At 71.2% G+C, this 54,930-nt stretch carries 55 protein-coding genes and 1 riboswitch (1 of these 56 cut by a window edge); of the genes, 26 read left to right on the top strand and 29 right to left on the bottom strand.

What is annotated here, in order from left to right; translation table 11 throughout:
- Positions 1–196: the 5' portion of a cellulose biosynthesis protein BcsS gene (gene bcsS, locus MKK54_RS21860; RefSeq protein ID WP_244014178.1), read on the bottom strand. 530 nt of this gene lie to the left of the window's left edge; only the first 196 of its 726 coding nucleotides appear in the window; its start codon is at positions 194–196; the stop codon falls past the left edge of the window.
- Between the two features lie 352 nt (positions 197–548).
- Between bcsS and MKK54_RS21855 the strand changes: the two genes are divergently transcribed.
- The gene (locus MKK54_RS21855) at positions 549–1,151 is read left to right on the top strand and encodes an exopolysaccharide biosynthesis protein (protein ID WP_279597474.1); all 603 of its coding nucleotides are present in this window, start codon (positions 549–551) and stop codon (positions 1,149–1,151) included.
- Between the two features lie 22 nt (positions 1,152–1,173).
- Here MKK54_RS21855 and MKK54_RS21850 read toward each other — a convergent pair whose 3' ends face one another.
- Genes MKK54_RS21850 through MKK54_RS24575 form a run of 3 tightly spaced genes read right to left on the bottom strand, consistent with a single transcriptional unit; the run spans position 1,174 to position 3,070 of the window.
- A complete protein-coding gene (locus MKK54_RS21850) occupies positions 1,174–1,998 on the bottom strand; it encodes a metal ABC transporter permease (RefSeq protein WP_244014654.1) in 825 nt (274 codons plus the stop codon).
- Between the two features lie 38 nt (positions 1,999–2,036).
- Positions 2,037–2,942, bottom strand: coding sequence for a metal ABC transporter ATP-binding protein (locus tag MKK54_RS21845; protein ID WP_244014174.1), 906 nt, complete (start codon positions 2,940–2,942; stop codon positions 2,037–2,039).
- Positions 2,939–3,070, bottom strand: a complete 132-nt coding sequence (locus MKK54_RS24575) for a hypothetical protein (protein WP_279597473.1) — start codon at positions 3,068–3,070, stop codon at positions 2,939–2,941. The genes MKK54_RS21845 and MKK54_RS24575 overlap by 4 nt, the downstream gene beginning before the upstream one ends.
- A 99-nt stretch (positions 3,071–3,169) precedes the next feature.
- Between MKK54_RS24575 and MKK54_RS21840 the strand changes: the two genes are divergently transcribed.
- A complete protein-coding gene (locus tag MKK54_RS21840; RefSeq protein ID WP_244014172.1) occupies positions 3,170–3,658 on the top strand; it encodes a Fur family transcriptional regulator in 489 nt (162 codons plus the stop codon).
- A 46-nt stretch (positions 3,659–3,704) separates the two neighbouring features.
- Here MKK54_RS21840 and MKK54_RS21835 read toward each other — a convergent pair whose 3' ends face one another.
- A complete protein-coding gene (locus MKK54_RS21835; RefSeq protein ID WP_244014652.1) occupies positions 3,705–5,207 on the bottom strand; it encodes an exopolysaccharide biosynthesis polyprenyl glycosylphosphotransferase in 1,503 nt (500 codons plus the stop codon).
- A gap of 446 nt (positions 5,208–5,653) precedes the next feature.
- Positions 5,654–5,986, bottom strand: coding sequence for an antibiotic biosynthesis monooxygenase family protein (locus tag MKK54_RS21830; protein WP_244014650.1), 333 nt, complete (start codon positions 5,984–5,986; stop codon positions 5,654–5,656).
- Positions 5,987–6,494: 508 nt separating this feature from the next.
- Here MKK54_RS21830 and MKK54_RS21825 point away from each other — a divergent pair.
- Positions 6,495–6,896: a helix-turn-helix domain-containing protein gene (locus MKK54_RS21825; protein ID WP_244014170.1), complete on the top strand. Its 402-nt coding sequence runs from the start codon at positions 6,495–6,497 to the stop codon at positions 6,894–6,896.
- A 26-nt stretch (positions 6,897–6,922) separates the two neighbouring features.
- On the opposite strand, the gene MKK54_RS21820 is transcribed toward MKK54_RS21825, so the two are convergent.
- Genes MKK54_RS21820 through cbiE form a run of 4 tightly spaced genes read right to left on the bottom strand, consistent with a single transcriptional unit; the run spans position 6,923 to position 10,706 of the window.
- Positions 6,923–8,233 (bottom strand): cobyrinate a,c-diamide synthase, encoded by a 1,311-nt coding sequence (locus tag MKK54_RS21820; protein ID WP_244014168.1) that lies wholly within the window; start codon positions 8,231–8,233, stop codon positions 6,923–6,925.
- Positions 8,230–9,039, bottom strand: coding sequence for a precorrin-4 C(11)-methyltransferase (cobM, locus tag MKK54_RS21815; RefSeq protein WP_244014166.1), 810 nt, complete (start codon positions 9,037–9,039; stop codon positions 8,230–8,232). The genes MKK54_RS21820 and cobM overlap by 4 nt, the downstream gene beginning before the upstream one ends.
- Before the next feature lie 45 nt (positions 9,040–9,084).
- Entirely contained in the window at positions 9,085–9,504 is a 420-nt protein-coding gene (locus MKK54_RS21810; RefSeq protein ID WP_244014164.1) for a cobalamin biosynthesis protein, read from the bottom strand.
- Positions 9,483–10,706: a precorrin-6y C5,15-methyltransferase (decarboxylating) subunit CbiE gene (cbiE, locus tag MKK54_RS21805; protein ID WP_244014161.1), complete on the bottom strand. Its 1,224-nt coding sequence runs from the start codon at positions 10,704–10,706 to the stop codon at positions 9,483–9,485. The genes MKK54_RS21810 and cbiE overlap by 22 nt, the downstream gene beginning before the upstream one ends.
- Here cbiE and MKK54_RS21800 point away from each other — a divergent pair.
- A complete protein-coding gene (locus MKK54_RS21800; RefSeq protein ID WP_244014159.1) occupies positions 10,684–11,502 on the top strand; it encodes a cobalt-precorrin-6A reductase in 819 nt (272 codons plus the stop codon). The two genes, cbiE and MKK54_RS21800, sit on opposite strands and share 23 nt — an antisense overlap.
- Here MKK54_RS21800 and cobJ read toward each other — a convergent pair.
- Genes cobJ through MKK54_RS21755 form a run of 9 tightly spaced genes read right to left on the bottom strand, consistent with a single transcriptional unit; the run spans position 11,472 to position 20,936 of the window.
- Positions 11,472–12,230, bottom strand: a complete 759-nt coding sequence (gene cobJ / locus MKK54_RS21795; RefSeq protein ID WP_244014157.1) for a precorrin-3B C(17)-methyltransferase — start codon at positions 12,228–12,230, stop codon at positions 11,472–11,474. The two genes, MKK54_RS21800 and cobJ, sit on opposite strands and share 31 nt — an antisense overlap.
- Positions 12,227–13,018, bottom strand: a complete 792-nt coding sequence (locus MKK54_RS21790) for a precorrin-2 C(20)-methyltransferase (RefSeq protein ID WP_279597472.1) — start codon at positions 13,016–13,018, stop codon at positions 12,227–12,229. Before MKK54_RS21790 ends, cobJ begins: the two co-directional genes overlap by 4 nt.
- 33 nt (positions 13,019–13,051) lie before the next feature.
- Positions 13,052–13,684, bottom strand: a complete 633-nt coding sequence (locus tag MKK54_RS21785) for a precorrin-8X methylmutase (protein WP_244014154.1) — start codon at positions 13,682–13,684, stop codon at positions 13,052–13,054.
- The gene (gene cobG, locus MKK54_RS21780) at positions 13,681–14,994 is read right to left on the bottom strand and encodes a precorrin-3B synthase (protein ID WP_244014152.1); all 1,314 of its coding nucleotides are present in this window, start codon (positions 14,992–14,994) and stop codon (positions 13,681–13,683) included. The genes MKK54_RS21785 and cobG overlap by 4 nt, the downstream gene beginning before the upstream one ends.
- Complete coding sequence (gene cobN / locus MKK54_RS21775; RefSeq protein WP_244014150.1) at positions 14,991–18,539, bottom strand: cobaltochelatase subunit CobN; 3,549 nt, start codon at positions 18,537–18,539, stop codon at positions 14,991–14,993. Before cobN ends, cobG begins: the two co-directional genes overlap by 4 nt.
- Positions 18,540–18,548: 9 nt before the next feature.
- Positions 18,549–19,583, bottom strand: a complete 1,035-nt coding sequence (gene cobW / locus MKK54_RS21770) for a cobalamin biosynthesis protein CobW (protein WP_244014148.1) — start codon at positions 19,581–19,583, stop codon at positions 18,549–18,551.
- On the bottom strand, positions 19,580–19,984 hold the full coding sequence (locus MKK54_RS21765; protein WP_244014145.1) for a DUF1636 family protein: 405 nt from the start codon (positions 19,982–19,984) through the stop codon (positions 19,580–19,582). Before MKK54_RS21765 ends, cobW begins: the two co-directional genes overlap by 4 nt.
- A complete protein-coding gene (locus MKK54_RS21760; RefSeq protein ID WP_244014143.1) occupies positions 19,977–20,732 on the bottom strand; it encodes a CbtA family protein in 756 nt (251 codons plus the stop codon). Before MKK54_RS21760 ends, MKK54_RS21765 begins: the two co-directional genes overlap by 8 nt.
- Before the next feature lie 27 nt (positions 20,733–20,759).
- Positions 20,760–20,936, bottom strand: a complete 177-nt coding sequence (locus MKK54_RS21755) for a CbtB-domain containing protein (protein ID WP_055947494.1) — start codon at positions 20,934–20,936, stop codon at positions 20,760–20,762.
- Between the two features lie 68 nt (positions 20,937–21,004).
- A riboswitch (cobalamin riboswitch) is annotated at positions 21,005–21,198 on the bottom strand.
- 85 nt (positions 21,199–21,283) lie between these two features.
- On the opposite strand from MKK54_RS21755, the gene cobU reads away from it, so the two are divergent.
- The 5 genes from cobU to MKK54_RS21730 all read left to right on the top strand — a co-directional run bounded on the left by cobU (position 21,284) and on the right by MKK54_RS21730 (position 25,979).
- Positions 21,284–21,817 carry a bifunctional adenosylcobinamide kinase/adenosylcobinamide-phosphate guanylyltransferase gene (cobU, locus tag MKK54_RS21750; protein ID WP_244014140.1) on the top strand — a complete coding sequence of 178 codons (534 nt, stop codon included), beginning with the start codon at positions 21,284–21,286 and terminating at the stop codon, positions 21,815–21,817.
- On the top strand, positions 21,814–22,413 hold the full coding sequence (cobO, locus tag MKK54_RS21745) for a cob(I)yrinic acid a,c-diamide adenosyltransferase (protein ID WP_244014138.1): 600 nt from the start codon (positions 21,814–21,816) through the stop codon (positions 22,411–22,413). Before cobU ends, cobO begins: the two co-directional genes overlap by 4 nt.
- Positions 22,413–23,120: a hypothetical protein gene (locus MKK54_RS21740; RefSeq protein ID WP_244014136.1), complete on the top strand. Its 708-nt coding sequence runs from the start codon at positions 22,413–22,415 to the stop codon at positions 23,118–23,120. The genes cobO and MKK54_RS21740 overlap by 1 nt, the downstream gene beginning before the upstream one ends.
- 14 nt (positions 23,121–23,134) lie before the next feature.
- Positions 23,135–24,574: a cobyric acid synthase gene (locus MKK54_RS21735; RefSeq protein ID WP_244014646.1), complete on the top strand. Its 1,440-nt coding sequence runs from the start codon at positions 23,135–23,137 to the stop codon at positions 24,572–24,574.
- Positions 24,575–24,638: 64 nt separating this feature from the next.
- Entirely contained in the window at positions 24,639–25,979 is a 1,341-nt protein-coding gene (locus MKK54_RS21730; RefSeq protein ID WP_244014134.1) for an MFS transporter, read from the top strand.
- Between the two features lie 56 nt (positions 25,980–26,035).
- On the opposite strand, the gene MKK54_RS21725 is transcribed toward MKK54_RS21730, so the two are convergent.
- Complete coding sequence (locus tag MKK54_RS21725) at positions 26,036–27,103, bottom strand: DUF3616 domain-containing protein (RefSeq protein ID WP_244014132.1); 1,068 nt, start codon at positions 27,101–27,103, stop codon at positions 26,036–26,038.
- Between the two features lie 34 nt (positions 27,104–27,137).
- Positions 27,138–28,139, bottom strand: a complete 1,002-nt coding sequence (cbiB, locus tag MKK54_RS21720; protein ID WP_244014130.1) for an adenosylcobinamide-phosphate synthase CbiB — start codon at positions 28,137–28,139, stop codon at positions 27,138–27,140.
- Between the two features lie 72 nt (positions 28,140–28,211).
- On the opposite strand from cbiB, the gene cobD reads away from it, so the two are divergent.
- The gene (cobD, locus tag MKK54_RS21715; protein WP_244014128.1) at positions 28,212–29,201 is read left to right on the top strand and encodes a threonine-phosphate decarboxylase CobD; all 990 of its coding nucleotides are present in this window, start codon (positions 28,212–28,214) and stop codon (positions 29,199–29,201) included.
- Positions 29,202–29,240: 39 nt separating this feature from the next.
- Here cobD and MKK54_RS21710 read toward each other — a convergent pair whose 3' ends face one another.
- Positions 29,241–30,428, bottom strand: coding sequence for an MFS transporter (locus tag MKK54_RS21710; protein ID WP_244014126.1), 1,188 nt, complete (start codon positions 30,426–30,428; stop codon positions 29,241–29,243).
- Positions 30,429–30,936: 508 nt separating this feature from the next.
- Here MKK54_RS21710 and MKK54_RS21705 point away from each other — a divergent pair.
- The 13 genes from MKK54_RS21705 to MKK54_RS21645 all read left to right on the top strand — a co-directional run bounded on the left by MKK54_RS21705 (position 30,937) and on the right by MKK54_RS21645 (position 47,809).
- The gene (locus MKK54_RS21705) at positions 30,937–31,143 is read left to right on the top strand and encodes a hypothetical protein (RefSeq protein WP_244014124.1); all 207 of its coding nucleotides are present in this window, start codon (positions 30,937–30,939) and stop codon (positions 31,141–31,143) included.
- 164 nt (positions 31,144–31,307) lie between these two features.
- Positions 31,308–32,714, top strand: coding sequence for a malonyl-CoA decarboxylase (locus MKK54_RS21700; protein ID WP_244014121.1), 1,407 nt, complete (start codon positions 31,308–31,310; stop codon positions 32,712–32,714).
- A gap of 164 nt (positions 32,715–32,878) precedes the next feature.
- The gene (locus MKK54_RS21695; protein WP_244014119.1) at positions 32,879–34,408 is read left to right on the top strand and encodes a malonate--CoA ligase; all 1,530 of its coding nucleotides are present in this window, start codon (positions 32,879–32,881) and stop codon (positions 34,406–34,408) included.
- Between the two features lie 69 nt (positions 34,409–34,477).
- A complete protein-coding gene (locus tag MKK54_RS21690) occupies positions 34,478–35,398 on the top strand; it encodes an alpha/beta hydrolase (protein ID WP_244014117.1) in 921 nt (306 codons plus the stop codon).
- A 140-nt stretch (positions 35,399–35,538) separates the two neighbouring features.
- Positions 35,539–36,696, top strand: coding sequence for a YihY/virulence factor BrkB family protein (locus MKK54_RS21685; protein ID WP_244014115.1), 1,158 nt, complete (start codon positions 35,539–35,541; stop codon positions 36,694–36,696).
- Between the two features lie 80 nt (positions 36,697–36,776).
- Positions 36,777–37,187 carry a peptide-methionine (R)-S-oxide reductase MsrB gene (gene msrB / locus MKK54_RS21680; RefSeq protein ID WP_244014113.1) on the top strand — a complete coding sequence of 137 codons (411 nt, stop codon included), beginning with the start codon at positions 36,777–36,779 and terminating at the stop codon, positions 37,185–37,187.
- 350 nt (positions 37,188–37,537) lie between these two features.
- Positions 37,538–38,455 carry a hypothetical protein gene (locus MKK54_RS21675; RefSeq protein WP_244014111.1) on the top strand — a complete coding sequence of 306 codons (918 nt, stop codon included), beginning with the start codon at positions 37,538–37,540 and terminating at the stop codon, positions 38,453–38,455.
- A gap of 397 nt (positions 38,456–38,852) precedes the next feature.
- Positions 38,853–40,259: a dicarboxylate/amino acid:cation symporter gene (locus tag MKK54_RS21670; protein ID WP_244014109.1), complete on the top strand. Its 1,407-nt coding sequence runs from the start codon at positions 38,853–38,855 to the stop codon at positions 40,257–40,259.
- Positions 40,260–40,283: 24 nt separating this feature from the next.
- Positions 40,284–41,183 carry an ROK family protein gene (locus MKK54_RS21665; RefSeq protein ID WP_244014107.1) on the top strand — a complete coding sequence of 300 codons (900 nt, stop codon included), beginning with the start codon at positions 40,284–40,286 and terminating at the stop codon, positions 41,181–41,183.
- A gap of 78 nt (positions 41,184–41,261) precedes the next feature.
- Positions 41,262–42,287: an ArsR/SmtB family transcription factor gene (locus MKK54_RS21660; RefSeq protein ID WP_244014105.1), complete on the top strand. Its 1,026-nt coding sequence runs from the start codon at positions 41,262–41,264 to the stop codon at positions 42,285–42,287.
- Between the two features lie 71 nt (positions 42,288–42,358).
- Positions 42,359–43,300, top strand: a complete 942-nt coding sequence (gene metF / locus MKK54_RS21655) for a methylenetetrahydrofolate reductase [NAD(P)H] (protein ID WP_244014103.1) — start codon at positions 42,359–42,361, stop codon at positions 43,298–43,300.
- 155 nt (positions 43,301–43,455) lie between these two features.
- A complete protein-coding gene (gene metH, locus MKK54_RS21650) occupies positions 43,456–47,211 on the top strand; it encodes a methionine synthase (RefSeq protein WP_244014101.1) in 3,756 nt (1,251 codons plus the stop codon).
- A 151-nt stretch (positions 47,212–47,362) separates the two neighbouring features.
- Positions 47,363–47,809: a hypothetical protein gene (locus tag MKK54_RS21645; RefSeq protein ID WP_244014098.1), complete on the top strand. Its 447-nt coding sequence runs from the start codon at positions 47,363–47,365 to the stop codon at positions 47,807–47,809.
- An 8-nt stretch (positions 47,810–47,817) separates the two neighbouring features.
- Here the strand turns inward: MKK54_RS21645 and MKK54_RS21640 are convergent, their stop codons facing one another.
- The gene (locus MKK54_RS21640; RefSeq protein ID WP_244014096.1) at positions 47,818–48,027 is read right to left on the bottom strand and encodes a hypothetical protein; all 210 of its coding nucleotides are present in this window, start codon (positions 48,025–48,027) and stop codon (positions 47,818–47,820) included.
- A gap of 219 nt (positions 48,028–48,246) precedes the next feature.
- Here MKK54_RS21640 and fae point away from each other — a divergent pair, with 219 nt between their 5' ends.
- Complete coding sequence (gene fae, locus MKK54_RS21635; RefSeq protein WP_244014094.1) at positions 48,247–48,786, top strand: formaldehyde-activating enzyme; 540 nt, start codon at positions 48,247–48,249, stop codon at positions 48,784–48,786.
- Positions 48,787–48,825: 39 nt separating this feature from the next.
- Here the strand turns inward: fae and MKK54_RS21630 are convergent, their stop codons facing one another.
- A complete protein-coding gene (locus tag MKK54_RS21630; RefSeq protein WP_244014092.1) occupies positions 48,826–49,269 on the bottom strand; it encodes a hypothetical protein in 444 nt (147 codons plus the stop codon).
- A 434-nt stretch (positions 49,270–49,703) separates the two neighbouring features.
- Here MKK54_RS21630 and MKK54_RS21625 point away from each other — a divergent pair, with 434 nt between their 5' ends.
- Positions 49,704–50,660, top strand: a complete 957-nt coding sequence (locus tag MKK54_RS21625; RefSeq protein ID WP_244014089.1) for a D-2-hydroxyacid dehydrogenase family protein — start codon at positions 49,704–49,706, stop codon at positions 50,658–50,660.
- 21 nt (positions 50,661–50,681) lie between these two features.
- Here MKK54_RS21625 and nudC read toward each other — a convergent pair whose 3' ends face one another.
- The 3 genes from nudC to MKK54_RS21610 all read right to left on the bottom strand — a co-directional run bounded on the left by nudC (position 50,682) and on the right by MKK54_RS21610 (position 52,336).
- On the bottom strand, positions 50,682–51,587 hold the full coding sequence (nudC, locus tag MKK54_RS21620; protein ID WP_244014087.1) for an NAD(+) diphosphatase: 906 nt from the start codon (positions 51,585–51,587) through the stop codon (positions 50,682–50,684).
- A gap of 4 nt (positions 51,588–51,591) precedes the next feature.
- The gene (locus tag MKK54_RS21615) at positions 51,592–52,008 is read right to left on the bottom strand and encodes an HIT domain-containing protein (protein WP_244014085.1); all 417 of its coding nucleotides are present in this window, start codon (positions 52,006–52,008) and stop codon (positions 51,592–51,594) included.
- A gap of 73 nt (positions 52,009–52,081) precedes the next feature.
- Positions 52,082–52,336: a hypothetical protein gene (locus MKK54_RS21610; protein WP_244014083.1), complete on the bottom strand. Its 255-nt coding sequence runs from the start codon at positions 52,334–52,336 to the stop codon at positions 52,082–52,084.
- A 173-nt stretch (positions 52,337–52,509) separates the two neighbouring features.
- Between MKK54_RS21610 and MKK54_RS21605 the strand changes: the two genes are divergently transcribed.
- A complete protein-coding gene (locus tag MKK54_RS21605; protein ID WP_313898409.1) occupies positions 52,510–53,472 on the top strand; it encodes a UDP-3-O-acyl-N-acetylglucosamine deacetylase in 963 nt (320 codons plus the stop codon).
- A 16-nt stretch (positions 53,473–53,488) separates the two neighbouring features.
- Here MKK54_RS21605 and MKK54_RS21600 read toward each other — a convergent pair whose 3' ends face one another.
- Both MKK54_RS21600 and MKK54_RS21595 read right to left on the bottom strand, forming a co-directional pair.
- Complete coding sequence (locus tag MKK54_RS21600; RefSeq protein ID WP_244014081.1) at positions 53,489–54,268, bottom strand: molybdopterin-dependent oxidoreductase; 780 nt, start codon at positions 54,266–54,268, stop codon at positions 53,489–53,491.
- A complete protein-coding gene (locus tag MKK54_RS21595) occupies positions 54,268–54,900 on the bottom strand; it encodes a cytochrome b/b6 domain-containing protein (RefSeq protein WP_409564227.1) in 633 nt (210 codons plus the stop codon). Before MKK54_RS21595 ends, MKK54_RS21600 begins: the two co-directional genes overlap by 1 nt.
- Positions 54,901–54,930 lie beyond the last annotated feature (30 nt).

Raw genomic sequence — 54,930 nt, 5'->3', positions numbered from 1 at the left:
GACGGTCGAGCGCCAGCTTGGCGCCGGTGGTGACGAAGACGGAGGGGCTCGCCTCCAGGCTGCCGAACAGGAGGAGCGAGGCCGGCGACGCGGTCTCTCCCGCCGACGCGGGCGTCGCCAGGACCAATCCGGCGAGGCTCCCGAGGGCGGCGATGCGCCGGGCGGCGTCGCGGGCTCGTCCTCCGATCGCACTCAAGGGCTGCCCGACTTCGCGGGGGTTGAAGCCGGTTCTGAACCGGTCCGTTCGAGGACTAATCAACTTCCGATTGAAGGTCGCAAGGCTTTTACCACGCTCTATCCATAGGTTTCTCGAAGTCTCATCGCGATTCGTCGCCCTGGATAACTTGAGCGAAATCAACTGGCACGATAAAAACTTGAGATTGTTCTGTTGGTGCGTGAAATGGCTTCGACCCGAGGGCATCCGGCCCGGCGAGCCGGTGTTCGCTGCGAAGGCGACGCATGGATGGATCGCTGGGCGGGGTCGCTTGGCGTTGCGGCGCAACTCGGCTACAGCCCGCCTCAGGACAGTCGCCAACGGCCGAGCTTTCTTGTCACCTGCTGCCAGAACTTCCGAAGTTCTCACCGTGCTCGCCGAGCAGGAGGGAGAACGTCTGACCGTCGGGGACATCGTCGCCGTCCTGAAGGATCGCGCCTTCGCGCTCCTCATCGTGATTCTCGGATTGCCGAACTGCCTGCCGATGCCGCCGCCGATCCCGCTGGTCTGCGGTCTGCTGCTGCTCCTCGTCGCGATTCAGATCACGGCGGGCATGGCCTCGCCCTGGCTGCCGCGCACGCTGCTGCGCCGCTCGGTGGCCCGCAAGGACGTGGAGCGCGCCGCCGGCCGCGCCGTGCCCCTGCTGCGGCGCCTGGAGCGCTGGTCGCGCCCTCGCATGAGCCTGTTCGAGACCGGCCTCGGCATGCGCGGCGTCGGCCTGCTGCTGCTCACGCTGTCGCTCGCCCTGATCGTGGCGGCCCCCATCGTCGGCCAGATACCCCTGGGGTTGGCGATCTGCCTCGTCGGCCTCGGCCTCGTGGAGCGCGACGGCATCGTGGTCCTGGGCGGATTCGCCATCGGGGCGATCGGGGTCCTGCTCAATGCCGGCTTCGTCTACGCCATCATCTCGGGCATCATGAGCCTGTTCAACCTCTGAGCCCGGCGCCCCGCGCAGAGGCTCAGGCCTCGAGGTGGCGCGCCCGGAACAGGCGGTGGACGAGCCCGCCGCGCCGTCCCACCAGCATCGAGGCGAGGTAGAGCGCCCCGGCCGCCAGCACGATGGCGGGCCCTGTCGGCAGGTCGGCCCGGTAGGAGACGCTGAGCCCGATCACGCTCGACAGCATGGCGATCAGCACCGAGACCGGGATCATGCCCGAGAGGTCCGCCGCCCAGAAGCGGGCCGCGATGGCGGGCAGCAGCATCAGCCCCACCGCCAGCAGGGTGCCCAGTGCCTGGAAGCCGCCCACGAGGTTCATCACCACGAGGCCGAGGAAGGCGTAATGCACCGGTCCGCCGGCCCGGCTGACGGTGCGCAGGAACAGCGGGTCGACGCATTCCATCACCAGCGGCCGGTAGATCGCCGCCAGCCCGAACAGCGTCGCGGTGGCGATGCCCCCGAGCAGCCACAGGGCCGGGTCGTCCAGCGCCAGCACGCTTCCGAACAGGATGTGCAGGAGGTCGATCTGCGATCCGCGCAAGGACACCAGCAGCACGCCGCCGGCGAGCGAGATCAGGTAGAAGGCCGCGAGACTCGCATCCTCCTTGATGGCGGTGGAGCGGGTGACGAGGCCGGCCATCAGCGCCACGGCGAGGCCGGCCACGAGGCCGCCGAGCGTCATCGCCGGCAGCGACAGCCCCGCCACGAGGAAGCCCACCGCCGCCCCGGGCAGGATCGCGTGGCTCATCGCGTCGCTCATCAGGCTCATGCGGCGCAGCATCAGGAACACCCCGACGGGGGGCGCCGAGAGCGAGAGCGCGAGGCAGCCGACGAGCGCTCGGCGCATGAAGCCGAACTCGATGAAGGGGCCGAACAGGAGATCGATCAAGCGGCGTGTCCGTGGTCGGGCGCCGGGGATCGCGCGCGTGGATCCGAGGCGGCGGGCGTTGCGGGCGGGTGATGGCCGTGGCCCTCATGCGCCGCGTGATCCGGCCCGTGGTGGTGGTGGCCGTCGTGGTCGTGGTCGTGCCCCGGCGCCTTCGTCTCCTCGTGCCGGCCGCAGACGGCCGCATCCTCGTCCCAGGCTTCCGACAGGCTCTGGGCGCGGGCGAGGTTGTCCGGCGTGAGGACGCGGGGCGTCGGGCCCCAGGCCACCGCCTCGCGGGCGAGCAGGAGGGTCTGCGGGAAGTGGCCGCGCACCTGCGCGAGGTCGTGCAGGGCCGCCACGATGGTGCGGCCCTGGTCGTGCCAGGCCCGGATCAGCGCGAGAAGATCGGCGGTGGTCCGGCCGTCGATGCCCGTGAAGGGCTCGTCGAGGAGCAGGATGCGGGCATCCTGCACGATCAGGCGCGCGAACAGAGCGCGCTGGAACTGCCCGCCCGAGAGGGTGCCGATCAGCCGGTTCTCGAAACCGCCGAGCCCCACCGTCGCCAGGGCCTCGATCAGCCTTTGCCGATGCGGCCGGGCGCTGCGCCACGGCCCGAGGCGGTGCCAGAGGCCCATCGCCACGAGGTCGAGGACGCTGAGCGGGAAGGTGCGGTCGATCTCGGCGGCCTGCGGCAGATAGGCGATGGCGTCCTTCGCCGCCGGCCGCTCGATGCGCCCTTCGAGGCAGGGGATCTCTCCGGCGATGCCCTTGAGCAGCGTCGACTTGCCGGCGCCGTTCGGTCCCACCAGGGCGAGCAGAGCACCGCCCGCGATCGTTCCCCCCAGGTGATGCACCGCCGGATGGCGGTCGTAGCCGAGCGTCAGCCCATGCAGCGTGATCGCCGCGAGGGAATCGCACGTCATCGGGAGGCCCACAGGATGGCGCCCCAGAGCAGCAGCGTCAGCGCGAGCGCCGCCGCGAAGCGGAGATGGGCACCGGCCTGGAACAGCGAGGGACGAGCGGCGGTGGGGACGCGTGGGGGTCGGGTCACGGAATGGATCATTTGCCCGAACGGGAGCGCCGGCTTATGTTGGTGATGATACACTGTAACACTCGGCCAGTTCAACGGGCCGGGTCCGCGAGGCAGATCATGCACGACCATGCGGCGACGCATGACCACGGATGCGGCGGGGCCGAGGAGGCGATCGCCCGGGCCGAGCGCCTGTGCCGCGAGCGCGACCTTCAGTTCACCCGCCTGCGCCGCGACGTGCTGGCGGCGATCGCGGGCCAGACCCGTCCGATGGGGGCCTACGACATCGCCGAGGCCCTGAGCGAGCCGGGCCGGCGGGTGGCGGCGGTCTCGGTCTACCGCGCGCTGGATTTCCTCACCGAACACGGGCTCGTCCACCGCATCGCCAGCCGCAACGCCTTCATCTCCTGCGGCCATTCCCACACGGATGGCGCGGGCCTCGTCTTCCTGATCTGCCGCAACTGCGGCACCATCGACGAGACGACGTCGCCGGAAGTCGAGGACCAGCTAGGTCGCACCCTGGCCAAGGCCGGCTTCAAGCCGACGAGCCGCATCCTCGAGGTGGAAGGGGAATGCGGCGCCTGCCTCGGTCGGTCCACGGAGGATTGAGGCGGGGCCGTTTCAGCGAGGGTTTTCGCTCAGCGCGGGTTCTCGCTCAGCGCGCGTTCCTGTAGGCGCGGGGCGAGAACACGGTCATGAACATGATCCGGATGTCGAACCAGAGCGACCAGTTGTCGATGTAGTGCAGGTCGTGCTGCACGCGGCGTTCCATGTCGAGATCCGTCAGGGTCTCGCCGCGCAGGCCATTGACCTGGGCCCAGCCGGTGATGCCCGGCATGACGTTGTGGCGCCGGGCGTAGAGGGCGATGCGGTTCTCGAAGCTGCGGTCGTGCGCCAGGGCGTGCGGGCGGGGGCCGACCAGGGACATCTCGCCGAGCACCACGTTGATGAGCTGCGGCAGCTCGTCGATGTTCGAGCGGCGCAGCATGGCGCCGATCGGCGTGATGCGGCTGTCGTTGCGCGTGGCCTGCTTGAAGACCGCGTTGCGCTCCGTCTTCATGCTGCGGAACTTGTAGACGCCGAAGGGCTGCTGGTTGAAGCCGTAGCGCTTCTGCCGGAAGAACACCGGACCGGGGCTGTCCATCTTGATCAGCACCGCCACCGCGAGGAAGAGCGGCGCGAGCAGCACCAGGGCGACCAAGGCGAGGGTCAGGTCCAGGCCGCGCTTCAGGAACAGTTCGCCGGCGGAGAGCGGGCGGCGCCCGATATTGATGCCGGACAGGCGCCCGACGCGGGCGAGCTTCAGGTCGGGGAAGCGGTCCATCACCGAACCGGGGCGCAGGTGCAGGGCCGCCGGCACGCGCAGGAACGCGTCGATGCAGCGCTCGATGTCCGAGGCCTCCGACCACGGCACCAGGATGAACACGTCGTCGGGGCGCAGGAAGCGCACCACCGAGACCGCCAGATCGAGATCCTCCGACATCTGGGCACGGCGCGAGGCCTCGTCCCCCATCGGGTCGATGCGGCGCAGGTAGCTCGTGCCGATCACGCGCAGGCCCAGGGCCTCGGCGTCGTTGTGGGCGTAGAAGCGGGCGATGTCCTCCTCGTAGCCGACGAGGTGGATGCGGTTGATCGAGGCCGAGGTCGGCGTCACCGCGCGGCGCACGAGGCCGAGCATCGTGGCCCGGACGGCGATGAGGCCGGGCAGGCCCGTCACGAAGAACCCGAGGGAGACGAGGCGCGAGTAATCCTGGGTCGTCTTGGTGGCGAAGCCGATGAGCAGGACGATGGCCCAGGCGCCGAGCCAGACCGTCGCCACCCGCTTCAGGTGCGGCCGGTCGGAGAGCAGCGTCTCGATGCCGTAATCCTCGCGCACGAGGTTGGTCAGCAGGACGAACAGCGCGACCAGGGCCGAGAGTTCGAAGCTCCCGCTGGTGCTCACCGCCGGCATCGTCCCCATCGTGCCGATGTAATAGGCCGCGTCGACCGCCGCGCCGAGCCCCAGAATGGCGACGAGGTCGGCCAGGGCCGTCGCGACCGACATGCCGGCCCGGACCGCCGAGCGACGGCGACGCGGCAGGAGGGCTGCCCACACGTCACGCCGCGACCGGGGGATCGGAAGCTTTTCGAAGACGTCGGGGATGCGGTCGTGAAACATCTGGAGCGCCATGTCCCGTCCTGATGCGGAAACTGTCCCAAGCTGAGCCAAAAAGCGACTCGAACTTGGTTTCTGGAGGACAATCCGCAAAGTTCGGACCCCAGTACGCGACGCATCGGACCGGCTTTGCCGTGTAGAACCCCAAGCAATGCGGGACCGACACCGCACGAGCGGGTGCGGTGTCGGTCCCGAATCAAATGGACGGATCGTCAAGTCCCTGAAGCCAAGCCTGCCCTAAGGCCGGCGTTATCGCATCGCAACGGAACGTTAACTGAACGAACGGTCCGTCCCGGCCCGAGCATTCCCGACATGTGCGGACAGGCACACGGGCCAGGACCGTCCGATGCGCGCGCCTCGGTTTCGCGGCGAGGCCAGGGGATGGGGCGCGGACCCGTGGCGTTCCGGCCCCGCCTCGGCCCGCGCTCGGCCGTTGGGTAGATGGCGGATCAGGCGGCGTCCGAATCGGGCCGCGCCACGGTCTGGATCGTCTCGAATCCTTCGAACTGTGGATGACCGAGATAGAGCGGCTTGGTCGACGGCACGCGCCCATGGGCCTTGCGGAACTGTTCCGAGCGGGTCCAGGCCTCGAAATCGGCCTTCGACGACCAGATCGTGTGGGAGGCGTAGAGGACGTGGTCCTCGTGTTCCGGCCCCCGAAGCAGATGGAACTCGACGAAACCCGGCATCTCACCGAGATGACTGTCGCGTCCGAGCCAGACCTGCTCGAAGTCTTCGGTCGCATCCTTGACGACTTTGAAACGGTTCATCGCGATATACATGATCCACCTGGGTTTTTGCCGGTTCGGGAGAGCCGACGGGACGTTGCGATTCTGGGGGGGCATCCGCGCGCGGTGATTTTGGGGCATCCGCACGCGAAAGGCCACGGGCGCGGCGCATCGGCCGCGGGCCGCCGGACCTCTCGATGGCGTCCGGGTCGGTAGTTTGCATCGGTGCGCGGGATGCCGCGGCTGTGGCAGGCGGCGCGGCGCCGCGTCGGTTTTCCGGAGGGTTCGCCGCAACGGAAGGCTTGCCAGACCTGCCGGCTTTGTGGTCAAGCTGTCACAATGGGCAGGTGAGATGCTGAGGCGGAGTAAAACATCGTTGGCGCTTGAGAGCAGACAAGGATAATCTGATCCGGCTCGCTGGATCGACGGTCGGCTGCGATGGTCTCGAAGTCAATGAACTTAGGGAATCATGCACAAGGTCGTGCGAAAACGCTCAGAGCTGGTCGCCCCAGAGGCAAGTCCGGGCTGGAGCGAATCTTCTCGATAGGGACTGAACTGAGAAATGATGCCTAAGCAGACCACCGACGTCGACCGGCTCGTCGGATTGAGGATCACCGCCCTGCGCAAGGCGCGGGGGTTGAGCCAGACTGCCCTCGGTACCGCCGTCGGCGTGACCTTCCAGCAAGTCCAGAAGTACGAGAAGGGTCAGAACCGCGTCGGTGCCGGACGTCTGCGCGAGATCGCCCGTCTTCTGGAAGTCCCCGTCTCGGCCTTCTTCGAGGAGGACGAGTTGGGCGGAACGCAATCCGACGTGTTCGGCTTCCTCAGTGGCCAGGGGGCGATCGAGTTGCTCAGGGCCTACGCGCTGATCGAGGACGATCAGTTGCGGCGCGACGTCCTCGCCATCGTGCGGACCGCCGCGAAGATGGGCAAGCAGGCGCCGGAGCCGACCGCCGCCGGCTAGGCGACCCGATCCGGTCCCGGTGGGCGCTACCCGATCAGGTGGAAGAAGCTGCCCGTGGTCCGGCCGTGCCGGTGTCCGGCGAGCCCGAGCGGGACGCCCTCCGCGTCCGTGACGGCGGCGAGCGCGGTCTCCGGCGTCGGCGCGTCACCGCGCTCGCTGGCGTAGTGGAATTCGTGGCCCACGAGGCGCCCGCCCGCAGCCCCCAGCGGGCCGTCGGCCAGCAGCGTGGCGACCCGGTAGCCGAGATGCAGGCGGCGCGCCTTGTAGGAGGTCGCCACGGGGAGCAGGCCCGCCATGGCGTGCGTCACCCCGGCGGCATCCTCCAGGCTCGTCCCCAGCACCATGTAGCCGCCGCACTCGCCGTGCACCGGCCGGGTGCGCGCGAAGTCCCGCAATCCGCTCAGGAAACGGTCCGCCCGCGCCAGATGCCCGGCATGCAGTTCGGGGTAGCCGCCGGGCAGCCAGCAGGCGTCGCAATCGTCCGGCGGGCTCGCATCGGCCAGGGGCGAGAAGGGCACGAGTTCCGCGCCCGCCGCCCTCCAGCCGGCCTCCATGTGGGGATACAGGAACGAGAAGGCCGCGTCCGACGCGATGGCGACGCGCTGGCCCGGTGGCCGGGGCAATGTCCCCGCGCCGAGGGCGGGCGCCGCGCCGGCGGCGGCAGCCAGGATCGCGTCGAGGTCGAGCCCGGCCTCCGCCAGATCCGCGAGCCGGTCGAGGCGCGCGTCGAGATCGTTGGTCTCGCGCGCCTGCACGAGGCCGAGATGGCGCTCGGGCAGCACGAGGCTGGCGTCGCGCATCAGGGCACCGAGCACCGGCATGCCGATGCGGGCGAGGCCCGCCTCCACGAGGCGGCGATGGCGCGGGCTCGCGACCTTGTTGAGGATCACCCCGGCGATGCGGATGCGGGCATCGTAGGCCCGGCACCCGAGCGCGAGCGCGGCGGCCGATTGCGCGGCGCCCGAGACGTCGAGGACGAGGATCACCGGCCAGCCATAGCGGGCCGCGATGTCGGCGTTCGCCCCCGTCCGGCCCTCGGCGGCCACGATGCCGTCGAACAGCCCCATGGAGCCCTCGGCCACCACGAGATCGGCGTTCGCCGCCGAGAGGCCCGCCACCGCGTCGAGCATCGGCTCCGGCATCGCGAAGCTGTCGAGGTTGTAGCTCGGATGGCCGGTGGCCGCCTGATGGAAGGCGGGGTCGATGTAGTCCGGCCCGCACTTGGCGCCGCGCACCGCGATGCCGCGCCGGCTGAGTGCGCGCAGCAATGCCAGGGTCACGGTGGTCTTGCCCGAACTCGACCGGGGGGCGGCGACGAGGAGGCCGGGCACGCTCACGACGGCTCTCCCGAAGATGGTTCCGCGCCGCGCTCGGCCAGCACGCTCGCGCGCGTCGGGCGAAAGCGCCGGTCGTAGTCGGTGGAATACAGCGCGCTCTCGCGGAACTCCGCGGGGTCGAGGGCCGGGCCGACCAGGATCAGGGCCGTGCGCTCCAGCCCGGCCTCGGCCACCCGCGCGCCGATCGTGGCCAGCGTCCCGGTCAGCACCCGCTCGTCCGGCCAGGTGGCGCGGAACACCACGGCCACCGGGCAGTCCGAGCCGTAGGAGGGGGTGAGTTCGGAGACGATGGTGTCGACGACGTGGATCGAGAGGTGCAGGGCGAGCGTCGCGCCGGTGGCGGCGAAGGCCGCCAGCGTCTCGCGCTCCGGCATGGCGCTGGCGCGCCCCGAGGTCCGGGTGAGGACGACGGATTGGGCCAGCCCCGGCACGGTGAGTTCACGGCGCAGGAGCGCGGCGGCGGCGGCGAAGGACGGCACGCCCGGCGTCACCGTGAAGGGGATGCGGGCGTCCGTCAGGCGCCGGGTCTGCTCGGCGAGCGCGCTCCAGATCGAGAGGTCGCCCGAATGCAGGCGCGCCACGTCCTGCCCCGCTGCGTGGGCGGCCGCGCATTCGGCCACGATGGCGTCGAGGTCGAGGGGCGCGGTGTCGACGATGCGCGCGCCCGGCGGGCACCAGCCCAGGATCTCGGGCGCCACCAGCGAGCCGGCATGGAGGCAGACGGGGCAGCGCGCGATGAGGTCGCGCCCGCGCACCGTGATGAGGTCGGCGGCGCCCGGGCCGGCACCGATGAAATGAACGGTCATGGCGTCTTGCTGACGGATTGTGCGCAAAGCGCAAGGGCTGAAGGGCTATCGGCAAAGCGCGAGGGCGCAGGTCGCCTCCGCGCTGGCGATGCGCGCCAGCAGCAGCGTCGCCCCGTCCCCGGCGGCGGCGAGGGCGGCGGCCTCGGCCACCGATCCGACTCCCCGGCTCGCCGCGATCCGGCCCGAGCGGGTGACCACTTGCGCGTCGACCGCGACCATCGCGTCGGCCGAGACCGGAACCAGGGGACGCCCGAGATGCGCCGCGACGGCACCGATCGCGGGCTCGCCGGCCCGGTCGGCGGGGGTGGCGAGGCAGGCGAGGCGGGTGAGCGGGAGGCGCGCGTCATCGAAGGCCCGGTGGATCAGCGCGCGAATCGCCTCGGTCGAGGCCGCATGGCGAAAGCCGAGCCCGGCGACGATGTCCGGGGCGGGGCGTTCCGCCGTCACCGCTTCGCCCAGGCCCATTGCGTCACCGGCATGGCGCCACGCCAGCCGTGGAGATGCCCCACCGGGTCGGCATGCGCGACCGTGAGGCGCTTGAGGCTGCCGCCGCGCACGGCGAAGGCCGCCAGCAGCACGGCCTCGCCCTCCAGGGTCACCACGTTGGCCACCAGCCACCCGCCGGGGAGCAGGGCCTCGATGGCCGCATCGAGAACGCCCGGCACCGTGACCCCGCCGCCGATGAAGATCGCGTCGGGCGGCGCCAGTCCGGCGAGGGCATCGGGGGCGCGTCCCTCGACCACGCGCAGGTCCGGCACCCCGAGCCGGTCGGCGTTGCGGGCGATGCGGGCGGCGCGGGCCGGGTTCGCCTCCACGGCGACGGCGCGCAGGCTCGGATGCCGTAGCATCCACTCGATGGAGATCGAGCCGGCCCCGGCGCCGATGTCCCACAGGGTCTGGCCCGCGCGGGGGCGCAGCGCGCCGAGCGTCACGGCCCGGATGTCGGCCTTGGTCAACTGCCCGTCATTCTCGAACCAGGCATCGTCGAGGCCGGGGCTGAGGGGGACCACCTGCGCATCCGCCGCGCCGACGACCTCGACGCCCAAGGTGTTCAGCGGATCGATGTCGTCGAGCGCGAAGCCTTCCGCCAAGGCGCTGCGACGGCGCTCGCGCGGGCCGCCCATCGCTTCCAGCACCGTGAGCCGGGAGGCGCCGAGGCCGCGCGCGCGCAGCAGGGCGGCGACGGCGGCCGGCGTCGATCCATCCCAGGTCAGGACGAGGAGACGGGCGCCGGGCTGCAGGTGCGGGATCAGCCGGGGCAGCGACCGGCCGTGCAAGGTGAGGCAGCCGGTCTCGGCGAGCGGCCAGCCGAGGCGGGCGCAGGCGAGGCTGAAGGCGGAGGCGTGCGGGAATACCCGCAGGGCCTCGGCCGGGACCAGCCGGGCGATCTCGGCGCCGATGCCGTAATGGAACGGGTCGCCGGTGGCGAGGATGCAGGTCGGCCGGCCGCTGCGCGCCAGCAGTTCGGGATAGGCGTCGGCGATCGGACTCGGCCAGACCCGGGTCTCGGCGCTCAAGGGGGCGGCCAGGGCGAGGTGGCGGCGGCCGCCATAGACCAGGCTCGCGCCGTCGAGGGCCGCGCGGGCCGCGGGGCTGAGGCCCGCCCGGCCATCCTCGCCGATGCCCACGATGGTGAGCCAAGCGATGGACTCGGCCTCAGCGCTCATGGACAAGGGCACCATGCGAATCCTGATCCTGGGCGGCACCGGCGAGGCGAGCGCGCTGGCGCGCGGCCTTCTCGCGGGGCCCGAGCCCGTTTCCGTCACCCTGTCGCTCGCCGGCCGCACCAGCCAGCCGAAGGCGGAGGCCGTGCCGACTCGCATCGGCGGGTTCGGCGGCGCCGAGGGGCTGGCCGCCTGGCTGGTCCGGGAGCGCACCGACCTGGTGATCGACGCGACGCATCCGTTCGCGGCGCACATCGGCGCCAACGCGGCGCTGGCCTGCGCGCGGACCGAAACCCGCCTCCTCGCGATCCGCCGCCCGGCATGGACGGCGCTCGCGGGCGATCGCTGGACGAACGTGCCCGACATGGCGGCGGCCGCGCGGGCGCTGGGCGAGGACCCGGCCCGCGTTTTCCTCACCATCGGCCGGCAGGAGGTGGCGGCCTTCGCTGTCGCCCCGCAGCACGATTACGTGGTCCGCGCCATCGAGGCGGTCGAGCTCGCGGTGCCGCGCCTCACCGTCATCCGGGCGCGCGGCCCGTTCGACGCGGCGGCCGAGGCCGCGTTCCTGGCCGAGCGGGGCATCGCGGTGCTGGTCAGCAAGAATTCCGGCGGGTCCGCCACCTACGGCAAAATCGCCGCCGCGCGGACGCTCGGCCTGCCGGTGATCATGGTCGCCCGTCCGGCCAAGCCCGACGTCCCGAGCGTGCCGGACGTCGCGGCGGCGCTGGATTGGGTCACGCGGCACCAGACGACAGGCCGGTCCGCCCATCACGCCGCCGGCACGCTGCGCGGCGTGTAGACGAAGGGCGCCGCGTCGCCGCGCGGGATCAGCCGGGTGGACGAGGCGCCGAGGATCACCATGGTCGCCATGTCGGCGCTCGTCTCGCGGGCCTGATCGAGGGTGAGCACGCGAATCGCCTCGTCGGGGCGCGAGACCGCGCGGGCGAACACCACCGGCGTGTCGCCGCGCCGGATCTCGGCGGCGAGGCCGAGCGCTGCGCCGAGTTGCCAGGGCCGCGCGGACGAGATCGGGTTGTAGAGCGCCACCACGAAATCCGCCCGCAGCACCGCCTCCAGCCGGGCGGTGATGACCTCCCAGGGCTTGAGGTTGTCCGAGAGCGACATCGCGCAGAAATCCCCGCCGAGCGGCGCGCCGAGCTTGGCCGCCGCCGCCAGCATGGCGGTGATGCCGGGCTCCACGGTGATGGCGAGATGCCGCCAGGCGGGATCGCCCGCCTCCACGGCCTCGAAGATCGCCGCCGCCATGGCGAATACGCCGGGATCGCCGCCCGAGACCACCGCCACGTGCCGGCCGGAGGCCGCGAGCTCGAGGGCGTGGCGGGCGCGGTCGACCTCGACGCGGTTGTCGCTGGCGTGCCGCACCAGGCCCGGCCGCTCGGGCACGCGGGCGACGTAGGGAATGTAGCCGATCAGGTCCTGCGCGCGGGCCAGGGCCTCCTGCGCGGCGCCCGTGAGCAGGCGCGGGTCGCCGGGGCCCAAACCGATCACCGTCAGCGAGCCGCTCACGGCCGGCGTCCCTCGCCGGGCAACAGCACCATCGAGAAGTAGGGGGCCGCGTCGTCGGGCTTGTCCTTCAGCGGGATCACCCGCTCGCCCGCCATGGTGCCGCGCTCGACATAGACCGCGCGCTCCAGCACGCCGGCCTCGGCCAGCGCCGCCCGGACCTTGGGCAGGTGGCGGCCGAGCTTCATCAGCACGGCGGCGTCGGTGCTGCGCAGGCGCTCCACCAGGGCGGCGTGCGGCAGGGTCGCGGGCAGCACGGTGAGCACGTCGTCGCCCCAGGTGATCGGGGTGCCGGCCCGGGTCCAGCAGCCGGACATGCCGGTGACGCCGGGCACCACCTCCACGGGGAAACGGTCCTTGAGGCGGCGCCAGAGGTGCATGAACGAGCCGTAGAAGAACGGATCGCCCTCCGACAGGATCGCCACGTCCCGGCCCGCGCCGAGATGGTCGGCGAGGCGCGCCGAGGCGTCGTCGTAGAAGGCGGCGAGCGCGGCCACGTATTCGGGATGCTCGGGGTGGAGTTCGGTGGTGTAGGGGTAGACCAGCGGGCATTCGCGCGCCGGCTCGGGGGCCAGCACCGCGTCCGCGATGGTGCGGGCGTTGCCGCGCCGGCCCTTCTTGCAGAAATGCACCAGCACCGGGGCGCGCTCCAGCACCCGCACCGCCCGCACGGTGAGGTAATCCGGCTCGCCCGGCCCCATGCCGACGCCGAACAGCGTGCCGGTGGTCACCGCGCGCGGAAGCTCGGTCCGCTCCGCCGTCTCGGGGGGAAGCCGCTCGCCCAGGTTCATCAATTGATCTCTTGCATCACTCGATTTCTTGCATCACTCGATCTCTTGCGCGAGCGCGTTGATGGCGGCGGCCGTCATGGCGCTGCCGCCGCGCCGTCCATGCACCACGATGAAGGGCACCCGCCCGTCCCGCGCCAGCGCCTCCTTCGATTCGGCGGCCCCGACGAAGCCCACCGGGATGCCGACCACCGCCGCCGGCGGCGCCACGCCCTCGTCGAGGAGTTCGAGCAGCCGGAACAGCGAGGTCGGGGCGTTGCCCACCGCGACCACGCTGCCGGGCAGGTGCTCGCGCCACAATTCCATGGCGGCGGCCGAGCGGGTGGTGCCCATGGCGGCGGCGAGTCCCGGCACGCGCGGATCGCTCAGGGTGCAGATCACCCGGTTGTCGGCCGGCAGCCGCGACCGGGTGACGCCGTCGGCGACCATGCGGACGTCGCACAGGATCGGCGCCCCGGCCTTCAGGGCGGCCTCGCCGGCCGAGGCGAAATCGGCGGAGGCCTCGACGTCCCCGGGCAGGTCCGTCATGCCGCAGGCATGGATCATCCGCACCACCACCCGCTCGGCGGTGCCGTGGAAGCGGGCGAGGTCGGCCTCGGCCCGGATCATCGCGAAGGAGCGGGCATAGATCGCTCCCCCGTCACGCAGGTAGTCGAGGCGGGAACTCATGACGTGCGGGGTCCTGGCGCGGGCTCGTGAAACGCTGGATCGGACAACGCGCGATCGAGCGGCAATGCCGAATCGGCCCTCCTTACGCGGTCCAGCACCGCCTCGAAAGGGAGTCGCGTCGCCGGCAACGCATCGGGGCGCCCGTTGAGCACCACGTCGTAGGCGCCGTCCCGCCCGACGAGGGTAAGGTCGGCGGCGCCCGGATGCGCGCAGCCCTTGGCGCAGCCCGAGACGTGCGCCCGCAATCCGCGCGCCGCGAAGGGACGCAGCAGCCCGGCGAGGCGCGCCGCATCGCGCAGCGTCGGCGTGGAGCCCGATGCGCAGGCCGGAGCCCCCGGACAGGCCGCGACCGCGCCGCGCGGATCGTCCGCCCGCGTCAGGAACCCGGCCTCGTCGAGGGCGGCGCGCACAGCGCCGGCCGCCGCCGGGCCGGGCGCGACCAGCAGCAGCCCCCGCGTCGGCGAGAGGCGCAGCGCCTCGGGGCCGAGGGTCTCCGCCGCGTCGGCCACGACGTCCAGGCTCTCCGCCGTGCAGCGCCCGAAGGGCGCATCCACCAGCAGGGCCACGCGGCCGCTTTGAAGGGGGAAAAGGCCGGGACGGAGGCGCGGCGCGTCGAGCATCGGCGGGGCCGGGACCAGCCCGAAGGCCTCGGCGAATGAAGCGAAATGGCCGTCATCGAGATCGCGGATCCGCCGCCGGCCGCTCGCCGCCAGCATCCGCAGCGCGCCGTCCACGACCCTCGGCGCATCCGCCTCGGCGACGCGCCACCAGCCCGCGTCACCGGCCGGATGCAGGGTCAGGCCTTCGGCCGTGACGACGAGGTGAAGGTCGGCCTCAGCCGCCCCGAGGAGGGTATGCGGCGAGGCTTCTTCGATCGCCACCAGCGTCTTGGCGGGCAGGCCCGGAACCGCCAGCCCCGCGGCCTCGATCGTCTCGGCCAGAGCGACGACAGCGATGGGGTTCTTCGATTCCAGCCCGGCCAGCGGCGTGGTCAGGGTCAGCCGCTGCGGACCGCCATCGTGGCGAACGTCCCCGAGCCCCACGGCCGCCAAATGATCGGCGAGACCGCACCGGGTCGCCTCGCCGACCCCGCGAACCTGCAGGTTGGCCCGCGCCGTCACGTCGATATGGCCGTTGCCGAAGCGCCGCGCGCCCTCCGCCACCGCGCGGGTCTGACCCGGCGTCAACCGCCCCAGAAGCGGGTGGATGCGGGCGAGCAGCCCGTCGCCGGTCGGCATCGGTCTGGCGAGGCTCGGGCACCAGCCGCGCCGGGCCGGCGCTTCGGGCGGCACGCGGCGGGGCGCGGTCACTCCGCCGCCTCGCGCAGCAATTCGTCAGCCGCCATCGCGTTCCGGCGGGTGCGCCAGAGGCCGCGCCGGCGCGCCTCGTCGAAGCGCTCCAGGATGGCGCGGGCCGCGTCGGGGTTGGCCGCGCGCAGGGTCTCGAAGGTGTCGAGATCGGCGATCATCGCGCCGTAGAGCCGGTCGAGATCGGCGTCCGAGACGGCATCGGTGGTCGCGGCGAGCACGAAGACCGCATCGACGCCCTGCGCCAGTTCCTGCGCGCCGCGATAGCCGTGCCGAAGCTGGGCCGCGATCCAGCGGGGATGGGCGAGGCGCCCCCGGATCAGCCGCGCCGCGTCCTCGCGGGCGGTGCGGGCCTTCGGCGCCTCGGGGGTGGCGACGTCGAGGCTGTAGAGCGCCGGGCTCGCCCCCGTCAGCCCGGCGGCGGCCGAGAACCCGCCCATCGCCTCCACGGCGGCGTCCCCGTCGAGCAGGTCGCGCTCGGCGACGTCGAAGGTGTGGACATAGGCATCGGCCCGCGCCACGCGCTCGGCGAAGCCCGCATCCGCCGCGTCCGACGCACCGCCATAGGCGTGGGAGGTGGCATCGAGATAGGCGCGCCCGAGGTCCGCCCGGTCGTCCCAGGCCCCATCGAGGGCGAGGCCGCCGGCGCCCGCGCCGTAGCGCCCGGGCGCCGCCCCGTAGACGCGGGCGACCGCCTCACCCCGGCGCCGGGCCGCGGCGAGAGGGTTCTCCTCGTCCTCCTCCTCACGCGCGGCCACCGCCGCGGCGGCACGGGCCAGGAGCGACAGCGTCTCGGGGAAGGTGTCGCGGAACGCGCCCGAGACCCGGACCGTCACGTCGATGCGCGGCCGGTCGAGGAGCGCCGGCGGCAGCACCTCGAAGCCGGTGACGCGGGTGGAGGCGTGGTCCCAGACCGGGCGCACGCCCATCAGCGCGAGGGCATGGGCGATGTCCTCGCCGCCCGTGCGCAGGGTCGGCGAAGCCCAGAGATCCATGACGATGCGGGCGGGATACTCCCCCTCGTCCTGCAGGTAGCGCAGGATCACGGCCTCGGCCGCCTTCGAGCCGAGGGTAGTCGCGGCCCGGGTCGGCAGGCTGCGCGGGTCGAGGGTCGCGAGGTTGCGGCCCGTCGGCATGACGTCGGTGCGCCCGCGCGACGGCGAGCCGGCGGGCCCCGGCGCCACGAAGCGCCCGTCGAGGGCGGCCAGAAGCCCGGCCCGCTCGCCCGCCGCGCAGGCCGTGACGGCGTCCGGCGCATCGTCGCCGGCCCGACCGAACACATGCAGCCCGTCGCGGGTAGTGACCTCGCCGAGATCGCAAAGATGCGCGTCGAGGGCGGCCAGCGCGTCCGGCATGGCCGTGTCGGCATCGATGCCGGCGCCCGAGAGAAGCCCGGCCGAGGCGGCCTCGTCGAGGATGGTTCGGGCGAGGATCGCGGCACGGCGCGGGTCGAGCACGCTGGCGGCGGAATACTCCTCCACGAGCTCGCGCAGGCGCGCGGCCTCGGGATCCAGGCCCGACGTTTCGGTGCGGGGCGTCAGGTGCCCGAGGGCGATGCCGCCGAGGCGCCGTTTGAGCGGGGCCGCCTCGCCCGGATCGTCGACGATGAAGGGATAGATCACCGGCAGGGCGCCGATCGCGCGGGCCGGCCAGCAATCCGGCGACAGGGCCACCGCCTTGCCGGGGAGCCATTCGGTGGTGCCGTGGGTGCCGAGATGGATCAGCGCGTCGAAGCGGGTGCGCAGCCCGAGATGGAAGGCGAGGTAGGCGTGGGTCGGGACCGCGTCGGGGTCGTGATAGCCGGCCTTGCGATCGGCCGCCCGGCCTCGATCGGGCTGGAGGAACAGGGCGACGTGGCCTGTCGGGGCGCCCCGTTCTGAGGCCGCTTTCGAAAGTCTCCCCCCGGTGGCGTCGGGCGCAACGGGCCCCCTCTCCTGGAAGGAGAGGGCTGGGGTGAGGTGTAGTCCATTTCCGAAGAGGTCACACACCTCACCCTGTCCCTCTCCTTCCAGGAGAGGGGACTCGCGCTGCCCATGGAGGCGGTGAGGCGGCCCAGCGTGCCGGGGCTCGGGGGGCTTCGACCGAACTATCGGAAAGCGAAAACCGCCGTCGACGCACAGGGGATCGGCCTCGGGCACGCCCCAAGCTGCGACGAGTTCGGCCTGCTGCGCCTCCGGCAGGCCCGCGAACCACGCCCGATAGGCGTCGAGCCCGACGCGGAAATCGCGCGGCCCATGGGTGAGGGCGCGCATCAGGGCGGCCGCGTCCGGCAGGGGGCCGGCGGCGTAGCCCGCCTCGCCCAGATCCGACACGATGGCCCGCGCGCTCTCGGGCGTGTCGAGGCCAACGGCGAAGCCCGCCCGGCCGCCGCGCGCCGGATAATCCGACAGCACCACGGCGAGGCGGCGGTCCGCGCGGGGGGCTCGTGCGAGCCGCACCCAGGCCGCCGCCCGGTCGGCCAGCGCCGCGATGCCCTCCGGATAGGGCCGCGCCCGGCGCTCGGAGAAGCCGTCGATCTCCGGGCCGTCCTCCTTGAACGAGATGGGAAAGCCCGACAGGCGCCCGTCGAATTCCGGCAGCGCCACCTGCATGGCGAGGTCGGCCGCCGCGAGACCCCGGGCCGAGGCCGCCCAGGCGGCGCGCGCGGCGCCGACGGTGTAGGCCTGGATCACCGGGCAATCGGCGCCGTCGAGGACGAAGCCAGCATCCTCGCGGGCGGAAAACGCCGTGGCGGCGACGACGAGGTCGGGCTTGCGGGCCGCGATGGCGTCGCGCAGGGCGCCCAACGCCGCCGGGTCCTTCAGGCTCGACACGGCCATCATCGTCACCTGAAGGCCGCGCGCCTGGAGCGCATCGCCGAGGGCCGCCAGGGGGGCGGTGTCGCCGGACAGTATGGCCGATCGGTAGACCACGAGGAGAGCGAGGGGAGCCGTGCCCGCCAGAATGGGGCGCCCGATGGCGAGCGCCCGGTCGCGCTCGATGGGGCCGCAGCCCGGGCAGCAGAGGAAGCCGCGCGGCAGGGCCTGCGGTTCTTCTATCTGACCGGGAAAGCCGATTTCGGCCGCGAGGCGCCTGAGCATCCGGCGCAGGTTGTCGGCGCCGCCCGCCCGGAAATAGGCATCGAGGACGGGGGCGAGGTCGGGCGCCGTCGAGAAGGCGTCGAGGCGCGGGTCGGGCCGGTCGTCGCCCGGCAAGACCACGAGCTTGACGCCCCCCATCCGCGCGGCGGCGGCGGCACGCTCGATGCCGTAGCGCCAGTAATCGAGGCCGCCGAGGCAGCGGATCACCACGATCTTCGAGCGGGCGATCACGCGATCGACGTAGAGATCCACCGACATGGGGTGCCGGAGCTTCGCCAGCTTGGCGAGGCGCAGGGTCGGCACGCCGTCCGGACCGCTCGGTGGAAACGCTCGTGAATACGCCCCGGCGACTCCGAACAGATCGGAATCCGTGAACGACAGGAACACGATGTCGCCCGGCGCCTGACCGAGATCGACCGCGGCTTCGCCCTCGTCGAGGGAGACCGTATCGATGCGGATCAGGTGCATGGGTGGGACCTATCCCACCAGCGCTGCCGCGACGGCGCCCCGGTCGAAGCCCTTGAGGCCGATCACCACGAGGCGGCCGTCGCGCGCCTCGGAGGGCTTCCAGGGCCGGTCGTAGTGATGACTGACCCGGGCGCCGACGCCCTGGAGCACGAGGCGCATCGGCTTGCCGGTGACCTCGGCGAAGCCCTTGATGCGGAGCACGCCTGCCGTCTCGGCGGCGCGCGCCACGCGGATCGCGAGGTCCTCGGCGCTGGCGCTGGCACGCACGGGGAGCGCCACCGAATCGAAGTCGTCGTGGTCGTGGTCCTCGCCCTCGCCGTGGTGGGAGGGGCGTGCGTCGAGGTCGTCCTCGGCCGCCGCCTCGATCCCGAGGATCACGCGCGGGTCGAGGCGCCCGTGCTCGGCCTCCACCATCTTCACCGCACGCGGCAGGTGTCCGGCCACCTCGGCCCGGACCTTGGCGCGCCCGGCCTCGTCGAGGAGGTCGGCCTTGTTCATCACGACGAGGTCGGCGCAGAGGAGCTGGTCCTCGAACACCTCCTCCAACGGGTTGTCGTGGTCGACGCTGGCATCGTCCGCGCGCTGGGCGGCCAGCGCCTCCGGATCGTCGGCGAAGAAGCCGGCGGCCACGGCGGGGCCGTCGATGACCGCGACGACGCCGTCCACCGTCACCCGCGAGCGGATCGCCGGCCACTGGAAGGCCTGCACGAGGGGCTTGGGCAGGGCGAGCCCCGAGGTCTCGATCAGGATGTGCTCCGGCGGGTCGGCCCGGTCGAGGAGCTTGTTCAGGGCCGGCACGAAATCGTCGGCCACGGTACAGCAGATGCAGCCGTTGGCGAGTTCGACGATATCCTCGTCGCCGCAGCCCTCGATGCCGCAGGCGGCGAGGAACGACCCGTCGAAGCCGATGTCGCCGAACTCGTTGACGATGATCGCGAGGCGCCGGCCGTTCGCGTTCTCGACGAGGTGGCGCACCAGGGTGGTCTTGCCCGCCCCCAGGAAGCCGGTGACGATGGTGCAGGGGATCTTGGTGACGAGGGTCATTCGGCGGCGTCCGGACGGGGCGCCGCGAGCGGCGGGAAGGGGGGGATGCGGGCGACGACGCCCTTGCGGAATTCCTGCGGCCGCGCCTTCCAGGGCACGATGCCGTCCGGCGTCTCGCCATAGAGGCCGACGCCTTCGAGGATGACGCAGGCGGAGGCGGCCGGATCGAGATCGCCGTAGACGTAGGTCCAGCGGCCCCGCGAGGCCACCGCCACGGTGCAGGCCCGCTTGCAGACCGAGAGGCACTCGACACCCTCGACGCGGATGCCGGGATGCGCGCCCGCGCTCATCGCCTCCTGAAGGGCGGCGAGCAGCCGGGCGCCGGCCCGGGGCTCGGAGGCGTCGCCGTCCGCCCGGCAGGTGGTGCAGACGTAGACGGTGACGGACTCGGTGTCAGGCATGGACCGGCCGGTGCTTTTCGAACAAGTTCCAGGCCCAGCCATAGGCCAGCCCGATCACCGCCCAGAACACGAAGGCGATGCCGAGGGACCGGGCGGCGAACTGCGCCGCATAGGCCGCCGGCAGGTTCGAGGCGGCGTGGCTCGCCTCCGGCGCCCCGGCGAGATGCGGCGCGACGAGGAGCACGAGGCCGCCCGCGATGGTGATCGGTGCCCGCCGGATCGCGATGAGGTAGAGGCCCATCGCCGTCGAGACCGCCGTCATCACCCACCAGAACTGGCGGTCGGCGAGGGGGGCGGCATCCATGCCGGGCAGTTCCGGCGCCAGGCCGAGGGCCGGGGCCAGGGCCACCGCGAGAAAGCCCGCGACGGCGAAGCGCAGGCCGGTCTCGGGGGTCGGCTCGCGGTTGCAGGCGAGGAGCGCGGCGCCGAGGAGCAGGGTGTATCCGACGCCGCCCACCAGGGTGGCGAGCGCCGTGAAGGCCATGCGCGGCAGCCCGGGGCCGGGCTGCCATTCGGGCGCGGTCTCGCCGCCGCTGACGGACGGGTCCTTGGTGCCGTGATCGTGTCCGCCATGGACGCGCACGATCAGGGAGGCGGGCGACGAACGCGCGGGTTCCGCCGAGGCCTGCGTCTCGTAGCGCTCGGCCGCGATGATCAGCGGCGAGGTGAGCGCGAGTTGCAGGCCCGTCGCGACGACAGCCGCGAGGAAGCCGGCGACCAGGGCCGCCGACACGAGCCGGATGATCATGAGAGGGTCTGCCTTAAGCGGAGGCGCTCAGTGACAGGGGAAGTTCTGGCTGTGCCGGAAGTCGTGCGCCGCGTTGTGCAGGGCCATCGCCGGGGCGAAGCCCGCCATGAACACCAGGCCGAGGCCGAGGAAGGCGGCCACCAGCACGGCGCCGAGGCGCTCGTTGGTGCGGGTGCCGGTCAGGACGAGGGTGTTGGTCGACATCGGGTCATCTCCTGGCCGCCCCGCCGGCGGCCGTCACGGATCGAGCGGGTGGACGGCAGGTCCACGCCCGGAGGCAAGTTCTCGGAGGCAGGTCTCCTGGCTCGCGGGTCGCTGGTCCTGCCGCCTTCCCGGATCGCTCCAGTGGCCGATGGCAGGCCCGTCTCCGCTCACAGTTGCGGGGGCAGCCGCGGTTTTGGGGTCGCCCCCGCACCGCATTCCCTTTTCACCCCGTCGCCGGGGCACCGTCCGATCCGTGCTTCTACGCGGTTGCGGGTGCGCTGACAACGCGGCGGCGGGCGGTTTCCCGCCTTTGACCGCGAGGGCCGATCTCGGGCACAGGGGAGCCTATGCCGCAACCACCTCCCAGACTGACCCTCGTGCTCGGGGGCGCGCGATCCGGCAAGAGCCTTCATGCGGAGGCGCTGATCGAGACCTGCCCCGCGCCCTGGCTGTACCTCGCGACCGCGCAGGCCTGGGACGACGAGATGCGCGACCGCATCGCCCTCCACCGGGAGCGCCGCCCGGCCGGCTGGATCACCCGGGACGTGCCGATGGATCTGCCCGAGGCCGTCGCCGCCGCGACGGGACCGGTGCTGGTCGATTGCCTTACCCTCTGGCTTACCAACCTCATCCTGTCCGAGGCCGATGTCGAGGCCGCCACCGAAGCACTCCTGGCCGCCTGCGCCGGGGCGCCCGGCCCGGTGGTGCTGGTCGGCAACGAGGTCGGTCTCGGCATCGTGCCCGACAACGCGCTCGCCCGCCGTTTCCGCGATGTCGCCGGCCGCCTGCACCAGCGCCTCGCGCGGCGCGCCGACCATGTCGTCTTCATGGTGGCGGGCCTGCCCATGATCGTGAAACCCCAACCCGGAGCGACCTCATGACCGACGCCGAACGCCATCGGGAGAAGATGGAGAAGCGCAAGGCCTTCCAGGACGCCGAGGTGGCGGAGAAGACGATCGAGAAGGGGCTTCTCATCGTCAATACCGGCCCCGGGAAGGGCAAGACCACGGCGGCCCTCGGGCTGATGCTGCGGGCCCTCGGCCGTGGCTGGCGCGTGGGCGTGGTGCAGTTCATCAAGGGCGCCTGGGACACGGGCGAGAAGCACGCGCTCAAGGCCTTCGGGGACCGGGTCGACTGGCATACGCTGGGCGAGGGGTTCACCTGGGAGACCCAGGACAAGGCCCGCGACATCGCCGCCGCCGAGCACGCCTGGGCCAAGGCCCTCGATCTCATGGCCGATCCGACGATCCGCCTCGTGGTGCTGGACGAGCTCAACATCGCCCTGCGCTACGATTACCTGCCGATCGACGATGTGGTGGCGGCCTTCCGGGCGCGGCGTCCCGACCTCCACGTCGTCGTCACGGGCCGCAACGCCAAGCCGGCCCTGATCGAGGCCGCCGACCTCGTCACGGAGATGGCCTCCGTGAAGCACCACTTCGCCGCCGGGGTGAAGGCGCAGGAGGGCATCGAGTTCTGATGCGATCGCTCCCCGGCTCCGTCGCGCTTCTCGTTCTGATGGGCATCCCGTTCGCGCGCGCCGAGACCGCTCCGTCCTGGCCCGACACCTATCTCGGCCGCGTCGAGGTCCTCGCGGTGATGGAGGGGTTGAACGCCAGGCTGCTCGCCAGTCGCTCCGCCACGGCGACGCTGGAAGCGTGGTGCGCCGATCACGGCATGGCGGCGACGCCCCGCCTCGCCGCGCGCCTCCAGCGCGCGGTGGACAAGCCCGCCTCCGGGGAGACGCGCCAGCGCCTGAACGTCGGCCCCGATGCGGTTCTCGGGTATCGTCAGGTCAGGCTCGCCTGCGGCGACCACGTCCTGTCGGAAGCGGACAACTGGTACGTGCCCGAGCGGCTGACGCCCGAGATGAACCGCCTCCTCGAGACGACGGACACGCCGTTCGGCCGGGCGGTGCAGTCCCTCGGAACGACGCGTCAGACCATCGAGGCCCGGTTTCTCTGGCATCCCCTGCCGGCGGGATGGGACCAGGCCCCACCGGCGACCTCCGCCTGCGGCGATCTCGCGATCCCCGACGAGTTGTTCCGCCACCGGGCCGTCCTGTCCACGGCGGAGCGGGTGCCGTTCTCGGAGGTGGTCGAGACCTATGGCGCGGCGATCCTCGCCTTCCATCGCGCCGCGCGGCCCGCCGACCCCACCTGCGCGCCGTCGAGCCCCCGACCGTGACCGCCCGCGCCATCATGATCCAGGGCACCGGCTCGGATGTCGGCAAGTCGCTGATCGTCGCCGGCCTCTGCCGGGTCTTCGCGCGCCGGGGGCTCTCCGTGCGGCCGTTCAAGCCGCAGAACATGTCGAACAACGCCGCCGTCACCGCCGATGGCGGCGAGATCGGGCGGGCGCAGGCGCTGCAGGCGCGCGCCGCCGGGGTCGCGCTCTCCGTCCACATGAACCCGGTGCTGCTGAAGCCCCAGAGCGAGACCGGCAGTCAGGTCGTGGTCCAGGGGCGCATGGTCGGCACCGCGAAGGCGCGGGATTACCAGGCCTGGAAGCCGCGCCTCCTCGCCTCCGTGCTGGAGAGCTTTTCGCACCTGAAGGCCCAGGCCGACCTCGTGGTCGTGGAAGGGGCGGGCTCGGCCTCCGAGGTGAACCTGCGCCGGGGCGACATCGCCAATATGGGCTTTGCCCGCGCCACCGGCACCCCGGTGATCCTGCTCGGCGACATCGATCGGGGTGGGGTCATCGCCAGCCTCGTCGGGACGAAGGCGGTGATCGACCCGCAGGACGCGGCCATGATTCGGGGCTTCCTGGTCAACCGCTTCCGGGGCGACCCGACCCTGTTCGCCGACGGCATGGCCACGATCGCTGAGGCCACCGGCTGGCCGAGCTTCGGCCTGATCCCGCATTTCCCGGACGCGGCCCACCTGCCGGCGGAGGACGCCCTCGGTCTGGCCGGCTCGGGAGCCGGGGAGGCCCGCCGCAAGGTCGTCGCGGTGCCGGTGCTGCCGCGCATCGCCAATTTCGACGACCTCGACCCGCTCCGGGCCGAGCCCGACGTGGCGGTGGTGCTGGTCCGTCCGGGCGAGGCGATCCCGGTCGCCGACCTCGTGCTGCTGCCGGGTTCGAAGACCACCATCGACGATCTCGAATTCCTGCGGGCCCAGGGCTGGGACATCGACATCCGCGCCCATGTCCGTCGCGGCGGGCGGGTGCTCGGGCTCTGCGGCGGCTACCAGATGCTGGGCCGGCGCATCGACGACCCGCACGGCATCGAAGGCGCGGCGCGCTCCGTGCCGGGCCTCGGCCTCCTCGACGTCGAGACCGTGATGACGCCGGTCAAACACCTCGCGGCCGTGACCGGCACCAGCCTGCCCGACGCGGTGCCCTTCAGCGGCTACGAGATGCATGTGGGCGACACCACCGGACCCGACACGGCGCGCCCGGCGATCCGCTTGCGCGACGGCCGCCGCGACGGCGCGGTCTCGGCCGATGGCCTCGTCACCGGGACCTACGTGCACGGTCTGTTCGCGGACGACCGCCAGCGCGGGGCGTGGCTCGCCCGGCTCGGGGCCGCCCCGAGCGGCCTTGCCTACGAGGCCGGGATCGAGGCGGTGCTGGACCGCCTCGCCGATCATCTCGAAGCCCATGTGGCGTGCGACGCGATTCTCGCGCTGGCCTCGTAGCGCCTGGACGGATTAGGCTCGCCGGAACGAGCCCGCGTCGAACGGGCCGGCGAGGAAGCACCCGATGACGACGTCCCCTCCCCAGGCGGATGCGCGCCTTGCGCAGGCGACCATCCGGACCGTGTCGCTGCGGCTGATGCCGCTGCTCGGCCTGATGTACCTGATCGCCTATATCGACCGGCAGAACATCTCCTACGCCAAGCTCCAGATGGTGGGCGACCTCGGCCTGAGCGAGAGCGTCTACGGGCTCGGGGCCTCCCTGTTCTTCCTCGGCTACTTCCTGTTCGAGGTGCCCAGCAACGTGATCATGGAGCGGGTCGGGGCTCGGCGTTGGTTCGCCCGGATCATGCTCACCTGGGGGGTGATCACCATCCTGCTCGGCTTCACGCAGAGCACCACGATGTTCTACACCTTACGCTTCCTGCTGGGCGTCGCGGAGGCCGGGTTTTTCCCGGGCGTGCTGTTCGCGCTTACCCTCTGGTTTCCGCAATCGCACCGGGCGCGCATGATCGGCTGGTTCATGATCGCGAGTGCCTTGGCCAACGCGGTCGGGGCGGCCATCGGCGGCGCGCTCCTCGATCTCGACGGCCTGCTCGGCCTGAGGGGCTGGCAATGGGTGTTCGTGGCGACCGGCCTGCCCGCCCTGGCGCTGGCCGTCATCGTGCTCCGCATCCTGCCCGACGGGCCGGAACAGGCGCCCTGGCTCGGGCGGGAGGCGCGCGACTGGCTCGCGGGCACGCTCGCCGCCGAGCGCGAGACGGGGGGCCACGTCGAGCACGGCAATCCCTTCGCGGCGCTCCTCGACCGGCGCGTCTGGATGCTGGCCTCCGTCTACGTTGCGTTTCCGCTGGCGGCCTATGGCCTGAGCTACTGGCTTCCCACGGTGGTGCGCAGCTTCGAGGTCTCCAACACCGTCAACGGCTTCATCAACATCATCCCCTGGCTGATCACCGCGCTCGCCCTGTGGTGGGTGCCCCGGCGCGCGGCGCGCTCGGGCGATCAGGTTTGGCACGTGGTGGTGCCGGGTCTCGTCGCGGCCCTGGCCCTGGTGCTCAGCGTCGTGGTGCCGGGATCGGTGCCGAAATTCGCCTGCCTCTGCGTGGCGGCGGCCGGCGTCTTCTCGGCCCAACCGGTGTTCTGGTCCCTGCCGGCGACCTTCCTCAAGGGCGCGAGCGCGGCCGCCGGCATCGCGGCCATCAACTCGGTCGGTAATCTCGGCGGCTTCATCGCGCAGAACGCCGTGCCCTACATCCGCGACCAGACCGGCAGCAACCTCGCCCCGATGTATTTCCTGGCCGCCTGCCTCGGACTCGGGGCGAGCCTGATGTTCGTGGTGCTCTCGGCGCTGCGCCGCGACGCCGCGCGCCGGTCGAGCGCGGCGACCCCAAGCCTTCGGACGGTGTGATCCCGTCGCCGCCGGATCGAAGCGGAGACGGTCTCGCTCGGCCCGCGCGGACGTCCCTACGGGATCGCCACCGCGTATTCGCGCGGCCCGCCATTCGGCACGCTGTCGAACACCACCAGCACCCGGCCGGGGCCGAGGCGCACGATCCCCTCGGGCTTGGCCCGGGTCTCGTCCCCGCCGAGGGGCGCCAGGGTGCCGAGCGGCGTCACCCGGCCGGAGGGCAGTTCGGCGATGAACAGGCCGTAGGGTACGTCCAGCCCGTTGCGGGTCGGCCCGGACAGGACGAGGAGCCGCCCGTCGGGGAGGGCGGTGAGGTCGCGGATGCCGGCATCCGGGCCGAGGGCGAGGGGAATCGTCGCCGGCTTCTCGGTCAGGGGGGCGTCGCCGGGGGCGAACAGGGGGGCGACCGGCACCCTGACGAGGAAAGCCCTCCCGTCGAGCACGGGGGCCCGCAGTCCCGCGTAGAGGGTGTCGCCGATCACCGCGAGGCCCTCGACGTTGAGGCCGGCGGGCGGGGCGGCGTTGCCGCGCGGCTCCAGGTCCTTCAGAAAATAATCGCCCACCGTGTCGGCCATCCGCAGGGCGTCGCCGAGGCGGTAGGTGGTCTCGACCGTCGCCCCGGTGCCGGCGGCATCCGGGCTCAGGCGGGCGAGGAGGGCGGTGGAGAGCTTGAACTCGCGTCCGCGCCGGCTGCAGCCATGGGAGCCGGTGACGTAGAACTGCGATGCGGCATGGGCCACGGCCTCGCCGTCCAGTTCCCGGTAGGCGCCCTGGCCGAGGGTGCAGGCCCCCGTGGCCGGAGGGGTGCCGAGGGCGGCGGCCGGCGGTTTGCGCCCGGCGATGTCGATCACCGCGCCCGGCCTCAGGGTGGTCCCGTCGAGGGTGACGAACTGTGCCCCGGACGCCTCGTCATCGACCACCATGCAGGTGCGCGGCTCCGCCTCGGCCGGCGCGCAGGCGATGCCGCTGACATCCTCGGCGGGCTTGGCGGTCTTCCTGCCGATCTCGCCCGTGAGCCCCGCGCCGACACTGTAGGGCTCGCCCACGGGGTGAAGGATTTCGGCCCGGGCCGGGGCCGGCAGCGCCAGTGCCGATGCAGCGAGAAGAAGCGAGAGGCGGATCATGGCGTGTCTCCGGGAGCGGACGGGCTTCTCGCGCTCATAGCAGTGCGATTCGGAGCAAGGCGAGGAGCGCGACGGCGAGGCCGAACAGGAGCCCGCAGGCCGTGCGGTACAGCGCGAGCGCGCGCTCCACGTCGGCGGGGGTGGCCTCGGCGCGCCCGTCGCCCATCCAGCCGTCCTCGACGCGGGTCGCACCGTAGGTGCGTGGCCCAGCGAGCCGCAGGCCCAGCGCCCCCGCCATGGCGGCCTCCGGCCAGCCGGCATTGGGCGAACGATGATGGCGCGCGTCCCGCCGGACCGCGCGCCAGGCCGCCCCCGGCGAGGCTCCGGCATGGAGGGCGGCCGCCGCGACGATCAGCAGGGCGGTGAGGCGCGAGGCCGGCAGGTTGACGAGGTCGTCGAGGCGGGCCGCGGCCCAGCCATAGGCCTCGTGGCGCGGGGTGCGGTGGCCGATCATGCTGTCGGCGGTGTTGATGGCCTTGTAGAGCGCGCCGCCGGGCAGGCCGCCCGCCCCGATCCAGAAGGCCGGCGCCACGATCCCGTCCGAGAAGTTCTCCGAGAGGCTCTCGATGGCGGCCCGGCAGATGCCGGCCTCGTCGAGGCTCTCGGGATCGCGGCCGACGATCATCGACACGGCGACCCGGCCACCCGGAAGCCCGTCGCGGCGCAGGGCAGCGGCCACGCGGGCGACATGGGCGTGCAGGCTGCGCTGAGCCGGCAGGCTGGCCGAGAGCAGCGCGAGGATCAGGAATGCCGGGAGGGCGCCGGCGGCGGCCGCCAGGGCGGTCAGCGCCAGGGCGATGCCGCCGACGAGGCCCAGGAGAACCAGGAGGCCCGCCACCCCCGCGATCCGGCGGCGCGGGCCGGTGCCTCGGTTCAGGCGTCGGTCGAGCGACCCGATCAGCGCGCCGATCCAGGTGACAGGATGGCCGAGCGCCCTGTAGAGCCGGTCGGGATAGCCGGCCGCCGCCTCGACGGCGAGGGCGAGCACCAGGACGATGAGCGTATCGGGCGGATGGATGAGGGCGGTCCAGGACATGTCGTCTCGGGTGTGGCAGGCGGCCCGCCGGTGGAGAACCTGACGATCCGGGAACCGATGGTCCAGGAACCGATGGCCGAAGAACCGATCGCCCATGGCGGCGACCTCGATGCCGCCCGGCGCCTGTTCCCCGAGGCACCGGAGCCCTGGATCGATCTCTCCACGGGGATCAATCCGGTGCCCTATCCGTGTCCGGTCCTGGAGGCCAGTGCGTTCCGGCGCCTGCCCTCCGCCAACGACCTCGCGGACCTCCGGCGAACGGCCGCCGCCGCCTATCGTGCCCCGGACCCGGCCCGCGTCGTGGCGGCTCCGGGAACCCAGATCCTGATCGAGACGCTGCCGCGCCTGCGGGGCCCCTGCCGCGTCGCCGTGCTCGGGCCGACCTATGCCGAGCATGCCGCCGGCTGGAGCCGGGCGGGCCACGCGGTCGCGACCGTGACGGACCTCGACGGGGCGGCCGGGGCCGATGTCGTGGTCGTCGTCAATCCGAACAATCCGGACGGACGGACCTGGCCCCGCGAAACGCTGCTGGCGCTCGCCGGCGACCTCGCGCGGCGCGGCGGGCTCCTCGTGGTCGACGAGGCTTTCGCCGACCTGGAAGCCGTCGCGTCGCTGGGGGGAGCGGTGGCGCCCGGCCTCGTGGTCCTGCGCTCCTTCGGCAAGACCTACGGGCTCGCCGGCATCCGACTCGGCTTCGCCCTCTGCGACCCCGCGCTCGCCGCCGCCATCGCCGAAGCGCTCGGGCCCTGGGCGGTGTCGGGGCCCGCGCTCGCCATCGGTCGCGCCGCCCTGTCCGACGAGTCCTGGCGCCGGGACGCCGCCATCGCCCGGGCGGCGGATGCCGGGCGGCTCGACCGGATGATCGCGCGCGCCGGCGGCACCGTGATCGGCGGGACCTGCCTGTTCCGCACCGCCGACTTCTACGATGCGGCCGGCCTGTTCGCGCGCCTCGGCAGGGCCGGGATCTATGTCCGCCGCTTCGGCGAGGCACCGCGGCGCCTGCGCTTCGGATTGCCGGCGGACAGGACCGAATGGTGCCGCCTGTCGCGCGTTCTTAGGTGACACCCTCTCCGCCTGATCGAAGCGGAGATACGAGGGGCGTCAGGCGCCCCTCGGTTCCAGGACGCTGACGAGGAACCCCGCGCCCGCGAGCAGGATGCCGACGGCGCAGACGCCGGACCAGCCCGCCATGAGGAAGGCTTGCGAGCCCGCGAAGGCTCCGAGCGCTCCGAACACGAACATGATCGTGAACAGCACGGTGTTGAGCCGCCCCCGCGCGCTTGGCACCAGGGCGTAGACGCGGGTCTGGTTGGCGATGAGCGCGGCATTGAGGCCGATATCGATCAGCAGGACGCCGAGGGCGACCGCCACGAGGGATCGGGAACCGCCGGCCCACAGCACCGCGAAGGCCGCCACCACGAACAGGGCGCCGATCACCACCATCGGGCGGGGCCCACGCCGGTCGGTGAAGCGTCCCGAGAGCGGGGCCACGAAGGCGCCCGCGACGCCGATCACGCCGAACAGGCCCGCCCCGGCGGCCGTGAGGTTGAACGGTGGGGCCTCCACCAGCAGCGCGAGCGTCGCCCAGAAGGCGTTGAAGCTGGCGAACAGGAGACCCTGCGACAGGCTCGCGCGGCGCAAGGCCGGTTGCGAGCGGACGAGGTGGAGGATCGACAGCAGCAGCGCGCGGTAGCGCAACGGGCGGCCTCGGATGCCCGGCAGGGTCGTGGCGGCGATGCCCGCCATCAGCACCGCGACCGCGGCGGCGGCGAAGAAGACGGCGCGCCAACCATAATGCGCGCCGACGAGGCCGCTGACCGTGCGGGCCAGCAGGATGCCGCTGAGAAGGCCGGTCATGACCTGGCCGACCATGCGGCCTCGGCTGGCATCCGGCGCGAGTTCCGCCGCGAAGGGCACCGCCTGCTGCGCCGCCGAGGCCAGGATTCCGATGACGAGGCTGGCCAGGGCCAGCGACGTCAGGTTGGGGCTGAGTGCTGCCGCGAGGAGCGCGACCGCGAGGCCGAGGGTCTGTCCGATGATCAGGCTGCGCCGGGACAGGCTGTCCCCGAGGGGCACGAGGCCGAGGATGCCGAGCCCATACCCGACGAGGGAGGCCGTCGGCACCCAGAGCGCCGCCCGCGCGCCGAAATCCGTCACCAGCATCGCCAGGAGGGGCTGGTTGTAATAGATATTGGCGACCGCGCCGCCCGCGATCAGGGTGAGGCCGAGGCGGGCTCGTGGCGTGAAGCCGTGCGCCTCGGCGGTGGCTATCCCGTCCGCTCCGCTCATGCGGAGGCCGCCGTCAGCGGATGGCGCGTCGGCCGACGCGAAATCGGATCATCGTCAGCAATCATGGAATGGAGCTCGCACGTCGTCGGCGCCGATGCCGCGAGAAGAGGGGGGAGCCTGAACCGGCATCCGCCGACCGGTTAAGCCCATGCATCGGCTTCGGCAACCCGCCTACGTCTTACGGAGATCCTGTTCCGACACCCCATTCGTCGCTATCCTCTGGGCCGGGTGACGCATTCTCTTTCCCGGGTTGGACCTTTGTCTGGGGGATCTGCTTGCCGTGATCGGATCGGCCATGTCGTCGCGGGGTGCTCCGCGTCGGATTTCATGCGTCCCATATACCGGATGTTATCGGCGACTGATGGGGGCCACGCGTTTCGATCGCGGTGGCCTTGGAATTCTTCGCGTCTTGCGGTCTGATCGGGTTCGAGAGTCGATGAGTCTCGGATTTCGTGATGGCCGGATCGGCTTTTCTCGCGAGCCCCGCGCATCGACCAGGGAGTTTCGAATGGCGACGTATCGCGTCAACTTTGCCAAGCAGATCCTCGGCGTTCCGTTCACGGTGGGATCGGTGGACATCACCCGCGCGCGCGACCCGGTGCGCGCCCTGCGCGCGGCGGAACTGCGCTTCGCGCGTCAGCACGGCGTCGAGGATTGGCGCGAGCGGGCCGACCGGGCCGAGATCGCGGCGGCCTCCGGCGGCGGGCAGAACTGAGAGCGCCGTCGCGCCGGCCGGGACTTTAAGGCTCCGGTCACTGGCCCTCCGGCCGGACCCGCTCTAATGTAACGGCCAAGCCGGGCACCCAAGTCTGGCATCGAAGCCGCGCGGGGCTTTGGTTCGCCCATGCCGGGCGTCAGTGAAGGGTCAGGCGGCGTGACATGGCGGCGATCTCGTTCTTCGGCGATCTGCTCCAGACCATCAGCGACCGGGGCCGGGATCTCATCGGCATCGGACGCGGCGATCTTGGCGCCCGCGCCAGCGCCCAGGAACTGGTCAAGCTCTGCGAGGACCTGATCTCCCGGCGCGGCGAGGCATCCGGCGTCGCCCTGGCCCGGCTGATCCTCGAACGCTACGAGACCCTCGCCAAGCCCGAGCGCGTCGGCTTCCTGCGCCTCGTCGCCACCGAGTTCACGGCCGATCACGCGGCCGTCGACGAGGCGATCGCGGCCTATCGGGCCGACCCGACCCGGGCCGCCCTCGGCGCGCTCCACGATGCGGCCGAGCCGCGGAGCCAGGAACTCATCCGGCGCCTGAACCTCGCCCGCGACGGTACCCGGGCCCTGGTGCGGATGCGCGAGGATCTGTTCGCCCTGCGCCGCGATCTGCGCCGCGAGGAGGCCGATCCGGACCTGATCGACGCGGCCGACAGCCTCGACAGCGATTTCGAGCACCTGTTCGCCTCCTGGTTCAACCGTGGCTTCCTGGTGCTGCGCCACATCGACTGGACGACGCCGGCCCACATCCTGGAAAAGATCATCCGGTACGAGGCGGTCCACGAGATCACCGGATGGGACGACCTGCGCCGGCGCATCGAGCCCACCGACCGGCGCTGCTTCGCCTTCTTCCATCCCGCCCTGGTGGACGAGCCGCTGATCTTCGTGGAGGTCGCGCTGACCGCCGGCATCGCCCCCGCGATCGCGCCGATCCTCGCCCATGAGCGCGAGACGCTGCCCCTGAAGGCGGCCACCACCGCGATCTTCTACTCGATCTCGAACTGCCAGAAGGGCCTGGCCGGCGTCACCTTCGGCAACTTCCTGATCAAGCAGGTGGTGGAGGATCTCGCCCGCGAGATCCCGAGCCTGAAGACCTTCGTCACCCTCTCGCCGGTGCCGGGCTTCTCGACCTGGCTCGACCGCGAGCGCCGGTCCGACGCGCCGCAGGGGCTGACCCGCGAGGACGTCGAGGCCCTGCGCCTCATCGACGAGCCGGATTGGCACAGCGACAAGACGAAGTGCGAGGCGGTGCGCAAGGCGATGATCCCCGCCGCGGCCGCCTACTTCCTGCGCGCCAAGAACGAGCGCGGCCGGCCCCTCGATCCGGTCGCGCGCTTCCACCTCGGAAACGGCGCCCGGCTCGAGCGCATGAACTTCCTCGGCGACATCTCGGGCAAGGGCCTCGCCCAGTCGCGCGGGCTGATGGTCAACTACCTCTACGATCTCTCGGCCATCGAGAAGAACCACGAGACCTACGCGAATCTCGGGACCGTCGCCGCCTCCAGCGCGGTGAGCCGCGAACTTCGCACCAACCTGCCGCCGCTGCGGGCGGTCGCCCTGGCCGAGGCCTGATCCCGTCTCCGCTCGATCGAAGCGGAGACGGTCTCGCTCAGCCCGCGCGGCGCCCGAGCGAAGCCCGGATCCGCCCTCCTGAAGGGATCGATCGGATTTGGTATGACAGCCCCTCGGCATAAGGCCGCCCGACGTCGACGTTTGAGAGCGTATCCAGTCCGACCATGTCCAATCACCTCTTCGATCTCGTCCGCGCCAGCCTGCCCGCCGATCCGGCGGCCAAGGTCTTCCTCGAGACCGGCGAGGGCGCGCGCTACTCCTATGCCGACCTCGTCGTGCGCTCCGGCGCCTACGCGGCGGCCCTCGTCGAAGCGGGGGTGAAGCCGGGCGACCGGGTCGCGGTGCAGGCGGAGAAGAGCGCGGAGTTCCTGTTCCTGTATCTCGGCGCCGTGCGGGCCGGCGCGGTCTTCCTGCCGCTCAACACCGCCTATACGCCGACCGAGATCGCCTATTTCCTCGGCGATGCCGAGCCCGCCCTCTTCGTCTGCGATCCGGCCAAGCACGCGGCCCTGGAGGCCGTGGCGCGCGGCGCCGGCGTACCGGTCCTGCACACCCTCGACGCGCAGGGACGCGGCAGCCTGGCGGAGGCCGCCGACGCGGCAGCGGAAGCCTTCGCCGACGTGGCGCGCGGGCCCGACGACCTGGCCGCCATCCTCTACACCTCGGGCACCACCGGCCGCTCGAAGGGCGCCATGCTGAGCCACGAGAACCTCGCCTCGAATGCCCGCACACTCGGGGCATCCTGGCGCTTCACGGCCGACGACGTGCTGCTCCACGCCCTGCCGGTGTTCCACACCCACGGCCTGTTCGTGGCCACCAACACGGTGCTCGCCACGGGCGGCACCCTGCTGTTCCTGGGACGGTTCGACCCGGCCCGGGTCCTCGCTCTGATGCCGCGCGCCACCGCCATGATGGGCGTGCCGACCTTCTACACCCGCCTCCTGAAGGAGCCCGGCCTGACGCCGGAGGTGACCGCCGGCATCCGCCTGTTCGTTTCGGGCTCCGCGCCGCTGCTGGCCGAGACCCACCGCGACTGGGAGGCCCGCACGGGCCACGCCATCCTGGAGCGCTACGGGATGACCGAGACCAACATGAACACCTCGAACCCCTACGCGGGCGCGCGGGTGGCGGGGACGGTCGGACCCGCACTTGCGGGCGTCGCCGTGCGCGTGGTCGATCCCGAGACGGGCGCCGGCCTTGCCACCGACGCCGTCGGGATGATCGAGGTGAAGGGCCCCAACGTCTTCCAGGGTTACTGGCGCATGCCGGAGAAGACGGCGGCCGAGTTCAAGGCGGACGGATTCTTCGTGACCGGCGACCTCGGGAAGATCGACGGGCAGGGCTACGTCCACATCGTCGGACGCGGCAAGGACCTCATCATCACGGGCGGCTACAACGTCTACCCGAAGGAGGTCGAGAACGAGATCGACGCGCTCCCGGGCGTGATCGAATCCGCGGTGATCGGCCTCGCGCATAAGGATTTCGGCGAGGGGGTCACGGCCGTGGTCGTCGGCCGGCCGGACGTTCCCGACGAGGCCGCGATCCTGCGCACGCTGGAGGAGCGCCTCGCCCGCTACAAGTGCCCGAAGCGCGTGCTCTTCGTCGAGGAATTGCCGCGCAACGCCATGGGCAAGGTCCAGAAGAACGTTCTGCGCGAGACCTATGCGGGGCTGTACGCGTCCGAGCGGGCCTGACGCGCCATCCGGGCGAGAGGCGGATGGCGGGGCGGCCGCCGGTCTTTGCGGCCCGGAAAGGAGGCTTCGATGGATCGTCGCACCCTGCTGCTCGCGGCTGGCGGGACTCTCCTGGCCGGTTCTCCGAGGGCCGACCCGGTCGTCACCGTCATCCCGCTCTGGCCCGGGCTTCCGCCGGGCGGCGGCGGGCCGTCCGGTGCCGAAGTGGTGAGCGCCAAGGGCGCGGTGAGCCGGATCGGCGTGCCGGCCCTGGAAGTCTTCGGTCCCGATCAGCCGAACGGCGCTGCCGTCCTGATCGCCGCCGGCGGCGGCTACCGGCGCATCCAGATGGAGAACGAGGCGCGCCCGGCGGCCCGCTGGCTCGCCGCGCGCGGCATCACGGCCTTCGTGCTGGCCTATCGCCTCCCGGAGGAGGGCTGGGCCGAGGGGGCACGCGCACCGCTCCAGGATGCGCGGCGCGCCCTGCGCCTGATCCGCGCGCGCGCCGCTCGGGACCGCCTCGACCCGGAGCGGATCGGCGTCCTCGGCTTCTCGGCCGGCGGCCACCTTCTCGGCTTGGCCGCGACCGGTGCCGCGTTCGCCGCCTATCCCCCGGTGGACGCCGCCGATGCGCTGTCCGCCGAGCCCAATGGTGCCGCCCTCATCTACCCGGTCATCACCCTGGTGCCGCCCCTCGACCGGACCGTGACCCGACGCGTTCTGGTCGGCAGCAGGCCCGCGCCCGCGACGAGCGCGGAATGGTCCGTCGAGACCCACGTGCGCGCGGGATGTCCGCCGATGTTCCTCGTCCAGGCGGAGGACGATCCCATCTCGGACTCGGACAATACCCGCATGATGGCGGAGGCCTGCCGACGGGCGGGCGTGCCCGTCGAACTGCATCGTCTCGCCAGCGGCGGCCACGGCTTCGGGATGGGCCGCGCCGGCACCCCGAGCGCCGCTTGGCCGAGCTGGTACGAGGCCTGGCTGCGCCGCGCGGGAATGCTCGCCTAGCCCCGGGGCGTCGTCCGCGCCGGCCAGCCTCGAACACGGACCGTGCGAACGCCCACGGGCGTGCCATAGCGGCGGAACGGCCAAGCCTGCATCACGTTGAGCCATCGCGTTGAATCGACGCGCGCTCCACCCGGTCTCCGATGTCGTCTGCCCCACGCCCCACACCCGCGCCGAACGGCGATGTCGCGACATCGCTCCTCTGGACCCTCTTCCTCGGGACGGCCCTCGTCGCGCTCGCGGCCGCACCGAAGCCCTCGGGCCGCGCGATGCCGGCGGCACCGCGATCCCGCGATCCGTCCGACCGGGGCGGCGCGCGCTCGTACGAGGGGGCGGCCGCCGAGCATGTCGCCGCCACGCAGGCCGGGCGCGGGCGCGCCGCGCGCTCACCCGCCGAGATCACGGCATCGGGATGGAAGGACATCCTCTACCGGGTCTATCTCGAGTTCAACAACGACCGGGTCCTCTCCGTGGCGGCGGGCGTGACCTTCTACTCGCTGCTGTCGCTGTTCCCCGCCATCGCCGCGCTGGTCTCCTGCTACGGCCTCGTGGCCGATGTCGGCTCCATCAACGATCATCTCGCCAGCATGCAGGGCGTACTGCCCTCGGGCGCCATCGAGATCATCGGCGATCAGGTCAAGCGCATCGCCGCGAAGGGCAACGGCACCCTCGGGCTCACCTTCTTCACCAGCCTGCTGCTCTCCCTCTGGAGCGCCAACGCCGCCATGAAGGCGATGTTCGATGCGCTCAACGTCGTCTACGAGGAGCAGGAGAAGCGCTCCTTCGTCATGCTGAACCTGCGCTCGCTCACCTTCACCATCGGAGCGCTCGGCTTCACCATCCTGGCGCTCACCGGCATCGTCGTGCTGCCGGTGGTGTTCAGGTTCGTGGGCCTCAGCGACACCGCCTGGCTCATCGCCCTGCTGCGCTGGCCCGCCCTCCTCATGGTGCTGCTCGGCGGCCTGTCGCTGCTCTATCGCTACGGCCCGAGCCGCGAGCGCCCGCGCTGGCGCTGGGTGGGCGTCGGCGGCGCCGTGGCGGGCCTGCTCTGGCTCGTCGCCTCGATCCTGTTCTCCTGGTACGTGTCGAGCTTCGGCAATTACAACGAGACCTACGGCTCGCTCGGCGCCGCCATCGGCTTCATGACCTGGATCTGGATCTCGACCACGATCGTCCTGCTCGGCGGCGAGATCAATGCCGAGATGGAGCACCAGACCGCGCACGACACGACGACCGGGCCGGAGGCGCCGATGGGCGCGCGCCGCGCCCGCATGGCCGACACCCTCGGGGCGGTGGCGTGAGGGTGGTCTCCCCCTGGACCCGGCGGGTGCCTATCTAGGGGAGAGCGACGCCACGGAGCGTCACAGGAGCAGGTCCCCACATGGCTTCGACGCCCACCGACGATATCGAGACCCGCAGCGAGGCCGACTGGCGGGCCATCCTCACGCCCGACCAGTACCGGGTGCTGCGCGAGCACGGCACCGAGCGGGCGGGGACGAGTTGCCTCAACGCCGAGAAGCGGCCCGGAACCTTCCACTGCGCCGGTTGCGACACGCCGCTCTTCGCCACCGGAACCAAGTTCGAATCCGGCACCGGCTGGCCGAGCTTCTTCGACCCGCTGGACGGAGCGGTGGAGACGACGGTCGACCGCAGCCACTGGATGACCCGCACCGAGGTCCATTGCGCGCGCTGCAAGGGGCATCTCGGTCACGTCTTCGACGACGGGCCGCCGCCCACGGGCCTGCGCTACTGCATGAACGGGATCTCGCTCCGGTTCGAGCCGAAGGCTTGACCGGCACGGTCCGATCCGACGCGCCTCCGCCATCCGGCCCCTGACGGCCTCGGATGGCGGAGGACGGGATGGGGATGAACCCACATCTCCGGTGGGATGGTCTTGATTTCGCCGTCGTTTTGCTTAGTCCGGAAGACGCATTATTGGACGGTCGGCCCCGAAACGCTTCGGACGATCCCAAGATATCCTACTGTCATGGTTTCACGGTTCGGCTCCCGTCCTCCGGCCCGTGACGCCACCTTGAAATCGGTCGGTCCGCTCTGCCTGTCCAGGTTGGCGGCCCTGACGCCAGCGTCCGCCCAGGCTGCGATCGCCGCCGGGCCGGCCGCCGCCTTCCGCGGAGAATGTCGATGAGCCTCGTACGCCGGTTTCTCGTGGCCCCGTCCCTGGTCCGCCTCATCCGCAAGGAACGCGGCGCCGCCCGGATCAGCGAGGGTTACTTCGCGCCGCAGGCCGGTCGGGTCTCCTACGTCCGGGTCGACGGCCAGAACTGCCATCTCGTCCTCGTCACCTCGGCGCCCGACGGGGCCACGAGCGAGGAGCGCACCGACGTGCCGCGCGCCCACGGCGACGCCCTCATGGATGTCTGCTCCGGCAAGGCCGCGTATGATCGGACCGGTCTCGCCCTCGGCGGCGGCCGCGACGCGCTGATCGACCGCTATGTCACGCCGGGCGACCTCGACCTCGTCAGCGTGTCCTTCGAGGGGCAGGACGAGGCCAATGGCTTCGTCGTGCCGGCGTGGTTCGGGCCCGAGATCTCGGCCGATCCGAGCTACGACCGTCATGCCATCGCGCTGCAGGGGCCGCCGCAGCCCGGTGAGATCGCCCTGAGCAACGCCGCGCTGGAGGCGGTTCTCGACCTCGTGGAGCCGCGCTTCGGCTTCGGCCGCTTCGGCGGTGCCCCGAAGTCGGGCGACGGCGACGGCATGATGAAGGCCCTGCGCCGCGTCGCCGGCGGCGCGGCGATCGCGACACCGGCCGTGGCCGTGGCCGAGGCCGCCCCCGAGCCCGCCCCGGCGGCCGAGGAGCCCGCTCCGGTCGAGGCCGCCGCACCGCCCGAGCCCGTCCCGAAGGAACGCCACGAGGCGGCGCCCGAGCCGACGCCCGAGCCGGCCCACCCGATCGACTCCCGCATCGACGACGTCATCGAGAGCCTGTCTCAGGCGCTCGGCAATCCGCAGCCGCAGGGCACGTCGCGTGGCGAGGACGACATCGCCGCGGAATTCGAGCGCTGGACCGTTCGTCCCCGGCGCACCCAGCAGACCTGACCCATCGGCCGGACGATTCGCGCGCCGCCCTGGCGCGCGGTCAAGCCTAGACGCACGCGAGCATGGGCCGGGCCGCACGCCGCCATGTCTCGTCCGCCCGCATGCCGCCGCTCGCCCGTGATCCGAGCGCCAGGAGGCCCGTTTCACGGGCCACGTCCCGCCCACGCGGCGGCTGCCCCCTGGATCGCAGCGCGACCGGCGAACGACCCCTGCCCCCGCCCGATCTGCCTCCGGACCGGCGCGGCCGGGCGTTGCTCCACACGTTTCTGCGCGCTGGCGGTGTGATGCCCCTTCGTTTGTCACTTCGGCATGGAACCCGTGATTGAGCGGTGTGAATAAACTGGCTAGCGTCCGGATTAACAATCAGCGGGCTGAGCTGAGCACATCGGGAGGGAACATGGCCCAGGCGACGACACAGGGAGCGATCGAGGCTGGCGCCGCCCGCACCCACAAGGAGCCCTGGTACAAGGTGCTCTACATCCAGGTGCTGATCGCCATCGCACTCGGCATCCTCCTCGGCTACCTGCATCCGGAATGGGGCAAGTCGGTCAAGTGGTTGGGCGATGCCTTCATCGCACTGATCAAGATGATGATCGCGCCGATCATCTTCTGTACCATCGTTCACGGCATCGCATCGATCGGAGACCTGAAGAAGGTCGGTCGCGTCGGCCTGAAGGCTCTGGTCTATTTCGAGGTGGTGTCCACCATCGCGCTGCTCATCGGCGTGCTCGTCGGTGAGGTGGTCAAGCCGGGCGCGGGCTTCAATGCCGACGTGACCAAGCTCGACGGCAAGTCGGTCGAGAAATACGCCAAGATGGCGGCCGACGATTCCGTCACCGGCCATATCATGGCGCTGATTCCCAAGAGCTTCTTCGACGCCTTCGCCACCGGCGACCTGCTGCAGGTCCTTCTGATCTCCATCCTCACCGGCGTCGTCGTCACCGGCATGGGCCAGCGCGGCGAGGCGATCACGCACGCCATCGATACGGCGGGTCAGATCTTCTTCCGCATCATCGGCCTCGTCGTGAAGCTCGCCCCCATCGGCGCCTTCGGCGCCATGGCCTTCACCATCGGCCAGTACGGCATCGGCAAGGTGGTGGATCTCGCCTGGCTCGTCGGCACCTTCTACGTCACGGCGTTCCTGTTCGTCGTCATCGTCCTCGGCGGCATCGCCCGGGTCGCCGGCTTCTCGATCTTCAAGTTCCTCGCCTACATCAAGGACGAACTCCTCATCGTGCTCGGCACCTCGTCCTCCGAGACGGTGCTGCCGCACATGATGACGAAGATGCGCCGCCTCGGTGCGTCCGATTCCGTGGTCGGCCTAGTGATCCCGACGGGCTACTCGTTCAACCTCGACGGCACCAACATCTACATGACCTTGGCGTCGCTGTTCCTGGCCCAGGCCGTGGGCGCGGACCTGTCGTTCGGCCAGTACGCCACCATCATCCTCGTGGCGATGCTGACCTCGAAGGGCGCGTCCGGCGTCACGGGCGCGGGCTTCATCACCCTCGCGGCGACCCTCTCGGCCATCCCCAACAACCCCGTGCCGGTGGCCGCCATGACCCTGATCCTCGGCGTCGACAAGTTCATGTCGGAGTGCCGGGCCATCACCAACCTGATCGGCAACGGCGTCGCCACCGTCGTGGTCAGCCGCTGGGAGGGTGAACTCGACCAGGAGAAGCTGCGCCAGGTGATGGCGCATCCGGTCTCGATCGGCACCGACATCTCCGACCACGCCCCGAACATGGACGCGAACACCGTCCCGGTCTCCACGGCGGCACCGGTTCCCGCGCCCGCGCGCTGAGGACGCCTCGGAGAAGACGGAACCGTGCGCATCGGGATCGATCTCGGCGGCACGAAGATCGCCGGAATCGCCCTCGACGAATCGGGGGTGTCGCGGGCCGAGCATCGGGTCGCGACACCCCGGAACGACTACGCGGGGACCCTCGCGGCGATCGGCGGCCTGGTCGCCCTCATGGAGGCCCGGACCGGAACCACCGCTACGGTCGGGATCGGGATGCCGGGGGCGATCTCCCCGAGGACCGGGCTCGTCAAGAACGCCAACTCGGTCTGGCTGAACGGGCGTCCCTTCGCCCGGGATCTCGAACGGGCGCTGGGTCGGCCCGTCCGCATCGAGAACGATGCCAATTGCCTCGCGGTCTCGGAAGCCGTCGATGGGGCCGGGGCCGGGCTCGGGACCGTGTGGGCCATCATCCTGGGAACGGGGGTGGGCTCGGGCATCGCGATCGGCGGGCGCGCCCTGTCCGGTCGCGGGCGCATCGCGGGCGAATGGGGTCACAACCCGCTGCCCGCGCCCCGTGACGACGAGCGGCCCGGGCCGGCCTGCTATTGCGGGCGCCACGGCTGTCTCGAGACCTGGGTCTCGGGGCCGGCGCTCGCGGCCGATCACGCCCGGCACACCGGCCGTAACATGGGCGGGGAAGCGGTGATCGCCGCCTTGCGTGTCGGCGAGGCGGATGCGCGAGCGACGCTCGACCGCTACCTGGACCGGCTCGGACGCGGCATCGCCCACGTCGTCAATCTCCTCGATCCCGACGTGATCGTCGTCGGCGGCGGCCTCTCGCGCGTGCCCGAGATCATCGCGGGCCTGCCCGAACGGATCGCGCCCCACGTCTTCTCGGACGCCTTCGACACGCCCGTTCGTCCGAGCCGGCACGGGGACGCCTCCGGTGTTCGGGGCGCGGCCTGGCTCTGGAACACGCCCTGAGGCGCCCGCCTCGCGACGTCGCCTCAAAGCCCAACGAGGCGCTTGTCACGAGTTTCGTTTTCACATAAAGATATCTTTATGTCTCACACGGGGTTCCATCTCGCGCCTCCACTGCCCTTCGCCGACGCCCTCGCCATCCTGCGCGCGGCCGCCGAGGAGACGCGCCTGCGCATCCTCGCGCTCCTGGCCGCCGGCGAATTGTCGGTCTCGGACCTCACCGACATCCTGGGGCAATCGCAGCCGCGCATCTCGCGCCATCTCAAGCTTCTCGTCGAGGCCGGTCTGGTCGAGCGTCACCGCGAGGGCGCCTGGGCGTTCTTCCGCCTCGTGGAGGAGCGCGCGGCCCTGGTTCAGCCGCTGATCGCCGGGCTCGATGCCGCGCGGCCGCCCCTCTCCGAGGATTTCGCCCGGCTCGAGGCGGTGCGGGCGCAGCGCGCGGAGGCGGCGCAGACGTTCTTCGCTCGTCTCGCGCCGAAATGGGACCGCCTGCGTTCGCTCCACGTTCCCGAGGCCACAGTCGAGGCCGCGGTGCTCGACGCGCTGGGGGATCGCCCGATCCAGAACCTCGTCGATCTCGGCACCGGCACCGGACGGATGCTCGGGCTCCTGGCCGGGCGCGCGGCGCGGGCCGTGGGTCTCGATTCCAGCCACGCCATGCTGTCGGTGGCCCGCGCGAATCTCGAGCGCATGGGTCTGTCGCGGGTCGACCTGCGACAGGGCGACATCCACGCGCCCCCCTTCGGGCGCGGGGGTTTCGACCTCGTCGTGGTGCATCAGGTGCTGCATTATCTCGACGATCCGGCGCGTGCCCTACGGGAAGCCGCGCGTCTCGTCGCGCCCGGCGGGCGCCTTCTGGTGGTGGATTTCGCACCCCACGATCTCGAATTCCTGCGCGAATCCCAGGCGCATCGGCGCCTCGGCTTCGCGCCCGAGCAGGTGGCGGGCTGGCTCTCCGATGCAGGCCTGCCGAGTGTCGCCACCCGGGACCTCGCCCCCACCGGCGAGGTCGAGGACCAGTTGACCGTGACGCTCTGGCTCGCCACCGACGTGGTGGAACCCTACGCCGGGGTCTCGCTTCGCACCGAGGAGCGGGCTGTCGCCTGATGGCGTCCGCCCGCTTCGTCAAAACCCCCTTCACCGACCGTCTGAACCGACCGACATAGAGGACGACCCCGATGCCATCCGCTTCCCAACATCGCGCCAGCCGCGACGGCTATCGTCCGATCCGGGTCTCCATCGAGTTCTTCCCGCCCAAGACCGAGGAGATGGAGAAGATCCTCTGGTCGTCGATCGAGCGCCTGGCGCCGCTCCAGCCGAAATTCGTCTCGGTGACCTACGGAGCCGGCGGCTCCACGCGCGAGCGCACGCACAACACCGTGGCGCGGATGGTCAAGGAAACGAGCCTCCAGCCCGCCGCCCACCTGACCTGCGTGGACGCCACCCGGGAGGAGATCGACGCCGTCGTGCAATCCTACTGGGACGCCGGCGTGCGCCACATCGTGGCCCTGCGCGGCGACCCGGCCGAGGGCGTGGGGAACGCCTACCGGCCGCATCCCGGTGGCTATGCCCAGACCTCGGACCTCGTGGCCGGCATCAAGCGGATCGGCGATTTCAAGGTCTCGGTCTCGGCCTACCCCGAGAAGCACCCGGAGGCCTCCTCGCTGGACGCCGACATCGACGCCCTGAAGGCCAAGGTCGATGCCGGCGCCGACCAGGCGATCACGCAGTTCTTCTTCGAGAACGACATCTACCTGCGCTACGTCGACAAGGTGCGCGCCGCCGGCATCGACATCCCGATCATCCCCGGCATCCTGCCGGTGCAGAATTTCAAGCAGGCGGCGAACTTCGCGCGCCGCACCGGCGCCTCGGTGCCATACTGGCTCGCCGCGCGGTTCGAGGGGCTCGACAACGACGTCGACACGCGCCGCCTCGTGGCGGCGTCGGTGGCGGCCGAGCAGGTGCTCGACCTCGTCGATCAGGGCGTGAACGACTTCCACTTCTACTCGATGAACCGCTCCGACCTCGTCTACGCCATCTGCCACGTGCTCGGGCTCCGGGCCCAGGCGCCGAAGGTGGCTGCGAAGGAAATCGCCAAGGAAGCCGCCAAGGCAGCCTGATCACACCTTGTCCCGGGGCGCCGAAGGCGAGCCCGGGCTCCAGACACGCCAACCCTGTCGAACTTCCAAACCTGTCGAACTTCATTGTCCGGACCCGTCGCGGTTCTGGATTCCGGACGCCGCTCCGTGGCCCCGGAATGACGCGTGAGAAATCCATGACCGACCTGCGCTCCGTTGACGGACACGAAGTCGAAGCCGCCCTGCGCCAGCGCGCGGCCGAAAAGATCCTCGTCCTCGACGGGGCGATGGGCACCGTGATCCAGCGCCTCGGCTACGGCGAGGCGGACTTTCGCGGGGAAAGGTTCGGGGATCACGGCCACGATCAGAAGGGCAACAACGACCTCCTGATCCTGACGCAGCCCGACGCGATCCGGCAGATCCACCTCGACTACTTCCTCGCCGGCGCCGATGTCTGCGAGACCAACACCTTCTCGGGCACCACCATCGCCCAGGCCGATTACGGCATGGAATCGATCATCCACGAGCTGAACGCGCAGGGCGCCCGCCTCGCCCGCGAGGCCGCTGCCCTGGCCGAACAGCAGGACGGCCGCCGCCGCTTCGTCGCCGGGGCCATCGGGCCGACGAACCGCACCCTGTCGATCTCGCCGGACGTGAACAATCCCGGCTACCGGGCCGTGACGTTCGACCAAGTGAAACAGGCCTATGTCGAGCAGGTGCGCGGCCTGATGGATGGCGGCGCCGAACTCATCCTCATCGAGACGATCTTCGACACCCTCAATGCGAAAGCCGCCGTGGCGGCCGCCTGGGCGGTGTTCGAGGAGCGCGGCATGGTGCTGCCGATCATGATCTCGGGCACCATCACGGATCTCTCCGGCCGCACCCTCTCGGGCCAGACGCCGGAAGCGTTCTGGAACGCGCTGCGCCACGCGAGCCCGCTCACCATCGGCCTCAACTGCGCGCTCGGCGCCCGCGAGATGCGCGGCCACATCTCGGAACTGTCGCGGATCGCCGACACCCTGGTCTGCGCCTATCCGAATGCCGGCCTGCCCAACGAGTTCGGCCTCTACGACGAGAGCCCCGAGGCCATGGGCAAGCTCGTTGGTGAGTTCGCCACCTCGGGCCTCGTCAACATGGTCGGCGGCTGCTGCGGCACCACGCCGGACCACATCCGCGCCATCGCGCAGGCCGTCGAGGGCGTGAAACCCCGCGCGATCCCTGAGGTGCCGCGCCTGATGCGCCTGTCGGGTCTTGAGCCGTTCACGTTGACGAAGGAGATCCCCTTCGTGAATGTCGGCGAGCGCACCAACGTCACGGGTTCCGCCAAGTTCAGGAAGCTCGTCACGGCCGGCGATTACGCCGCGGCGCTGGATGTCGCCCGCGATCAGGTGGCGGCGGGTGCGAGCATCATCGACGTCAACATGGACGAGGGCCTGCTCGATTCCGAAAAGGCCATGGTCGAGTTCCTCAACCTCGTCGCCGCCGAGCCCGACATCGCCCGCGTGCCGGTGATGATCGATTCCTCGAAATTCCACGTCATCGAGGCCGGCCTGAAATGCGTTCAGGGCAAGGCCATCGTGAACTCGATCTCCATGAAGGAGGGCGTCGAGAAGTTCATCGCCGACGCCAAGGTCTGCCGCTCCTACGGCGCGGCGATCGTGGTGATGGCTTTCGACGAGCAGGGGCAGGCCGACACCCTGGAGCGCAAGGTCGAGATCTGCACCAAGGCCTACCGGGTCCTGACCGAAGAGGTCGGCTTCCCGCCGGAAGACATCATCTTCGATCCCAACGTGTTCGCGGTGGCGACCGGCATCGAGGAGCATAACGGCTACGGCGTCGCCTTCATCGAGGCGACCCGGACCATCCGCGAGACCCTGCCCCACGCCCACATCTCGGGCGGCATCTCGAATCTCAGCTTCGCGTTCCGCGGCAACGAGCCCGTGCGCGAGGCGATGCACGCGGTGTTCCTGTACCACGCCATTCAGGTCGGCATGGACATGGGCATCGTGAATGCCGGCCAGCTCGCGATCTACGACGAGCTTCCGGCCGAGCTGCGCGAGCTCTGCGAGGACGTGGTCCTCGACCGCCGCGACGACGCCACCGACCGTCTGCTCGACGCCGCCGCGCGCTTCAAATCCGGCGGCGGGGTCCAGGCCAAGACCGCCGACCTCACCTGGCGCGAGGCCCCCGTCGAGAAGCGCCTGGAGCACGCGCTGGTCAACGGCATCACCGAGTACGTGGTCGCCGACACCGAGGAGGCGCGCCTGCAATCCGCGCGTCCGCTCCACGTCATCGAAGGCCCGCTCATGGCCGGCATGAACGTGGTCGGCGACCTGTTCGGCTCCGGAAAAATGTTTCTGCCGCAGGTGGTCAAATCCGCCCGCGTGATGAAGCAGGCGGTGGCCTATCTCGAACCCTTCATGGAGGAGGAGAAGCGGGCCAATGGCGGCGACGGCAAGCGCCAGGCCGCCGGCAAGATCCTGATGGCGACGGTGAAGGGCGATGTCCACGACATCGGCAAGAACATCGTCGGCGTCGTGCTGGCCTGCAACAACTACGAGATCATCGATCTCGGCGTGATGGTGCCGGCGGCCAAGATCTTGGACGTGGCGCGCAAGGAGAACGTCGACATCGTCGGCCTGTCCGGCCTCATCACCCCGTCCCTCGACGAGATGGTGCATGTGGCCGCCGAGATGGAGCGCGAGGGCTTCTCGGTTCCCCTGCTCATCGGTGGGGCCACGACGAGTCGCGTCCATACCGCCGTGAAAATCCACCCCTACTACAACCGGGGGCAGACGGTGTACGTCACCGATGCGAGCCGCGCGGTCGGCGTGGTGTCGAGCCTGCTGTCGAAGGAGACGCGGGACGCGACCATCGAGACCATCCGCGCCGAGTACCGCAAGGTCTCGGACGCCCATGCGCGCTCGGAACTCGACAAGCAGCGCCTGCCCCTGGCGAAAGCCCGCGCCAATCCCTTCCGCATCGACTGGTCGGGCTACGCACCGAAGAAGCCCACCTTCACGGGCGCGCGCGTCTTCGCCTCCTACGAGGTCGCCGACCTCGTGCCCTATATCGACTGGACGCCGTTCCTGCAGACCTACGAGTTCAAGGGGCGCTACCCGGCGATCTTCGAGGACCCGAACCAGGGTCCGGCGGCCAAAGCCCTGTTCGACGACGCGCAGGAGATGCTGGCCCAGATCGTGGCCGAGCGCTGGTTCAACCCGAAGGCGATCATCGGCTTCTGGCCGGCCAACAGCGTCGGCGACGACATCGCGCTGTTCACCGGCGAGAGCCGATCGGACAAACTCGCGACCTTCTTCGGCCTGCGCCAGCAGCTGACGAAGCGCGACGGCCGGGCCAATACCTGTCTGTCCGACTTCGTGGCTCCGGCCGAGACGGGGATCGCCGATTACGTCGGCGGCTTCGTGGTCACGGCGGGCCTGGAGGAGGTGCGGATCGCCGAGCGCTTCGAGCGGGCGAACGACGATTACCGCTCGATCCTGGTCAAGGCGCTCGCCGACCGCATCGCCGAGGCCCTGGCCGAGCGCATGCACGAGCGCGTCCGCAAGGAGTTCTGGGGCTACGCCGCCGACGAGGCGACCCTGCCCGAGGATCTGGTCCGCGAAGAGTATGCCGGCATCCGGCCCGCCCCCGGCTATCCCTCGCAGCCCGACCACACCGAGAAGGTGACGCTGTTCGACCTGCTCAAGGCCGAATCCCGCATCGGCGTGAAGCTCACCGAGAGCTACGCCATGTGGCCGGGCTCGTCGGTCTCGGGCCTCTACATCGCCCACCCGGAGGCGCATTACTTCGGCGTCGCCAAGGTGGAGCGCGATCAGGTCGAGGATTACGCCGTCCGCAAGGGCATGGACGTGCGCGAGGTGGAGCGCTGGCTCGGCCCGATCCTGAACTACGATCCCGCGCGCTATCTCGCAGCGGCTGCGGCGGAGTAGGACACGCCCGCCCCGGCTCCCGCGCGGACGGGGGCCGGGACGGCGAAAGCCGCGGGAGTGTGGCCGGGCGAGGCTTGACCGTGGGCGCGCCTGCGCTTCAATGCCGATCCGGCTGAAACTCGGCCCGAGACAAGCGAAGGGTGCCCCGATCGTGTACCGGCTCACCGGCTCCCTCGCCGCGACCTTGGCCCTTGGCTTCCTCGCCTCGGGTTGCACAGGCTTTGCCTATCTCTCGAAGACCTATGTCAGTCTGACGCCCCAGGTCGTCACCATCGGCTGCAAGGACCCTTACGAGGTCTACGACCAGCGCCGGGTGCGCAAGATGCTGATCGTCTCCAATGTCCTGCGGGAGACCACCGGCTGCGGCATCGACGATGCGTTCTCGGGCGGCGACCCGGCCCTGACCCGCGTGAAGCGGTTCCGCGAGGCGGCCCGCACCTATCTCGACGAGACGGTCCGCGAGGATTGCCGGATCACCGGCGAGACGGTGTTCACCGATTTGCAGACCGAGTTCAGCTACACCTGCGCCGGGCCGATCGAACCGCGCGGCACCAAGGTCCCGCGCCTGCCGGGCCGCAGCAACCGCGTCGGGCTTTAACCCGCGCCCTAGCTCCCGGAGGGCGCACGCGGGAACGTGCGTTCCATCGCGTCGCCCGAGGCCGCGAGCAGCGCCCGGGCGAGGGTGCGCGCTTCCTCCCGGTCCAGCGCCAGGATCGCCGTGACGGGCCGTCCCGCGAGATCGGGCAGGCCGATCTCGATCCGGACGCCGTCGGGGGCCGCCGCGACGGCCAAGCTCCAGTCCCGTTCCGTACTCATCGGATCACGCGCCTCTCCGGTGCCGGCGACGCCTCGCGTCCCCGGCGGCCCTGCATGACCGATCCCGTGGCGCGAGACCAGGGCCAGGGGCGCAAGGAAGCAGCGAAAGGAAGGGGCGCGGGCCTGCGATTGACGGGCCCCGGCCCTCTGGTGTTTGTGCGCCCCCAGCCGTCCCACCCTGTCGGGCACGGTCCCCATCCGTTGAAGGAAGACCCCCATATGTCCGAGATCTGGTTCCGAACCGGCGAGGCGACCGTGCTCGCCGCCGAGGGGCAGTACACCGACGCCATGCCCGAGGTGCTGATCGGCTCCACGCGCGGCCCGGCCGGACAGGCCTTCGCGGGCATGATGGGGCAGGTCCAAGGGCACACCCGGATGTTCGTGGTGCGTGACCTCAACCAGCTGGTGCGCCCGGCCACGATGATGACCACCAAGGTCACGATCCACACGGCCGAGTATGCCGAGCTCCTCGGCGGCGTCGTCCAGGCGGCGACAGGCGATGCGATCATCGATTGCGTGATCGAGGGCGTGCTGCCGAAGGACGGCCTCGACGAGCTGTGCATGATCATCATGATCTGGCTCGATGAGCGCTGCGGCTCCGATCCGAACCTCGACCGCAAGGATCTCTACCGCACCAATTACGAGGCGACGAAGCTCGCCATCGCTCGCGCCATGAAGGGCGAGCCGACCATCGACGAACTCATCGCCAACCGGAAGACGGTGAAGCACTACGCCCTGGAAGACGTGATCGAGTATTGATCGACCGGTGCGGGGCGCGGGCTTCCTATCCGCGTCTCGTCACTGGGGCGGAATCCGACCCACCGAGCAGAGCGTGCGGATCGAGCCGCTGCTGTCGGTGTAGCAGCTCGCCGACCAGCCGTTCTGCTGGATGAAGGATTTGCGCCGCTCCCGCAGGGCGGTGGCATGCGCCGTGGCGATGGCGGACTGGACCGCGCTCGCGCTCTCGCCGACCACGATCTCGGCCGCCACCGCGAGGTCCGCGAAGTAGGCCGCCGAAGGGGTCGGCTCGGCGGAGGCCGCCTGCACGATGGGCTCGGCCCGGCAGGTGAGATCGAGCTTGAGACCGCCGGGGATGCGGATGTCGATGCTGGGCCCCGTGCGCCGGCCGACCTTGGCGCTCAGCGCGGAGGCGATGCGGGCGGCGAGGCCGTCGCATTCGTCGGCCCGCGCCAGGCCGGGCGTGAGGATCAGGAGGGCCGCGAGGGCGCTGGGCAGTCGCATGATCGTGGAGAACCTTCGGCTGAATACTGGGTTCGGCGGATGTCCGCCCCCGCGCCGTCGCGCGGGCAGACCGCAATGGCTCATGCTCATCGAGGTCCGGTCTCGGCGTCGCGGCGGTCAGATCTAATCCGGGCGGTGTCCGCTGACCAGCCGAGGCGCCCGATGCGCCGGCGCTGGTGGCGTCCCGCCAGGGCGACCCGTCCGGGGGCGTGCGCGGCGCGTGTTTCGAGATGGCCGAGGAAGGGAATCGTCCGGGGCCGGGTCCTCCACGCCGAAATCCTCCGGCGGGAGGGCGATGCGCATCCGGCCCTCGCTGGCGCTCGGGCGTCCCAGGAAGGCGAGGCGGCACTGGCCCTTCTCGGAGCGGCGGTTGCCGAGGGTGGCCAAGGCGGCCGCGGTGGGATACCGGGCGATACCTCAGGGACGAACCCGCCATGCTCACTTGCGCGATCCTCGACGATTACCAGGGCGTCGGCCTCACGATGGCGGATTGGTCGGGACTGACCGACCGCATCGTGCCGCGTGACCTGCGCAGTCCCTTCGCCACCCAGGACGCCCTGGTCGCCGAGATCGCCGATTGCGAGATCGTGGTGATGATGCGCGAGCGCACGCCGTTTCCGGCCGAACTCTTCGCCCGCCTGCCTCGGCTGAAACTCCTCGTGACCAGCGGCATGCGCAACGCGTCCATCGACCTCGCCGCCGCGCGGGCGCACGGCGTCACGGTCTGCGGCACCGCGAGCCATCCCGAGCCGCCCGTGGAACTGACATGGGCGCTGATCCTCGGCCTCGCCCGCCACCTCGTGCCGGAGGCGCAGGCCCTGCGGACGGGCGGCCCCTGGCAGGGCAGCGTGGGCGGCGATCTCGCCGGACGCCGCCTCGGCCTCATCGGCCTCGGCAAGACGGGCAGCCGCGTCGCCCGGATCGGGCAGGCCTTCGGCATGACGGTCGGTGCCTGGAGCCAGAACCTCACGGCGGAGCGCGCCGAGGCGGAAGGGGTCACCCTGGCGCCCTCCCTGGAGGCCCTGCTGGAGACGAGCGACGTCGTCTCGATCCACCTCGTCCTGAGCGCGCGCACGCGCGGCCTCGTGGACGCCGGCGCCTTACGCCGGATGCGGCCCGACGCCCTCCTCATCAACACCGCGCGCGCGGCGATCGTGGACGAGGGCGCCCTGCTGACGGCGCTGACCGAGGGATGGATCGCGGGCGCGGGCCTCGACGTCTTCGAGACCGAGCCGCTGCCGCAGGATTCACCCTGGCGCAGGCTCCCCAACGTGCTGGCGACGCCGCATCTCGGCTACGTCACGATGCGCAACTACCGCACCTACTTCCCCGAGATCGTGGAGGATATCGGCGCCTTCCTCGACGGCGCGCCGATCCGCCTCCTCGGGTAAGTGGATAGGGCTTGTCCGCCCTCACGCACGTCCCTCGCCGAAGGCCCGCATCAGCAGGTTCGCGATCGCCATCGGGGGCGGGGTGGTCAGGCCCTCGGGGTGGCGGCCCGCCATCATCGCCTCCACCTCCGTCCGCGAGAACCAGCGCGCGTCGGCGAGTTCCACCGGGTCGATGACGATCGCCGCGTCCCGCGCCTCGGCGACGCAGCCGATCATCAGGGAGGCGGGGAACGGCCAGGGCTGCGAGGCGTGGTAGCGCACCGCGCCGATGGTCAGGCCGACCTCCTCGAAGGTCTCGCGCCGCACCGCGTCCTCGATGGTCTCGCCCGGTTCGAGGAAGCCGGCGAGGCAGGAATACATCCCGGTGTTGAAGCGCGGCGAGCGGCCGAGCAGGCAGGCCTCGCCATGGGTGATCAGCATGATCACCACGGGGTCGGTGCGGGGGAAGTGATGCGTCCCGCAGGCCGCGCATTCGCGGCGGTATCCGCCGGCCGCGAGGGTGGTCGCGCTTCCGCACTGGGCGCAGAAGCCGTTCCGCGCGTGCCAGCTCAGCAGCGACTTCGCGGTGGCGAGCAGCCCGAGTTCGTGGGGTGCGATCCGGCCCTCGCTGGCGAGGCTGCGCAGATCGTTGCTGGGAAACGACGGGGCGACATCGTCGGTGCCGGCGACCTCGGCCGGCACGGCGGCGGCGAAGACCGGCGCCCCGTCGACCCGGCCGAGGAACAGCGTGAGGCCAAGCACTCCCGCCCGCGCCGCCTCGGCGGGCGTGAGGAGGGCGGTGTTCTCTGAGAGCAGGATCCGGTCGCCCGAGAGGATCACGATGCGGGCGCCCTCCGCGTCGAGGTCCGGGACCGCCTCCGCGCTCTCGGCGGAATGGCGCACGAGTCGAGTGTGGGCGTAGCCGAGCTGGCTCGAGGGATCGTCCATGGTCTCAGGCCGCGGCGAACAGCGCGCCGATGCGCTCGATCATTTGGGCGCGGGCGTGAGGCGGGTAGGGCGTCGCGGTGCCGATGCCCCAGACCGGCCTCGGCCAGGCCGGATCGGATCGGAAGCGGCCGATCACATGGACGTGAAGTTGAGCCACGACGTTGCCGAGGGCCGCGACGTTGACCTTGTCGGGCTTGGCGAGCGCCAGCATCACGCCGGTGGCGATCCGCATCTCGTCCATCAGCGCGTGCGCATCCTCGGGCGGAAGGTCCGTGATCTCGCTGGCGCCGGCCCGGCGGGGCACCAGGACCAGCCAGGGAAAGCGCGCATCGTCCATCAGCAGCACGCTGCAGAGGGCGAGATCGCCCACGTGAACGGCGTCGGCGGCCAGCTGCGGATCGAGGGAGAAATCGGTGCTCATCGGCGTGCGATGTAGAGCGGAACCGAGGGGGATGCGAGGGGCGCCGGGCGCGATCCCCGTGCCGACGAACGACTCAGTCCGGAATCGCGTAGCCCACAGCCGTGCAGATCACGGCGATCGCCGTGAGGCTCACCGCGAGCCGACTCAGCTTCCCGAAGTGATGCGCCGCGGCCGGCTTCGAGGCCGCCGCGCCGAGACCCATGTCGTCCTCGTGGCGCGCGACCAGGACGTCGAGGCCCGGGAAGGCGCGCATCGCGAGCCACAGCCACATGCCGAACGCCGCGAGGCTGCAGATCTCGCCGCTGTAGGTGAAAATGTGATCGAGCATGAGCCGCCTCGATTGATGGCCCCCGAGGGAAGCCATAGGGCGGATTCGTCAACGGCGCCAGTTCCGAAAATCGTCCGTCCGCCTCTAGGGAATCAAACCCGAATGTGGTTGCACTGTGTTTCCCGAAGCGCAGCCACATCCTGGCGGGTATGCCGAGAATACAAGGCCCGGGCATGACCCATCCGATCACCTCCACGGTTCCCGGCGCGGGCTCTCCTCCCCAAGGGCTCGTGGCACCCGCCGCGCGGATGTCCGCGCCGTTCGGGCGCGAAGCGACGCTCGCGGCGGCGTTCGAACTGCGCGGCCGTGGCCTCCACACCGCCCGACGGGCCGTCGTTCGTGTCTGTCCCGCCGAGGCCGGCACGGGCGTCCTGTTTCACCGCCACCTGCGCAACGGCCGCGTCATCCGCGTTCCGGCGCTCTGGGACAGGCGCATCTCGCAGCCTCTCTGCACGGCGCTTCAGGACGCCGACGGCCTCCTCGTCCGGACCGTCGAGCACCTGCTGGCGGCGCTCAGCGCCCTGCGGATCGACAATGCCCGCGTCGAACTCGACGCGGAGGAACTGCCGATCTTCAACGGCAGCGCCACGCCCTGGTGCGACGCGATCCGGGAGGCCGGGCGGGTCGAGTTGCCGGCGCCGCGCAGGGTGATCCGGGTGCTGCGCCGCGTCGAGGTCCGCGACGGCCGCCGGTCGCTGCGCATCGAACCCGCCGAGCGGCTGTCCGTCGCGGCGCGCCTCGCGCTTGCGCATTTCGGCGAGATGACCTGGGAGGGCGACATCACGCCGGACAGCTTCACGCACGACATCGCACCGTCGCGCAGCTTCGGCCGCCTCAAATGGGCGTTGCCCGCCAAGCTCTACGCCGTCATCACCCGGCGCCCGGTCCTGCGCGGGGCCAGCTTCTCGACGACCGCCGCGATCTTCGGAGGCCGGGTCATCGGCGGCATGACCGTTCCGGACGAGCCGGTGCGCCACCGCATTCTCGACCTGATCGGCGATCTGTCCCTCGCCGGTCATCCGATCCTGGGGCACGTCACCGCCGCCCATACGGGCCACGAGTTGAACCACGCCCTGGTGGCGCGCCTGATGCGCGACCCGTCCGCCTGGGAGCTGACGGGCGCGCGGGAGGGGTGAGGCCTGCGCGGGCCTATCAGATCCCGCTGAACCAGTTGTAGCCCTGGTCCTCCCAGTAGCCGCCCTGATAGTCGTTGGTCACGAAGATCGCCGCGATGTGCTTGGGGCTCTTGAAGCCGAGCTTCGTCGGCACGCGCACCCGCAGGGGATAGCCGTATTCGGGTGCGAGGGGCTGACCGGCGAAGTCGAGGGCGAGGATCGTCTGCGGGTGCAGGGCGCTCGGCATGTCGAGGCTGCCGTAATAGCGGTCGGCGCATTTGAAACCGACATACTTGGCGGTCAGGTCGGCGCCGGCCCGCTCGAGGAAGGTTCGTAAGCGCACGCCGCTCCACTGCCCGATCTGGCTCCAGCCCTCGATGCAGATGTGGCGGGTGATCTGGCTCTCCTGCGGCAGGGCGCGCAACGTCTCCAGCGTCCAGGGCGCCTTGTCGGCGACGAGGCCGCTCACCTCGAGCTTCCAGGTCGCCTCGTCGATCTCCGGGATGTTGTCCGGCGGATAATAGGCGTTGAAGCGGAACGGCGTGTCGATCATCGAGGCCGGGTAGGTCGGGGCCAGGGTGGCCGGGTCGAACAGCCATTGCTGGACCCGGTCGTTGGCCCGCGACATGGCCCACAGCACCCGGTCCGCCAGGGTGCCGTTGCTGCCCGAGGAGAGGTCGCAGCCCGAGAGCAGGGTCAGGGCGCCGACGGAGAGGCCGCCGCGCAGGAGCGTGCGGCGCTCCAGGCTCGCGAGGTCCGGGGCGATGTCGCGGCGCAGGGCCTTGAGACGGGCGGCGGTGTCGAGGTCGCGGGGCATCAGGCGGCGGGCTCCCCGGTGACGCGGGCGCGGCCGGTGATCATCGCCGGCAGGGTGCTCGGCACGACGACCACGAGGGCGAGGTGGAGCAGGATGAAGCCCGCCAGACCCGCCATGGCGAAGAAGTGGACCCGGCGCGCCCACTCGTAGCCGCCGAACAGGTTCGCCAGCGCCTGCCACTGCACCGGCTTCCACAGGGCGCAGCCGGAGGCGACCAGCAGGAGACCGAGCACGATCGCCGCCAGGTAGGCGAGGCGCTGCACCGCGTTGTAGCGGCCGACCCGGTGGTTCAGCCGGAGCGCGAGGGCGGCGCGCGCGTCGCGCCAGACCGCGCCCGGGCTCAAGGGCAGGAAGGCGGTGGCGAAATGCCGGGCGAGGAGACCGTAGGCGACGTAGGCGAGACCGTTCAGGACGAAGAGCCACATCGCGGCGAAGTGCCAGGCGAGCGCGCCGCCGAGCCAGCCGCCGAGGATCGCCCATTTCGGGAAGACGAAGGGAAAGAGCGGCGAGGCGTTGTAGATCGCCCAGCCGCTGAACAGCATGCAGAACACCGCGACCGCGTTGATCCAATGGGTGATCCGCACCACCAGGGGGTGGATCACCAGGAGGCGCGACGGCGTTTCGGGCACGATCGTCAACGAAAATCTCCGGACCGGGAGGCG

It is taken from the genome of Methylobacterium sp. J-068 (assembly GCF_022829445.1).
In the GTDB taxonomy this organism is placed as follows: Bacteria; Pseudomonadota; Alphaproteobacteria; order Rhizobiales; family Beijerinckiaceae; genus Methylobacterium.
Note: the sequence above shows the minus strand (reverse complement) of the source record. Positions and strands in the feature narration are given on the sequence as shown.

Coding starts and splice junctions, on each gene's coding strand:
- MKK54_RS21790 (WP_279597472.1), bottom strand. CDS start 13,018: ATGAACCTGGGCGAGCGGCTTCCCCCCGAGACGGCGGAGCGGACCGAG.
- nudC (WP_244014087.1), bottom strand. CDS start 51,587: ATGGACGATCCCTCGAGCCAGCTCGGCTACGCCCACACTCGACTCGTG.
- metF (WP_244014103.1), top strand. CDS start 42,359: ATGCCATCCGCTTCCCAACATCGCGCCAGCCGCGACGGCTATCGTCCG.
- cbiE (WP_244014161.1), bottom strand. CDS start 10,706: ATGAGCGCTGAGGCCGAGTCCATCGCTTGGCTCACCATCGTGGGCATC.
- cbiB (WP_244014130.1), bottom strand. CDS start 28,139: ATGTCCTGGACCGCCCTCATCCATCCGCCCGATACGCTCATCGTCCTG.
- metH (WP_244014101.1), top strand. CDS start 43,456: ATGACCGACCTGCGCTCCGTTGACGGACACGAAGTCGAAGCCGCCCTG.
- MKK54_RS21735 (WP_244014646.1), top strand. CDS start 23,135: ATGATCCAGGGCACCGGCTCGGATGTCGGCAAGTCGCTGATCGTCGCC.
- MKK54_RS21810 (WP_244014164.1), bottom strand. CDS start 9,504: ATGGGCCTGGGCGAAGCGGTGACGGCGGAACGCCCCGCCCCGGACATC.
- MKK54_RS21600 (WP_244014081.1), bottom strand. CDS start 54,268: ATGCCCCGCGACCTCGACACCGCCGCCCGTCTCAAGGCCCTGCGCCGC.
- MKK54_RS21705 (WP_244014124.1), top strand. CDS start 30,937: ATGGCGACGTATCGCGTCAACTTTGCCAAGCAGATCCTCGGCGTTCCG.
- MKK54_RS21605 (WP_313898409.1), top strand. CDS start 52,510: ATGACCCATCCGATCACCTCCACGGTTCCCGGCGCGGGCTCTCCTCCC.
- MKK54_RS21700 (WP_244014121.1), top strand. CDS start 31,308: ATGGCGGCGATCTCGTTCTTCGGCGATCTGCTCCAGACCATCAGCGAC.
- cobM (WP_244014166.1), bottom strand. CDS start 9,039: ATGACCGTTCATTTCATCGGTGCCGGCCCGGGCGCCGCCGACCTCATC.
- MKK54_RS21755 (WP_055947494.1), bottom strand. CDS start 20,936: ATGTCGACCAACACCCTCGTCCTGACCGGCACCCGCACCAACGAGCGC.
- cobD (WP_244014128.1), top strand. CDS start 28,212: ATGGCCGAAGAACCGATCGCCCATGGCGGCGACCTCGATGCCGCCCGG.
- MKK54_RS21785 (WP_244014154.1), bottom strand. CDS start 13,684: ATGAGTTCCCGCCTCGACTACCTGCGTGACGGGGGAGCGATCTATGCC.
- cobW (WP_244014148.1), bottom strand. CDS start 19,583: ATGACCCTCGTCACCAAGATCCCCTGCACCATCGTCACCGGCTTCCTG.
- MKK54_RS21825 (WP_244014170.1), top strand. CDS start 6,495: ATGATGCCTAAGCAGACCACCGACGTCGACCGGCTCGTCGGATTGAGG.
- fae (WP_244014094.1), top strand. CDS start 48,247: ATGTCCGAGATCTGGTTCCGAACCGGCGAGGCGACCGTGCTCGCCGCC.
- MKK54_RS21615 (WP_244014085.1), bottom strand. CDS start 52,008: ATGAGCACCGATTTCTCCCTCGATCCGCAGCTGGCCGCCGACGCCGTT.
- MKK54_RS21710 (WP_244014126.1), bottom strand. CDS start 30,428: ATGAGCGGAGCGGACGGGATAGCCACCGCCGAGGCGCACGGCTTCACG.
- MKK54_RS21640 (WP_244014096.1), bottom strand. CDS start 48,027: ATGAGTACGGAACGGGACTGGAGCTTGGCCGTCGCGGCGGCCCCCGAC.
- MKK54_RS21675 (WP_244014111.1), top strand. CDS start 37,538: ATGAGCCTCGTACGCCGGTTTCTCGTGGCCCCGTCCCTGGTCCGCCTC.
- MKK54_RS21800 (WP_244014159.1), top strand. CDS start 10,684: ATGGACTCGGCCTCAGCGCTCATGGACAAGGGCACCATGCGAATCCTG.
- MKK54_RS21625 (WP_244014089.1), top strand. CDS start 49,704: ATGCTCACTTGCGCGATCCTCGACGATTACCAGGGCGTCGGCCTCACG.
- MKK54_RS21610 (WP_244014083.1), bottom strand. CDS start 52,336: ATGCTCGATCACATTTTCACCTACAGCGGCGAGATCTGCAGCCTCGCG.
- MKK54_RS21660 (WP_244014105.1), top strand. CDS start 41,262: ATGTCTCACACGGGGTTCCATCTCGCGCCTCCACTGCCCTTCGCCGAC.
- MKK54_RS21850 (WP_244014654.1), bottom strand. CDS start 1,998: ATGCGCCGAGCGCTCGTCGGCTGCCTCGCGCTCTCGCTCTCGGCGCCC.
- MKK54_RS21685 (WP_244014115.1), top strand. CDS start 35,539: ATGTCGTCTGCCCCACGCCCCACACCCGCGCCGAACGGCGATGTCGCG.
- cobO (WP_244014138.1), top strand. CDS start 21,814: ATGACCGACGCCGAACGCCATCGGGAGAAGATGGAGAAGCGCAAGGCC.
- MKK54_RS21760 (WP_244014143.1), bottom strand. CDS start 20,732: ATGATCATCCGGCTCGTGTCGGCGGCCCTGGTCGCCGGCTTCCTCGCG.
- msrB (WP_244014113.1), top strand. CDS start 36,777: ATGGCTTCGACGCCCACCGACGATATCGAGACCCGCAGCGAGGCCGAC.
- MKK54_RS21765 (WP_244014145.1), bottom strand. CDS start 19,984: ATGCCTGACACCGAGTCCGTCACCGTCTACGTCTGCACCACCTGCCGG.
- MKK54_RS21740 (WP_244014136.1), top strand. CDS start 22,413: ATGCGATCGCTCCCCGGCTCCGTCGCGCTTCTCGTTCTGATGGGCATC.
- MKK54_RS21835 (WP_244014652.1), bottom strand. CDS start 5,207: ATGTTTCACGACCGCATCCCCGACGTCTTCGAAAAGCTTCCGATCCCC.
- cobU (WP_244014140.1), top strand. CDS start 21,284: ATGCCGCAACCACCTCCCAGACTGACCCTCGTGCTCGGGGGCGCGCGA.
- MKK54_RS21730 (WP_244014134.1), top strand. CDS start 24,639: ATGACGACGTCCCCTCCCCAGGCGGATGCGCGCCTTGCGCAGGCGACC.
- MKK54_RS21695 (WP_244014119.1), top strand. CDS start 32,879: ATGTCCAATCACCTCTTCGATCTCGTCCGCGCCAGCCTGCCCGCCGAT.
- MKK54_RS21630 (WP_244014092.1), bottom strand. CDS start 49,269: ATGCGACTGCCCAGCGCCCTCGCGGCCCTCCTGATCCTCACGCCCGGC.
- cobN (WP_244014150.1), bottom strand. CDS start 18,539: ATGCACCTGATCCGCATCGATACGGTCTCCCTCGACGAGGGCGAAGCC.
- MKK54_RS21845 (WP_244014174.1), bottom strand. CDS start 2,942: ATGACGTGCGATTCCCTCGCGGCGATCACGCTGCATGGGCTGACGCTC.
- MKK54_RS21690 (WP_244014117.1), top strand. CDS start 34,478: ATGGATCGTCGCACCCTGCTGCTCGCGGCTGGCGGGACTCTCCTGGCC.
- MKK54_RS21725 (WP_244014132.1), bottom strand. CDS start 27,103: ATGATCCGCCTCTCGCTTCTTCTCGCTGCATCGGCACTGGCGCTGCCG.
- MKK54_RS21830 (WP_244014650.1), bottom strand. CDS start 5,986: ATGTATATCGCGATGAACCGTTTCAAAGTCGTCAAGGATGCGACCGAA.
- MKK54_RS21840 (WP_244014172.1), top strand. CDS start 3,170: ATGCACGACCATGCGGCGACGCATGACCACGGATGCGGCGGGGCCGAG.
- MKK54_RS21670 (WP_244014109.1), top strand. CDS start 38,853: ATGGCCCAGGCGACGACACAGGGAGCGATCGAGGCTGGCGCCGCCCGC.